The organism is Nocardia carnea (genome assembly GCF_029868855.1).
GTDB classification, from domain to species: domain Bacteria; phylum Actinomycetota; class Actinomycetes; order Mycobacteriales; family Mycobacteriaceae; genus Nocardia; species Nocardia carnea_A.
In genome coordinates, this window is the sequence record NZ_JARWOV010000043.1 from 1 (window position 1) to 57,671 (window position 57,671).

Consider the following 57,671-nt stretch of genomic DNA (forward strand, 5'->3'; position numbering starts at 1 on the left):
GTTCGAGGGTCACCGCCAGGGTGGTTCCGGTGAGCCGCCAGCCGTCGCCGTGGACCGCCGCGGCGCGGCGCAGAGCCAGTACCTCGGCATGGGCGGTGGGGTCGCCGGGGGCTTCGCGGGCGTTTGCGGCGCGGGGCCGCCCGCGGGGGGGGGGTTACTTTCCCTTTGTGGGGGGGCGGGCCCCCGGCGGCGGAACCGGCGGTATCAGCCGAGTTCGCGATTCAGGTTGGCCAGTACCTCGCCCTGGATCTTGCGCAGACCCAGCGGGGCGAAAATACCCTCGAAGATGCCGGCGATCCCGCCGGCGCCCTGCCAGGTGGTTTCCAGGGTCACGGTCGAACCGGAACCCGACGGGGTGACCTTCCAGGTGTTGACCAGCGTGGAGTTGGCGTCCTTCTCGGTGACCACGGTATCGGCCACGGAAACCTGGGCGCGGACATTGCGGACTCGTTTCTCGGTGGCCTGCAGGGTCCACTCGGCCACGGTGCCGTCACCCTGGCCGCCTTCCACCACCTTGTAGTCGCGATAGTGCGCGGAGAGAATCTTCGGCCGCACCTCCGTGTAGTCGGTGATGGCCGCCAGCGTGCGCTGCGGATCCGCCCCGACCTCGATCGAACTGCCGGCCTTGACCTGTCCCACTTGAACACTCCTTATACGGATGGGTTCTGACAGCTCCTATCCTGCCCTGTGCCCACCGAACCCGCCCCGTCAACCCGATAATTACGGACAAATGTCATAAAGCCGACCAATTCACAAACTCTCCCCGAAACGGTCACGCAAAGGATAACGCGCCGACAGTTTCACCCCGGACCGAACGTGCCCCGCAGGGGCCGGGCCGACAGGCACTCGACGGTCCCGCACCGAAAGCTCCGGCCTCAAAGACACAGATATGTGACATTTCATTACTGATGATCCCCCCGCGCTGGCCGACCAAGACCATGTAGGACTAGCGTCTAGACGTGGCAATGAGTCTGTTGGGGAAGGCCGGCCACGGTCCGGCCACAAACGAATCCGGGTTCGCCGCATATCGGGCAGGTGTCGACCGCCTGCTCGCGAGCTATCGTGCGATCCCGGCCGATGCCGATGTGCGACTGGCCAAGAAGACCTCGAATCTGTTCCGCGCCCGCGCGAAGAACACCGCACCGGGACTGGACGTCTCCGGATTGACCCGGGTGATCGAGGTGGATCCGCAGGCGAAAACCGCCGAGGTCGCGGGAATGACCACCTACGAAGACCTGGTGGCCGCCACCCTGCCCTACGGGCTCGCCCCGCTGGTGGTGCCGCAGCTCAAGACCATCACCCTGGGCGGCGCGGTAACGGGGCTGGGTATCGAATCCAGTTCCTTCCGCAGTGGCCTGCCGCACGAATCGGTACTGGAGATGGAGGTACTGACCGGGTCGGGGGAAATCGTCACCATCACCCCGGACGGCCCGGATGCCGATCTGTTCCGCGGGTTCCCGAACTCCTACGGAACCCTGGGCTACACCACCCGCCTGAAGATCGAGCTGGAATCGGTGCTGCCCTATGTAGCGTTGCGGCATCTGCGGTTCCACGATCTGCGTGAGCTCGAAGCCGCGCTGGAGCGGATCGTGCTGGAACGCAGCCATGACGGGGAAGCGGTCGATTACCTCGACGGTGTGGTGTTCAGCGCCGGCGAGAGCTATCTGACGCTCGGGCGGCAGACCGACGAACCCGGCCCGGTCAGCGATTACACCGATATGGACATCTACTACCGGTCCATCCAGCACGACGGTCCGGAGCCGAAACGCGACCGCCTCACCATCCACGATTACCTGTGGCGCTGGGACACCGACTGGTTCTGGTGCTCGCGCGCGTTCGGTACGCAGAACCCGAAGATCCGTCGTTTCTGGCCGAAACGCTACCGCCGCAGCAGTTTCTACTGGAAACTGATCGCTCTCGACCACCGCTACAACATCGGCGACAAACTCGAGGCGCGTAAAGGTAATCCACCGCAGGAACGTGTGGTGCAGGATATCGAGGTCCCGGTGGAACGCACCGCGGATTTCATGGAATGGTTCCTGCGCGAAATCCCCATCGAACCCATCTGGCTGTGCCCGCTGCGGCTGCGCGAGACCGGCGCGGCAACCGGAACCCAGCCGTGGCCGCTGTATCCGCTGCGGACCGGTCGCACCTACGTGAACATAGGCTTCTGGTCGGCGGTGCCGAAATCGCCCGGCCGGATAGATGGTGCGGCAAATCGTGCCATCGAGAAAACCGTCACCGAATTCGACGGACACAAATCCCTGTACTCGGATTCCTATTACGAACCCGAGGAGTTTGCCGCCCTTTACGGCGGTGAGAGATACAAAGAATTGAAGAAACGCTACGATCCCGACCAGCGCCTGCTGGATCTGTATTCGAAGGCGGTGCAACGCAGATGACGACATTCAAGGACAGATCCGATGCTTTTGCGGATCTGGGCACCCGGCTCAGTATCGCCGAAGTCGTCGAGACCTTGGTCGACGGCGATGTTCCCATCAAGCTGACCGCCTATGACGGCAGCACCACCGGCCCGGTGGATTCCGAATTCGCGCTCGAGATCCGCAATCCGCGCGGTATCAACTATCTCGCCAACGCGCCCGGTGACCTCGGATTGGCCCGCGCCTACATCGCCGGGGATATGGAAGCTGCGGGTGTGCACCCGGGCGACCCCTACGAGATCCTCGCGGCGATGACGGACCTGAAGTTCAAACGCCCGTCCGCGCTTTCGCTGGTGGCGATCGCCCGCTCGCTGGGCTGGGAGCGGCTGCGCCCGGTACCGCCGCCGCCGCAGGAGACAGTGCCGCGGTGGCGCCGGATCGCGATGGAGGGTCTGCGGCATTCCAAGGCCCGCGATGCCGAGGTCATCCATCACCACTACGACGTCTCGAACACCTTCTACGAGTACGTGCTGGGTCCCTCCATGACCTACACCTGCGCATGTTACGGCGAACGGGATTGGACGCTGGAGCAGGCACAGGAGAACAAGTACCGGCTGGTCTTCGAGAAGCTCCGGCTGAAGGAAGGCGACCGGCTGCTCGATATCGGCTGCGGGTGGGGTGGCATGGTGCGCTACGCCGCCAAACGCGGAGTCCGCGTCATCGGCGCCACCCTCTCGGCCGAACAGGCCGCGTGGGCACAGAAGAAGATTGCCGAAGAAGGACTGAGCGATCTGGCCGAGGTACGGCATTCGGATTACCGCGATGTGCCCGAGGACCAGTTCGACGCGCTGTCCTCCATCGGGCTCACCGAACATATCGGGGTCCACAATTACCCGTCGTACTTCCGGTTCATCCAGAGCAAACTGCGCGAGGGCGGGTTGTTCCTGAACCACTGCATCACCCGGCCGGACAACACCCGCACCACGAAGGCCGGCGATTTCATCGACCGCTACGTCTTCCCCGACGGCGAGCTCATCGGCTCGGGCCGCATCATCAGCGATATCCAGAATGTCGGACTCGAGGTCCTGCACGAGGAGAACCTGCGCGAGCACTACGCACTGACCCTCACGGAATGGTGCAAGAACCTGGTGGCCAACTGGGATGCCTGTGTCGCCGAAGCCGGCGAGGGCACCGCGAAGGTGTGGGGTCTGTACATGGCGGGTAGCCGGCTGGGTTTCGAGCGCAATGTGGTGCAGCTGCACCAAGTGCTCGGCGTGAAACTGGGCAGCTCCGGTAAACCGGAGGTGCCGCTGCGGCCCTGGTGGCAGCCCTAGACGTAGTACGCCCGCAAGGATCCGGCGCGTCCCGCCCGCAGCCATGTGCGGCGGGCCGCGACGGATCAGCTCAGCAGTTCGTCGAGGAAACGGATCGGGACACGGTTCTCACCCAGCGTGCGGACCGTGTCCGTTCCGTCCGGAGTGGACACCGGTAGATCGTCCCGCAGGACCCGCAGGATCTCGAGCACCGCCGGTCCCGCATCCAGCAGCGGCCTGGTCCAGCCGAGCTCGGCGCAGGTGGCGACCACCGGCGCCAGCAGCGCGGCGGCTTCACCGACCCAACCGGCGGCGGCCAGGGATTCGGCCAGCAGAAGCGAGAGGTCCAAATCGGCGCGAGGCCTGCCCTGTTCGCGGGTGCGGCTCTGTAGTGCCCGAGCGTGGCGGGCCGCGCGTTCGTGTTCCTGCCGGGTACCGCCGGCCAGTAGCGCCCGGATGGTGGCGATCTCGCCGGCCTCCATATCCAGGGCCGAGGGCGCCACCGGGAGCTCGGGGCCACGGCCGGGTTCGAGGAAGTCACCGGCGACGGCGGCGGTGCTTTCGGGGGCACGATCGGGCGCGACCACACCCAGCCGGAACTGCTCGGCCCGGATCTGCGCGGCCAGCCGGGTCAGCTGATGATCCGCGGCGATCCGTGCGCCCTCCCCCAGCCGCACCGCGGCCGCCGGTAGATCACCGCGCAGAGCTTTCACCCGGGCGCCGGTCACGATGGTGGCGATCAGCGATTCGATCGGCCCGACCCGGGCCACCAGCTGGTAGGACTCGTCGAACAGTTCCTCGGCGGCGGCCAGATCACCGCGCCGGTATTCGAGTTCGCCCAGCAGTCCGGCGGCGGCCCGGACACCGTGCGAGCGCGGCCCGGCCCGCATCTGGGCCGTCTTGTAGGCCTGCTGGTAGGCACTCAACGCCACCGCGATATCCAGCTGCTCGTAGGCGATGAGGCCGCGACCGCACCAGGCGAAGATCTCACCGAGCGGTTCCCGGGACCGCTCCTGATACGGTCGCGCCCACTCCAGCATTTCACTCGCCGCCCGATAGTCGAACTCGCAAATGCGCACGTAGGCGTGGATATTGGCGGCTGTGGCGACCGTCCAGGCGGGTAGTTCGCCGGGATGGCGCAGCGATTCGGCGACCTGTTCGAGTACACCGGCGGAGCGGTCGTGCGAGATCTCGTCGGCGGCGGCGAGTACATCGGCCTGGCAGCGCTGTTTCCGCACCTCCCCGTCGCCCTCCGGGCTGCGGGACAGCACATTCGACAGCCGATTCAGTGCCGAGCGGGCGGCAGTGGACTCTTGCAGGTTGACATTGGCCCGCGCGACCGCCATCAACAACTTCGAGCGCGAAGCCACCTGCTGAACGGGAAGTTTGGAAACCGAACCGAGCAGTGTCGCGACCCGGGAGCCGTCGATCAGATCCATACCGCCGTTCTCGAGCAGGTCCAGTGCCGTCTTGAAATCGGTCCCGGCCAGCGAATGGTCCACCGCGCGGCGCAGCAGCTGGTGCTCGGCGTACCACCGCGCGGCCCGGCGGTGCAGAGTTTTCGCCCGGCCCGGATCAGTCCGGTCCAGACGGGCCCGCAGATACTCGGCGAACAACGGCTGCATCTGGAACCATTCCGGTTCGTCATCGGCACGCCGCAGGAACAGCTCGCGCCGCTCCGCCTGTTCCAGCAGCCGCGGTGCCTCGGAATTACCGGTGAGCGCGATGGCCAGCGAACCGTTCGCCTGCTCGGCCACCGCGATCACGGAGAGGAAGTCGAGCATTTCGGGTTCGAGGGCGTCCAGCACGTTTTCGGCCAGATATTCACGGATACCGTGTCCGCCCTCGGACAGGCGTTCCACCAGACTGGCCGGGTCCGGATCGTCACGCAGCGCGAGACTGATCAACTGGATCGCGGCGGGCCAGCCGTCGGTGGCGGTGTACAACCGGTCCAGCTGTTCGTCGTCGAGGTCGAAACCGTTGCGGCGGACCAGGATCTCCCCGGCCTCGGCGCGGGTGAGCCGCAGCTGCGCGGAATCCAGCTGCACCAGTTCGTCGTTCATCCGCATCCGGCCGATCGGAAGTTCCGAGGGATCGCGGCTGGTCACCACGAGCCGCAGATGGTGGCAGCCGCTGTCCAGCAGGCTCGACAACACCCGCTTCGCGCCGGGATCGGAAAGCCGATGCCAGTCGTCGATGATCACCACCACCGGTTCACCGCTGGTATGCAGTTCGGTGATCAGGCTGGATACCGCGATGGTGACCGAATCCGCGGGCCGCTCCTCGAGCATCTGCCCCAGCCCGGCGCCGATATCGGGCCGCACCCGGTGAATGGCCTCGATGAGGTGGGCGAGGAACCAGACCTCGTGGTCGTCGCCGCTGTCGATCCCGATCCAGGCGACCGGCAGCCCGAGCCCTTCCAGTTCGTCGCGCCACTGCGCCGCCAGCACGCTCTTGCCGAAACCGGCGGGCGCGTGGATCACGGTGAGCCGGCGTTCCACGCCGGTGCGCAGTATTTCCAGGAGCCGTGGCCGGCGCACCGGTTCCCGGGGCGGTGTCGGTGGCCGGAACTTCGTGGCCGGGCTCGGCGGCAGAGTCGCCGGGGACCGGGGCCGGGCGCCCGCTGCCGCGGCCCGCCGACCGGAAGTGCTGCGGCGCGCACCTGTCTCGCCGGTGGTCTTTCGCGGACGCGAGCCGGTGCCGCTGATCCAGCCGGAGGCCGTCGGCGGCAGCAGCGGCCAGCTCCGGCGGGCGGTTACCGCGGGCGGCTGCCGATCATGCGCCGGCGGCCCCGTCTCCACCGCGGTGATCTCCGGGTCCAGTAGTGCCATATCGTCCGGCACCTGCCCGTGCGCTATCTGCACCTCACGCAGCATCTCACCGAACTCGTACGCGGAAGCCGGGCGGTCCTGCGGGTCCTGCGCCATCGCCTCTTCGATCGCGCCGGCCACGTCGGCGGGTATGTCCTGTTCCCGGAGATCGGGCACCGGTTGCGTGGTGATCCGCAGGAATTGCGCGACCACCCGCTCGCCGGCCTGCCGCTCGAACGCCGCATGACCGGTGAGCAGGGCGAACAAGGTCGCGCCCAGGCCGTATACATCGGACCGGACGGTGGGCTCGTTGCCCTTGAGCACCTCGGGCGCGGTGAACGCCGGTGAACCGGTGATCTGGCTGTCGGATGTACGGAAACCGCCGGGCATGCGGGCGATCCCGAAATCGGTGAGCTGCGGTTCACCGTACGAACTGAGCAGCACATTGGCCGGTTTCACATCGCGGTGCAGAATTCGGGTCCGGTGGGCGCTCTCGATCGCCCCGGCCAGCTTCACTCCGGCGCGCAACGTGTCGGCCCAGCTCAACGGGCCGAGATCGTGGATGAGACGTTCCAGCGACCCGTGCGTGGCGAACGGCATCACGATGAACGGCAGTCCAGTGGCAGTGACGTCCACCTGCAGGATGTCGACGATATTCGGATGCCCGGACAGCCTCCCCATCGCGTGCTCCTCGCGCAGGAACCGCTCCCGGCTCTCCGGGTCCAGATCCGACGACAGCACCTTGACCGCGACCACCCGGTCCAGTGCGCGTTGCACGCACCGGTATACGACACCGAACCCGCCGCGGCCGATCTCCTGAGCTTCGGTCAGCCCCATGGCGGCCAAGTCTTCGACTATGTGCTCCGGTTCGGCGCCCGCGGGCTCCGGACCATGTCCTGGAACTGCCATGGTGGGCTCGGGGCCACCCGGGCCGGACTCGTCGCCGCCCGGCTCATCGCTACCGGACTCCGCACTGTGGGCAGCGGCACCACCGGATTCCCAGGGGACCTCGGAACTCTGCTGTTCCAACTGTCCCGAAGCCGCGCGCTCGCTTTCCACCTCAGCGATTTCCGGTTCGGCGGCAGAGGTGACGTAGGAGTCCTCCGATTCGCGGCCCGGCGGGCCCGAACGCGTTCGTGGAATCATCTCACCACCTCGCACTCGTAACGAACCGGCTGCGGTGGGTACGCCGCCGCGGCGCCGTTCCGGTATCCACTTCCAACGTAGCGCGCGCAATACCCGGATGCGCGGCTTTCCTCCTCGCTCGCGTGTTGACTTGTCACCAGGGACTTCGCCACCCCGCGCGACCGTCGAACACGCCGGTCGGCGAAGGTCTGTGTGCAGTTCTGAGCGAGCCCTCGCCGTCGCGCTCGAACTCGCGGCCGCACATCTTCCGGGCAGCTCCCGGACAAGCCGGCTGATAAAGGTATATCCCCGGCATCCGACAACAAACAGGCATCACCGTCCCGTGCGCCTTCGGTCCCATGTATATCTATCGGCCGCGCATGCCCAACTGTTGCCGATTCCCGGACAGAGCCCGCCAATGTCTCCGGCCTACGACCGGACCATGGCCCAACCGCGACAAACGCACACAGCCCGCCCCACGCGCAGGTGGGACGGGCTGTGCCGGCTGCCGGTCCGGGCCATCGCCCGTCCGGGACTACTTACGCAGCGAGGCCGGGACCTCGAAGCGCTTACCGTACTTCTCCGCCAGTTCGTCGGCCCGGGCCACGAAGGCTTCCTGGCCACCGGGGTAGCCGACGATGAACTGGTGCACGCCACCGGTCCAGGCCGGGAACCCGATACCGAAGATCGAGCCGATATTCGCGTCCGCGGTGGACTCGAGCACACCTTCGTCGAAACACTTCTGGGTTTCGATGGCCTCGGCGAACAGCATGCGGTCGATCAGGTCCTGCAGCGGCACGTTGAAACCGGTGGTGGTCTTGAAGTGCTCGCGCAGCTGCGGCCAGATGTTGAGACGCTTGCCGTTTTCGTCGTACTCGTAGAAACCGGCCTTCTCGAGACGACCCGGGCGACCCTGCTCGACCATGTAGTCGACCACGTCGATGGCCGGATGCCGCTCGGTGCCCATGGCGGCGTCGCCGGCCTTGGCAGCCTCTTCGGTCTCCCGGGCGATCTTCTGCATGAGCTTCATGTTCAGCTCGTCGGTCAGCTGCAGCGGCGGGGCCGGGTAGCCCGCCTGCGAACCGGCCTGCTCGATGGTGGCGGGCTCGATGCCCTCACCCAGCATGGCGATCGCCTCGTTGACGAAGGTGCCGATCACGCGGGAGGTGAAGAAACCGCGGCTGTCGTTGACGACGATCGGGGTCTTCTTGATGGCGAGGGTGTAGTCGAACACCCGGGCCAGGGCCTCGTCGGAGGTCTTCTCACCCTTGATGATCTCGACCAGCGGCATCTTGTCGACCGGCGAGAAGAAGTGGATACCGATGAAGTCCTGCTCGCGCTTGACACCCGCGGCCAGACCGGTGATCGGCAGGGTCGAGGTGTTGGAGCCCAGCAGCGCGTCCGGGGTGACGATATCCTCGATCTCCTGGAACACCTTGTGCTTGAGCTCGGTGCTCTCGAAGACGGCCTCGATCACGAAGTCGACGCCCTCGAAATCGGCGACATCGGCGCTCGGCTTGATCCGGTCGAGCAGCGCCTTGGACTTCTCCTCGGTGGTCTTGCCCCGGGACAGCGCCTTGGCCTCGATCTTCTCCGAGTAGCCCTTACCGCGTTCGGCCGCCTCGATGGTGACGTCCTTCAGCACGACCTCGTAGCCGGCCTTGGCGGAGACATAGGCGATACCGGCGCCCATCATGCCCGCGCCGAGCACGCCGACCTTCTTGATCTCGCGCTTGGGGACATCCTTCGGCCGCGAACCACCGTTGTTGATGGTCTGCAGATCGAAGAAGAACGCCTGGATCATGTTCTTCGCGACCGGCCCGGTGAGCAGGTGCACGAAGTAGCGGGACTCGATCAGCGAGGCATCGTCGATGCCGACCTGCGAGCCCTCGACCGCCGCGGCCATGATGGCGCGCGGGGCCGGCATATTGGCGCCCTTGAGCTGTTTGCGCAGGTTGGCCGGGAAGGCCGGGAGCTGGGCGGCGAACGCCGGGCTGGCGGGGGTGCCGCCCGGGATCTTGAAGCCCTTCTTGTCCCACGGCTGCACGCCGCCTTCGGGGTTGGCCTTGATCCACGCCTTGGCGGCGGGCACCAGTTCGTCGACCGAGCCGACCAGCTCGTCGACCAGGCCGATCTCCTTGGCCTTGGCCGGCTTGTTGCGCTGGCCCTGCAGCAGCACCTGCATCAGCGCGTTCTGCAGGCCGAGCATGCGCACGGTACGGATGATGCCGCCGCCGGCGGGCAGCAGACCGAGGGTCGCCTCGGGCAGGCCGATCACGACGCCGGGGATATCGGCCGCGATCCGGTGATGGGTCGCCAGCGCGATTTCCAGGCCACCACCCAGCGCGGCCCCGTTGATCGCGGCCACGACGGGCTTGCCGAGGGTCTCCAGCCGGCGCAGCGCCGACTTGATCTCGGTCAGCTCTTCCATCAGCTCCGGACCGTTGTCCGGGCCGACCTGCATCATGTTCTTCAGATCGCCGCCGGCGAAGAAGGTCTTCTTCGCGGAGGTCAGCACGACACCGGTGATGTCGTCCTTCTCGGCCTCCAGCCGGTCGACCGTTTCGGTCATCGACTTCTTGTAGAGCTCGTTCATCGTGTTGGCGCCCTGGTTCGGGTCGTCCATCGTCAAAACGACGATGCCGTCCGAATCCTTCTCCCAACCGATCATGTTGGCTTCGCTCACAGCTTTGTGTCTCCTTGTTGAATCAGTGACCGGTGGGATCAGACCCGCTCGATGATGGTGGCCACACCCATGCCGCCGCCGATGCACAGCGTGACGAGGGCGCGACGGGCGCCGCGGCGCTCCAGTTCGTCGACCATGGTGCCGGTGATCATGGCGCCGGTGGCGCCCAGCGGGTGGCCCATGGCGATAGCGCCGCCGTTGACGTTCAGCTTCTCGTCCGGGATCTGCAGATCCTTCTGGAACTTCAACACGACCGAGGCGAAGGCTTCGTTGATCTCGAACAGGTCGATATCGTCGACGGTCAGACCGGCCTTGGCCAGCACCTTCTTGGTGGCCGGGGTGGGTCCGGTGAGCATGATGGTGCTGTCGGCGCCGCTGGTGGCGGTGGCGACGATCCGGGCCCGCGGGGTCAGGCCGGAGGCCTTACCGGCTTCTTCGGTGCCCACCAGCACCAGCGCGGCACCGTCGACGATGCCGGAGCTGTTGCCGCCGTGGTGGACGTGGTCGATCTTCTCGACGAAGTGGTACTTCTGCAGCGCCACCGCGTCGAAGCCGCCCATTTCGCCGAGCCCGGCGAACGACGGGTTCAGCTTGGCCAGGTCCTCCAGGGTGGTGCCGGGCCGCATATGCTCGTCGCGGTCCAGCACGGTCAGGCCGTTGATGTCCTTGACCGGGACGATGGATTTGGCGAAGTAGCCGCCGGTGGTCGCCTTGGCGGCCAGCTCCTGAGAGCGCACGGCGTAGGCGTCGACGTCCTCGCGGGAGAAGCCCTCGATGGTGGCGATCAGGTCGGCGCTGATGCCCTGCGGTACGACGTAGGTGTCGTAGTTGGTGGCCGGGTCGAGCATCCAGGCGCCGCCGTCGGAGCCCATGGGGACGCGGGACATGGACTCGACACCACCGGCGAGTACCAGATCGTCGAATCCGGAGCGCACCTTCTGGGCGGCCATGTTCACGGCTTCCAGGCCGGAGGCACAGAAGCGGTTGATCTGCACACCGCCGACGGTTTCGGGCAGGCCGGCGGTCAGCACGGTGGTGCGGGCGATATCGGAGCCCTGGTCACCGACCGGGGAGACGACACCGAGGATCAGATCCGAGATACGGTCCTCGTCCAGGTTCGGGAAGCGGTTGCGCAGCTCCTGCACCAGGCCAGTGGTGAGATCGATCGGCTTGACCGAATGCAGCGACCCCTTCTTGTTGCGGCCGCGCGGGGTGCGGATGGCCTCGTAGATGTAGGCCTCTGTGGTCATATCGGAGTGTTTCCTTCCTAGGAATACGCCCGCCCGCACCTGGCGGAGCAGACGCGAGTTACCTCGCCGACCGGCCGTTCGACCGACCGTCCGTATTCAGTTGGCAGCGCGCTCACGGGCCGGAGAACCCGCGCGGGCATACGCTGTACAAACCACGGCACGAACCAGCGGACGGGTTTCCGGCGGCCCGCTCGTCAGGGCCCACCATAGAACCTCGCCTCGCGGAAGTCCGCAGCCACCCGCCCATAGTACCGCCGGATGCGAACTCCGGTTAACTTAACGTGGTCGAACCGGTGCTTGTCAACCATTCAACGGGGTGGCGCCCAGCTCACTCGCCAGCAATTCCAGAGCGACCTCGTCCGGATCGCGCCGCTGCCCCGGATCGACCGGCCGCGCGGCGTCGGCGAGCATCTCCTGCTCCTCCTCCGGAGTGGACGCCGGAACGGGGCCGGATCCGTAACCGTAATCGTCCGGCCCGGGATCGTCGGGGAGGTCCGGATAGTCCGGCGGGGGTATGTCGTCGTAGGGGGTCCCGGCGCCGCCCGGGCCGGAATTCCCGGGCGCCGCCGAACCGGGATCGCCGGCCGCCGAACCCGCCCGGGCTGCCTGGCTGGGCCGGGAGAACCGGGGGGCCGCGGCCCGGCGGCCGGATGCACCCGCCGCGCGGTTCGGCCCGGCCTCCCCACTACCGGCTCCGGCCTGCGCCGTGCCCCCGGCACCGGCGGCCTTCGTATTGCTGCCGGTCGCGGACTCCCCCCGCACGGATTCGCCCTCATCGGCCCCGGGCCGGCCGGTCCACGTCCGGCGCGGACCGCCTCGACGCCCCCCTTCGGAATCACCGGAGTCGGTATCGCCGGACCGCCGCCCACCCCGCTCCCGGCCCCCGGGACCCCGCGAAACCTGCTGACCGGTCACCACCCACCGCACCGGATGTTCGTGCCCGAGCACCGCGGCGACCGCGGACCGGACGGCCTCCATCGGCTGAGGCTGGGACAACCGCTGCACCAGCGCCGCATGGTGGGCGAGGACGATCTCACCCTGCTCCACACCGGCGACGGATGCACCGGAGGTGAGCATCGCACCGATGGTCGGCCCGAATTCCCGGACCTTCACCTTGATCTCGGCCCAGGCGGCCTCCACGGCGGCCAGCAACTCGGCGTCGGTATCCGGACCGGCGGCCCGGGCAGGGGCAGCAGATTCCATATCGGACCGGCCGGTGTCACCGTTTTCCGCGGTGGAACGGTCCGCGCCGGTCCCCGTCGTACGTTCCGGGTCGGCCGCACCACCGGACGCCTGCGCGGCCGGCCGGCCGGCCTCGGCTGGGTCGGCATCCGCACGATCGCGCGCACCGGGCGCTGCCTGGGGCCCGGCACGATCGGCGCCCGCTTCCCTCGCCGGACGATCCCGATCACCAGCAGACCCCTGCGCACCCGGCCGGTTTTCCGCACGACTCCGATCACCGGTGGCCGCAGACGCGATCGCACCGCCTTCCTCACCGGCGTCGTTCTTCGCCCGATCCTCACCGGCCGCACGCTCGTCCGCACCGACTCCCAGCGATGGAGAAACTCGATCATCAGCAGCGCCCCGAGTTCCCGGCTGGTTTTCCGCACCGGTGCCGGCACTCGAACTTTCGCCTGGGGCCGTCTGCACGGCAGCACGATCCACCGCGCCGGGCTCCGCCGGGGAGCGGGGTCCGCTCTCCACGCCGGTCGTCGCCCGCGTATCCGCAGCGCGCGCATCGTCGAGGCCCGGCGCCGGGTCCATGTCTCCGGCTTCCGAAACGCCCTGTGGTTGCCCTGGGCTGCCGGGTTCGGCGATATCGGTCCGCACCGGACCCGTCGGCTGCGACGGTCTCGTGGGCTGGCCGGCCGCAGGTGCGCGGTGCGGGCCGCCGCCGGTCGGCGCGACCGCTGTATCGGACGAATCCTGTGCAGCAGAGGCTGTCCGGTTCCGAGGATCCGGATCCGCCGGTCGTGGGGCGGGGCCGGCGGTGTGGGCGCCCGGCGGGGTATCGGCGGCGGAACCGCCGGGTGTGGGCGCAGTCTTGGATTCGCGCAGCGCCGCCAATGCCTCGGCTCCGCGCCGCCGGGACGGGTCCGCGGCGGGCCGGGCGGGTGCGGAGGGCGCACCAGCGGACACCTGCCCCGGCTCGGCCGCACCTGCGGCCGGGGCAGCCGCAACTCCGGAAGCCACCCGCCGCTCCAGCTGTTCCAGCCGCTGCAGGGTCGCGGCATCGGAGGTATCGGCCGCGGGGAGCAGCATGCGGGAACAGACGACCTCGAGCAGCAATCGCGGCGCCGTGGCACCACGCATCTCCCCCAGACCGGCATGCAGGAGTTCGGCGCAGCGGGTGAGCGTCGCGGGTCCCAGCCGGGTGGCCTGATCGCGCATCCGGTCCAGCAGGTCGCCGGGTGCGGCGACGAGACCGCGTTCGGTGGCATCCGGTACGGCCTGCATCAGGATCAGGTCACGCAGCCGTTCGAGCAGATCCACCGCGAAACGGCGTGGGTCGTGGCCGGCCTCCATCACCCGGTCCACCGTGCGGAACAGCGCGGCGCCGTCGCCTCCGGCCAGCGCGTCGATCGCATCGTCGATCAACGCCACATCGGTCACCCCCAGTAATGCGACGGCGCGCGCATAGGTGACGCCGTCGCTACCGGCGCCCGCGAGCAACTGGTCGAGAACACTCAAGCTATCCCGCGGGGAACCCCCGCCGGCCCGGATGACCAGCGGATACACCGCCTCGTCCACCGGTACCTGTTCCTGGTCGCAGATATCGCCGAGCAGGCCCCGCATCGTGGCGGGGGGCAGCAGCCGGAACGGGTAGTGATGGGTGCGCGACCGAATGGTCGGCAGCACCTTTTCGGGTTCGGTGGTGGCGAATACGAAGATCAGATGTGCCGGCGGTTCCTCGACGATCTTCAGCAGCGCATTGAATCCGGCGGTGGTCACCATATGCGCCTCGTCCACGATGAACACCCGATAGCGCGACTCGGCCGGCGCGTAGAAGGCACGATCACGCAGTTCGCGGGTGTCGTCCACACCGCCGTGGCTCGCCGCGTCCAGCTCGATCACATCGAGGTTCCCGCCGCCTCCCGGAGCAAGCGATACACACGACGCGCAGGTACCGCACGGGGTCGAGGTGGGACCTTCCGCACAGTTGAGCGATCGCGCCAGAATCCGGGCGGACGAGGTCTTCCCGCAACCACGCGGACCGGAGAACAGGTACGCATGACTGATCCGCCCGGTATCGAGCGCAGTACACAGCGGGTCGGTGACATGCTCCTGGCCCACTACGTCAGCGAACGTTGCCGGTCGGTACTTCCGGTACAGAGCCACGCGGAGAGTCTAAGGCGAACCTACGACTCGTGAGGCCGGGCCCTTCGACTACTTCCATCCGTGGGTTAACAGCGTTACGCTAACGTCATTAACCCATCTAGGCGGGGGCCCTGCTCATGCTGATCCGAATCGCACAACTCGTTACCAGGTTTCCGCGGGCGATACTCGTCGGCGCACTGGCCGTCGCGCTGCTGTGCGGCATCTTCGGCGCCACCGCCGCGTCGGGACTGAAATCCGGCGGATTCGTCTCCTCGGACGCCGAATCGACACAGGCAGGCGAGTTGCTCGCGGACAACTTCGAAGGCGCCGCACCCAATTACATCCTGCTGGTCGACTCGTCGGAAGGCGTCGATACCCCCGCCGTACGGGCCCGGGTCCAGGCGGCGATCGACACGATCGGGGCGCACCCGGACACCACCAGCGTCCAGTCGTACTGGACCGCACCGTCACCCGCGGTGGCCTCGGCACTGCGCAGTACCGACGGAAAATCGGGGCTGATCGCGGTGCACCTGGACGGTGACGAAACACAGATGCAGGAAGCCGCGGGTGAGATCAGCGCCCAGGTGACCGGCACGAGCGACGGGGTCACCGTCCGGGCGGGTGGCGCGGCCGCGACCTTCCACGAGGTCAACGAGCAGATCACCCACGACCTGGCGGTCGCCGAGGCCGCGGCCATACCGCTGACCTTGATCGTGCTGGTACTGGTGTTCGGCAGCCTGATCGCGGCATCGCTGCCGCTGCTTGTCGGGTTGTTCGCGATCGCCGCCACACTGGCGATTCTGCGACTGTTCACACTGTTCACCGATGTGTCCATCTACGCCATGAACCTCACCACCGCACTCGGTCTGGCACTGGCGATCGACTACAGCCTGTTCATCGTGAGCCGGTTCCGGGAAGAGCTCGCGGGCGGTCTGGACCCCCGTGCCGCAACCGTGCGCGCCTTGCAGACAGCGGGCCGCACCGTGCTGTTCTCCGCTCTCACCGTGGCATTGTCGCTTTCGGCGATGCTGGTGTTCGACCTGTACTTCCTGCGCTCGTTCGCCTACTCCGGCGTCGCTGTCGTGGTGGCCGCGGCGGCTGCCTCGGTGATCGTCCTGCCGGCGGCGCTCGTACTGCTGGGTCACCGGGTGAACGCGCTGGACCTACGCGCACCGCTGTTGCGTTTGTTCGGACGCGAACCGGCGCCGCTGGGCGCCATGGTGCCGGAACGGACGGGCTGGTATCGGCTGGTGATGCGGGTGATGCGGTTCGCTGTCCCGGTGTCCCTGGTGATCGTGGCGCTGCTGCTGGCGCTGGGCTCCCCGTTCCTCTCCGTGAAGTTCGGCTATCCCGACGAGCGTGTGCTCCCCGAGTCCGCCGCCAGCCGGCAAGTGGGCGACGAGGTGCGCGCCGAATTCCCGCGGGCCGATCCGGGCGGTAACACCACGATCGTGCTGAACGGCTACCAGGACGAGCAAGGCGTTGCCGCATACGCGTCCCAGTTGTCCGAAGTCGACGATGTCACGGGAGTCTTGTCCAGCGCGGGAGTGTATGTCTCCGGTAACCGGCTCGCGCCCACTCCGCCGGGGATGGCCAACGACACCGGCACCTATCTGACCGTGAACACCTCCCTCGACCCGTTCTCCCCCGCCGGAGGCGACCAACTGACGGAACTCCGGGCAGTGCCGGCCCCGGCGCCCCCGCTCTTCTCCGGGGCCGCCGCGATGAACGAGGATTCCCTCGACGCGCTGGCCGACCGGCTCCCCCTGGCGGCACTCCTCATCGTGCTGGCCACTTTCGTAGTGCTGTTCCTGTTCACCGGCAGCGTCATCCTGCCGCTGAAAGCACTGCTACTGAACACCCTTTCGCTCACGGCGGCCTTCGGCGCCATGGTGTGGATATTCCAGGACGGCCACCTCGAGGGTCTGCTCGGTTTCACCGCCGTCGGCTACCTGGTACCGACCATGCCGATCCTCATGTTCTGCCTGGCCTTCGGCCTGTCCATGGACTACGAGGTTTTCCTGCTGTCCCGGATCCGGGAAGAATGGCTGCACCGCCGCGCCGGCCGCACCGGCGGCGAATTCGCGGCCGAGGACAACACCGCGTCCGTCGCCATCGGCGTGGCCCGCACCGGCCGGATATTCACCGCCGCCGCCGTACTGATGGCCATCGTGATCGGCGCACTGGCCACCTCGCAGGTCTCGTTCATCCAGCTGATGGGGTTGGGTTTGACGTTGACGGTGCTGGCCGACGCCACCATCATCCGCGCGCTGCTGGTGCCGGCGCTGATGCGATTGATGGGCCCGCTCAACTGGTGGGCCCCGAAACCGCTGGCCCGCCTGCACGACCGGTTCGGGCTCGGCGAGGAAACCGGGCCGCGCCCGGCCGCCGCCGAACCACCGGTGCGCGTATGACCGGGCGGCCGCGGTCACCGCGTGGATCCGGTGGTCGCCTACGCGCGGAGATCATCGCCGCCACCCGGGAACTGCTCGAACGGACGGGCAGTGTCGAGGCCGTATCGATTCGCGCGGTCGCGGGGATGGTGGGTGTCAGCGCACCGTCGATCTACCGGCATTTCGCCGATAAGGAAGCGCTGATCGAGGCTGCGGTGGCCGAGGTTTTCGAAGCGTTGAACACCGCCATGCAGGCCGCGGTCGACCCGGCCGACCCCCCGCCGCTGCGGCTGCGGCGGCTCGGCTTGGCCTATGTCCGTTTCGCCCTCGACCATCCCGAGCAGTACCGGCTGGCCACCATCCCCACCCATACCTCCGGCGCAGTGGACCTGGTCCTCAGCAGTGGCGCCTACCGCTACTTCACGACCACAGTCGAAGAATCCATGGCAGCCGGATTGATCGACCGCGGTGACCCGACCCCACTGGTTCTCGAACTCTGGGCCGCCGCGCACGGTATCGCCTCCCTGCTGCTGGCGAAACCGTTTCTGCCGTGGGGCGATCCGATGGCCGTGGCCGCCCGGGTTCTCGACGCGGCCTGTGCCGGACACGTCGTCACCGAATTGATCGGCCCGGAGGCAGGTCCGGAGCAGATGACCGACTGGCTCACGCAACTGCGAAACCGGGTGCGCGGCACCGGGCGGGCCGCCGGCTGACTCAGCTCACCGCATCGTCCGGTGCCGTGAAGGTGTTGCACTGGGCCGTCCGGTTGTGCTCCACCCCGAGCCCGAACCAGCGCCCGCCGTTCTCCGGCGTACCGTGATCGCGCATATCGCCGCGCTGATCACCGCGATGGTCGGCGTCGGTGCGCGCCTGCGACATCTGCTCATCCGTCAGCGAACCGCCGTCGGCGGAGGACGACAGATACATCCCGTCGAAACAGTTGGCCTGCAATTCGACCCGGCGCGACAGTTCCAGCCCGTCCGGGGTCTGCACGCCCACATCGACGCGTTCGCTGTTCGCCGCGAGGAGGATGCCGGACAGGTTCTGGATATGGTGGCCGTACTCGTGCGCGAACACCGACAGGTAGACCACCCAGTCGTCGCCGTAGTAATCGGTTTGCAGCTGGCTGATCGGCATATACACAGTGCGATTGGCCGGGCAGTAGAACGCGGCGAAATCGCTGGTCGAGCCGGTACACGGGGTAGAGATGCCCTCGGTGGTGGCCGATACCTCGACAGTCGGCGGTTCGAAGGGCAGCCCTGCGGATTCCAGTACCGGCTGCCAGGCCGCCTGCAGGCATTTCTCGGCGCTTCCGAAAAAGGCGCGGGCCGTTTCCTCGTCGGTCGACCACTCGGTGTAGGGGCAGTCGGCGGGGATCAGGGTGGCATCGGTGTCGGTGAGCAACGGATTGGTGCCGGTTGCAGCGGGCCCGGTCTCGCCCGTGTCGTAACCGCGGTCGGGTTGCGGTCCGAGCACGCTCAGGCCCCCCGAATCCAGTGCCCCGCGAACCAATGCCGCCACCACGAACGCGATGATTGCGAGCAATATCCCCAGCGTCCGGCCGCCACCACGCCGGGGTCTGGCCTGACGACCCCGCGGCGGGCGCTGCGGGACGGGCGGCGGCATGGGCGGGGCCACGATCGGCCGATAACCTGGTATGGGACCGCGCTGTGGCGGCGGCCCCGGCCGGGGTGGATAGCCGGGCCACTGCGGCGGATACCCCGGAGCGGCCGGATATCCGGGGCGGGCACCGTGTGGTGGCGGCTGCTGCGGCCGGCTCGGCGGTGGACCGAAGGGTGGTCGTCCGTGTGGTGGATTCGGCTGTCTGCCAGGAGGAACCGGTCCACGTTCATAAGGTGGTCGAGTCACTCCCCCGGTCCCTCTCGAATTCTCCGAACGCCAACAGCCGCTGACGCAGGATAGCAAGCTGTCTAAGGTTACGAACCATGCTCACTTTTCGGGGGGGCGCCGCGGCGCTACTACTCGCACTGACCGGATTGTTCACCCTGTTCGCGCCGACCGCCCGGGCTCAGGAGCCCGCCGGTGTGATCTTGAACTTGGACATGACCCTCAGCCGCGAGGGAGTCCTCGAGGTGACCGAGCGAGTGACCGTCCCGCCCGGTGGGCAATTCACCATGTCCCTGCCGCTGCGAGTACAGATCAGCGAGGATTCCGAACGCCGGTTCGCCGTCACCGATATCGAAACGACCGGTCCCGGGAACGCACAGGTGGCCGATGATCTGTTCACCATCGAGGCCGCGCCGGGCGAATCGACCTTCCGCTACTCGGTGCAGAACACGGTCAGCGATGCCGAGGGCAGCCAGGTGTTCCGCTGGTTCGGGGTGCTCAACGTCGATATCGCCGAAATCCACGCCACCCTGATCAGCCCGAGTTTCGAGATGGGCATCGTGGAATGCCTGCTGGGGCCGATCGGTGACACCCGGCCGTGCGCTCAGGTGCACATCGAACCCGACGGGGTGCTGTACCTGGATCAAACGAACCTGCGCAAGGGTGAATCGGTGGATCTGACGCTGCAGATCCCGCCCGGCACCGTACCGTCGAACGCCGATATCAGCGGTCCCGGGAGCTCACCGTTCGCGATCACCGGTCCGGTCCTCGTCGCGTTCGCACTGCTGCTGGCCGCGTCGGCCGCGCTCGCCGGCTACCTCCTCTGGGCACGGCGGCACACCGGCGCCGCCGACCCGATGCAGCCGCTGATCCACGCCGACGGCCGCACCCAGTTCAGCTCTCCCGCGGGCATCCTGCCGGGTGCGGCGGGCGTTCTGCTCGACGGGCACGCCGATACCACCGATATCGCCGCCACCGTCGTCGACCTCGCGGTGCGCAACTACCTCTGGATCGGCCGCATCGGCGAAACCCAGTGGCGGATGGTCCGGGTCAACCCGGCAGACGAACAGCTGCGGCCCTACGAGCGAGCGATCTACGACGCGCTGCTCCCTGCTGGTACGAACGAGGTCACGGTCGCCGATCTGGGTGTCCCGGGCCGGCTCGCGAGCGACCCGCTACGCCGCACGATGCTCGCGGATGCGGTCGAACGCGGCGCGTTCATCGACCCCACCCGCCGCCGCGTACCGCTCTGGCTCGGCGGCGCCCTGATCGTCCTGGGTGCCGGGGTGACCGTCGCCGCGGCGCTGCTCTCCGGCCACGCGCTGGTGGGCGTCGCGATCGCCCTCGCCGGCGCCGCATTGCTCGCGGCCCAGCGTTTCCTGCCCACCCGCACCGCGTACGGGCGCGCGCTCACCGGCCAGGTGCACGGACTGCGACAGGGCCTGGAACAGGTGGACAGCACGCAGATCCCGGCCGGCGACCGGGAGCTGGTGTTCTCCCGCGGACTGCCCTACATGATCGTCTGGAGCCGCGCCGACAACTGGGTACGCACCTTCCGCGATATCGACCCGTCCGCCGACGACGATCCGGGTCTGTACTGGTTCGGCGGTTTCGAGGGCGACCGGGACCTGCACCGGTTCGCCGGGCACTTCCCCTACTTCATCACCGCGGTGGAGGGTGTGTTCTCGGCGAGCTGACGTGCTGGTCGTCCGGCTCACCGATCGAGCCCAAGCGGCGAACGACTTCGGTCCGAACCTGCGCGTGTGCAGCCGGACAGGTTCGGACCGGTGGAGCCGGAATTCATGCGCCGCGCACCCGAGAAGGACAGGGCCCGAGGGGCGCATGAGTTATCGAACGGGTTGTCAGGCCTGGATACGGCGCAGTGCGGCGACGGGGTCGGTGTAGAGGGCACTCAGCGAAGTGACGACGGCCGCGAATTCCTGCACCTTCGACGCGTAACCGGTGACACGGATATCGGTGGGCGGCAGCACCGTCGCCTCGTTGAAGGAACTCGCCACATGCGCCAGGCCGGGGCGGTAGGTGGTGAAGGCCTGTCCGCCGAGCACCACTCGATCCGGGTTGAGCATATCCCGCACCAGGGCGACCGTCCGGCCGAGAACGGTGGCGCGTTCGGCGAGCAGTTCGCGGGCCGGTTCCGAACCACGCACCGCGGCGCGGTAGAGATCGCCGATGGTCGAGCTGGCTTTACCGTTGTACGCGGGAATGATTCCACGACCCACCGCGCGGGCATGTAGCGCGCGATCACCGACGGTGGCCTCCAAGCAGCCGCGCCGGCCGCACTGGCATTCGACCTCCGAGCCGGTCGGCAGATGCGCGATCGAGCCCGGCCCGTTGCTCGGCGTGTGCACACGACCGTCGAGCGTCACCGAAATACCGGCCGTCTCACGGACATAGAAGTACAGGCTGCTCCCGTGCGCATGCGCTTGTCCGGACGCGTCGCCCGAATCCTGCTGTACGCCGGGTAACAACAACTCTGCGGCCGCCATCGCCTCGACATGCGGCGCCACCGAAATCGGCAGCCCGAGCACCTCGCTGAACACCGCGCCGACCGGCGCCGCCTGCCAGCCGAGTTTCGGATGGTCGACCACACCCGTACCCGGGTCGACCCGGCCGCCGATCGCCACCCCGACCCACAGCGGAGTGCGCCGATACCAGCGCTGCAGAAAGGATTTCGCACTGTGCGCGACGGTTTTGACGGCGAACTCCTGACCCGTTTGCGGAGTCGCGATGGTGAGGCCGCCGAGGATGCGACCCCGCAGATCGGCGACCACGATGCGAGTGGAGGTGGAACCGATATGGACGCCCAGGGTGCCGAAGGTGTCGATATCCACTTCGAACGGAACCCGGGGCCGGCCCACCGCGCCGGAGGCGGTGAGATCGGCACGTTCGCGCAGCAGTCCGGCGGTGAGCAGCGCCGAGACCTGCCGATTGACGGTCGCGATACTCAATCCGGTGGCGCGAGCGGTTTTGTCCCGGAACACCGGACCGGTGGTTGCCGACCGCAGCACGGCGGCGGCGGGGTTATCGGAGATCCGCAGGTCCGGGGGTACGACCGGGCGGGGTACACGGGTACGGGTGGTGGAAGCCGGCGACGCGATGCGTTCGGCGGTGCGGACAGCCATATGATTTCCTCGAGTATTCCGGCCTGGGCCGGTATATGCCTACAGATATTGCAACGAGGCGGCGAGTGGATGGGAATCGCTCAACCGCGGCGGCGGGAGCAACACAACTCACGGGTGAGCGGCAACCGCAGACCGAGCGCAGCGGTCACATAAGTGACCGGCTTCGGATTGGTGCCGCTGGTAGACATAACAAATAAATTAACACCCGGTACGGCGCCGCACCAAGAGGTTCGTTCGCAACGGATCCTTGATTCGGGCGTTTCGCCAGTTCAGAGGCAGGTTTCCGGCGCGCCTTCGAACAACGTCACTCCGGTCGCCCACGCGAATCTGCAAGGAAAAATCCATATCGGGCACCCGCCCGCGAGGATGCATCCGCCGGTGAGCCGATATCCGCAAACGCGTGGTGAATCGCGGGTACCCAGCCCCGTATATTCTCCGCAAATTTCCGGGGAATATTCCCCGGGGTGCGATGGAGAATAATTGTCCGGCACTGCGCGGGGAATATTCCCCCGTCGACACGGGGAATGCACGGGTTCGCGCCGACCGGGCGACTCCGCATCGGCGGAATCCCCCGCGCCGGGGACATCGACCCTGGTCCGGGACCTTTTCCGCTGCTATGCTCCGACCACGAGGCGGGGAGTCCGAAGGGGGAAGACGATGTCCGTACCAGATCTGGGACAGCAGGCGGGGATTCGGCTGTACGCAGCGGCCCGGGCCGGGGAATTCCACATGTCGGCGGATGTCGCCCGGGAACTGGCAGTGTCCTGCGATCGGCTCGTGGAACGAGTGCGACAGGCCAGGACCGGCGCCGCGAACCTCACCCGGGTGTCCGGTTTCCCGGATCTCCCCTCCGGCCGGGGACTGACCGCGGGGTTCGGCGCGAAGGGCCGGGAATACCTGGAGGTACTCGACGCCTTCGAGCAGGCCGCCCTCCGGCACAAAGCGGCCTACTTGGCCGCGGCGGCACTGTTCGGGGAGGCCGACGCGGCGAACGGCGCTGCTCTGGCCGCTGCGGTGGCGGATACCCCGTGAGGTACGGCATCATATCGAATTACGCAGGGGTGCAGCAGAATTGAAACCACACGGTCCGGGTCGCTCAATCGGCGGCCGTGGACCGGCAGGCAAGGGGGCCGACCGTGACATATCAGGGGCAGACCGGTACGACGAGCACCGGCATCGATCCGGCCTACGTACCGGATCGTGAAGTGTTCGACGCCTATACCCATCAGCAGATCTGGGACCTGGCGCGCGAGCGGCTGGTACCGGCCGAACTGCGCCGGGTAGCGGACGCGTGGGATCGTGCCGCCGACGCATTGGAATCGGCGTTCGACGAGCACGCCCGCGATATCACCCGGCTGTCCGGCGAGTGGTCCGGTATCGCAGCCGCCGCCGCGGTCGATGCCGCGACCGCGCTGGTGCGGGCCGGCGGCGATACCGCCGGCGTCTGCCGCGTGCTCGGACAGCTCATGGCGGCGAACGCCGATGCCGCCGAATCGGTTCGGACAGCCGTACCGCCGCCACCGGAGCCCTATCGACCGGACCCGGATCCCGCGGTGGAGGCGGCCACCGGAGCGCAGCGCCGCGCCACCTACAACCTCGCGGCGGCCGCGGCGACAGCGGCCGCCCAGGACGCCATGACCTTCGGTTACAACCCGACAATTCCGGCGAGTGGCGACAGCGTTCCCCGGTTTCCCGCCGTGGTCACCACCGCACCGGAAAGCCCAGCGGTATCGGTGGTTTCGGGTTCACGCGGGGCAACGACACCGAGCACGGAGCCCGGGGCGGCCGTCGGATCGGATCCCGGGTCACCGAAGGCGGATCCGCCGGGGCCCACGGCTCCGCACACCGACGGGAACTCCGCCCCCGGCCGCACCGGCGACGAGCCGCAACCACTGTTCGGAAACGATTCCGCCCCCACGCCGACCACGCCGGAGGATGGACCGCGGCCGCCACGTACACCGTCCGATTCCGCACCGGAGGCAGGCGCCGCAGAGCCATCGGCCGAATTCCCGCAACCGGCGGATCCTCCGGCGCCGGACCCGTCCGAGTCCACGGAAACGCCCGCAGCCGAGACAGCACCCGCTGCCGGATCTGCGCCGGACACCCAGCCCGCCCGCTCGGAACCCGCGGCACAACCTGCCACGGTCCCGGCCGACCGCGGGGCGGGCCCGGTCGGCAGCCCCGGTACCACCGACTTGTCGCCACGCTCACCGGCCAATCCACCGACCCCCGCTACAGTCGCCCCGATCCCACCCGGCCCCGGCCCGGCCGGGTCTGTTCACACCTCGCCCCCCAGCGTCTCGGGTGGCGCCGCCCCAGCGCCCCACATCGGTCCGGCCGGCGGACCCCCGGCTCCCGCGCATGCACAGGGCAGCAATACCCCTCAATACCGTCCTGCGCCGAGCCCGCCGCCCGCCGTAACCAATGGCCCGGGAACAGCCTCTGTCAGCGCCCCGGGCAGCGCTCCCGGTGCCCCCGCACCCGCTTCGGGCACCTCGGCCGCCGGCACAGCAGGGAATCCGTTGCCCGAAGCCGGGAACCCGGCGTCCAACGGACCCGGCAGCGCGGCGTCCAGCAACCGAGTCGCTCCCTCCGAGGCCGGGTTCGACCGTCCGGGCCGCGCCTGGCCGGACGGCCCGGAAACCCCGGCCGGTGCAGAGCCCGGAATCACCGGCCCCGGGGCACCGGTGGCCCCGGCGCCGACCGCCTCAGGTCTGCACGCTGTCGCCGGTCTGCACGCTGTCGCCGGCACCGCGGCGGTTCCGTACTTCCCCGACCCGGCCATCCGGCCACCGGCCGGCCATATCGATCCGGTGGCAGAGCCACCGCTGCCCGGCAACCGAGAAGCGCTCGGCCCCGCTGGAACAGGCTTGGAGGGGTCGCGGACGGAAGGACATGAAAATACCGGGGCACGGCCGGTACGTCTGGTCCCGACGGGTGTGCCCATGCCGCCCACCGTCGGCACACCTCCGCCCCGGCCGGTCGATTCCGAGCGGTCCAGCCCCGACTATCTGCACGCACCGAACGAGGAATTGACCGCGACCGATCCCAAGGTGCCCCCGGTACTCGGCGAATACACCGGAACGGAACGAGCCGAACGCGGCGACCCGGGTGGCGGGAGCCGCTGATGGAATGGGTGTTCACGCCGGACGAGTTCAGCTACATCTGGCAGACCGAGACAGGACTCGACCGGCGGCCCCATCCCATCGATCTCGCACCGCGGGCCACCGCCGCCACCGAGAGCGCGCGGTCGGTATTGGAGCTGGAACGCCGGTTCCCGCCCAACGGCGACGCCGACCTCACCGGAACTCTGCGCTTTCTCGCCCGGACCGATGTCACCCGGGTGACCGTATTCGGGGACGATTTCGACGGATCCGGCCATCGCGGCGATCCCGTGCTCGCGGTCGCGGTCGGGTTCGGCAACTGGGGCGCGCTGATACGCGCGCAGAACGAGGAGATCACCCTGATCGCCTGTCACGCCCGGACGGTCGGCAAACATCTGGTCAGCACCTTGGGCCCCGCCCGGGCCGGGCGCCTACCTGCCATGCGCGAACCACGCGCCGCGGTACTCTGCCCGGAGCAGGGACCCGGCGCACCCGGCACCGCCGAGATCCGGGCACGACGGCTGCGGGAAGCGCTGCACCGGCCGATCGACGCCCGCGGGTTCTTCACCATCACGATCGCGCCGGAGAACCCGATGTCCCCGCCGCCGATCCACCGCACCTGGCTGGATTTCACCGGCGACGGACGCTACCTGCTCGCCGCCGGCGCCGACCTGTCGCTCACCCCGGTCGGCGATTCCGGTCTGGCGGCCGAACTCGCCCGGCTCGCGCGCCTACGCTGATCAGCACCGACCGCTCATTTCTGTTTCGCCGCGGCCTTCATCTGTTTCTTGAAGGCGCGAACCTCGAGCAGGGTCTCCCCGTCGACGATATCGGCCGCCGAGCGCCGCGATCCCGGCTCGGCGTAGTCACCGGCCGCCGCCTCCCATCCGGCCGGCCGGATATCGAGCTGCTTTCCCAGGAGGGCGAGAAAGATCCTGGCCTTCTGGTCGCCGTACCCCGGCAGCGCCTTCAAACGCCGCAGCACCTCTTTGCCGTCCGGGTCTGCGGCCGTCCAGATCGCCGTCACATCGCCGTCGTAGTGTTCGATCACATACCGCGCCAGGTCCTGGATCCGCCGCGCCATGGACCGGCCGTAGCGGTGAATAGCGGGCGGGGTCGCCGCCATCTCCTCGAACTCGGCCTGATCCGCCGCCGCGATCGCGTGGATATCCAGGCCACCCATCCGATCGGCGATCTTCTTCGGACCGCGGAAAGCGTGTTCGAGCGGGTACTGCTGGTCGAGAAGCATCCCGATCAACAGCGCCAGCGAACTCTCCGACAACAGCTGGTCCGCCTCGGGTTCCTGTGCGAGACACAACTTGGCCATGGCCTGCTCTCCTCACTGCGCCTGTTGAGCATGAGCGGCGGTCCTGCGTAGCTACGCTTCGCTACCGCCTCCGGCCTGACTCACTCACGCTCCGGACTACCAGCGATCATCCCACGCCCCCGAGTTAGGCTCACCACATGCCACACACGGCGATACACCCACCCACCACACTGGATGGACACGGACCCATGGACAGTTTCGGGTTACGCCCCGACCGATTCGATGCCGCCGGCCAGGACCAGCTGGTCGATATCCGCGACCTACAGGCGGCGCTCCCCGGACTCGACCGGTTGCGCGCATGGGCGCACCAGGCACTCGCGCTACAGCCGGGTGAGCAGGCCGTCGATATCGGCTCCGGCACCGGCTCCGAGGTGCTCGCTTTCGCGGAGGCGGTCGGTCCCACCGGGGTCGCCGCCGGGGTGGAGCCCGACCCCAATCTGCTGGCCGCCGCCGAAAGGCGGGCCGCCGACGCGCATTCCACGGCGACCTTCCACTCCGGCGACGCCTACGGTGTGCCCTTCGGCCCCGAAACTTTCGACGCCGTACTGTGCGAACGCGTCTTCCAGCACCTCACGGCGCCCGCGCGCGCTGCTCGCGAGATAGCCCGTGTCCTGCGGCCGGGCGGCCGGGCCGTGGTGATGGATGCCGACTGGGGTTCGGCGATCGTGCACCCCGGCGACACCCGGGTGGTGCGCGAGGTCGTCGACACCCTGATATCGGCGACCACCAATCCCTATTCGGGCCGCCGATTGCAGGGACTGCTCACCGGAGCGGGCCTGGAGGTCGAGAGCACCGGGTCGCATGCGCTGGTCCAGGAGCGGTCGGTGGGGGCCGGCGCGCTGGTCAGCAGGGTCTCCGCCATGGCGGTGGCGCGCCGGGTGATCACCGAGTCCGAGCGTGACCGGTTACTCGCCGACTTGGCCGCGGGCGCCGCGAGCGGCGATATCCACCTGTCGGTGACGATGTTCGCCGTGCACGCCCGCAAACCGGCCTGATCCCCTACTTCTGCAGTTTCTCGGTCGCTGCCAGCAGCACGCAGGTCGCCAATCCGTCCATGGCCTGCTCCAGCTCCGGCAGCGCCGGGAAGCTGGGGGCGATCCGGATGTTCTTGTCTTCCGGGTCTTTCTTGTACGGGAAGGCCGACCCGGCGGCGGTCAGCGCGATACCGGCGTTCTTCGCCAGTTCGATGACCCGCGCCGCGGTGCCCTCCAGCACGTCGAGGCTGACGAAGTAACCGCCCTTGGGCTCGGTCCAGGAGGCGACTTTGGACGGGCCGAGGCGTTCCTCGAGGATCCGCAGTACCAGCGCGAACTTCGGTTCCAGGATCGCGCGGTGCTTCTGCATATGGTCCCGCACCCCGGCGGCGTCGCTGAAGAAACGCAGATGACGCAGCTGGTTGATCTTGTCCGGGCCGATGCTCTTTTTCGACGCATGCCCCAGATACCAGTTCAGGTTCTCGGTCGACGCGCCGAAGAAGCTCACCCCTGACCCGGCGAAGGTGATCTTCGATGTGGAGGCGAAAACGAAGGGCCGGTGCGGGTTTCCCGCGGCCGCGGCGAGCCCGAGCACATCCAGCACCGGTGCGGCGGTATCGGTGAGCGGGTGCACGGCGTAGGCGTTGTCCCAGAACAACCGGAAGTCGGGCGCTGCGGCCGGCATCGAAACCAGTTCTCGCACGACCTCTTCGGAGAACACCACACCGGTCGGGTTGGAGTAGTTGGGCACCGCCCACAAACCCTTGATCTGCGGATCGGCGGCCAGCAGTTCGGCGATCATCCGGGTATCGGGTCCGTTCGGCCCCATCGGCACCGTGATCATCTCGAAGCCCAGCGCTTCGGTGATCGCGAAATGGCGGTCGTATCCGGGGCTGGGGCACAGGAACTTCACCACCGGCTCGTCGGCCCACCGGCGCGGCGAATCGGGCAGGCCGTGCAGGGTGGCGTAGACGATGGTGTCGTGCATCAGCTCGAGGCTGGCGTTGTTACCGGCGATCAGGTTGTCGACGCCGATACCGAGCAGTTCGCCGAAGATGGCACGGAGCTCCGGAAGCCCGTGCAGACCACCGTAGTTGCGGCAGTCGGTGCCGGTACCGTCGCGGAAGTCGCCGTCGCCGGGCAGCGACAGCATGGCGGAGGAGAGGGCGAGTTGTTCCGGCGAAGGCTTGCCCCGGGTCAGATCGAGGGTGAGCGCAGCGGCCTGCAGTGTCGCGTAGTTCGCGGACTGGAGTTCGTGCTCGGCGGCGAGTTCCTCGGGACTCATCAAACCGATCTGGGTTTGCCGGGGCATCCTGGACAGCCTTTCCAACGACCTGGTGGGTGAATGCACTTGCGGGCGGCCGGTGGTGCCGGGCGCCCCGGGCCACGTTACCCGGACGTCCACGACGGCTGGGAGGTGTTGGGATTCTCGGTGGATCCTCGTTCCGCCGGGACGCGGTTTCGCGCCGGGGAACACCGCGCTCGCGGGTGGCGGACGGAACGGCACCGAGCGTGAGGCCGTCGATATGCCGGTGGACTGCATCCGGTGCCCGGGGAACCGAGCCGGTCGGGAAACGTCACCGCGGCGGGTTCTCGCCCGGAGGTCCGATGGACACCGGTCCGGATAAGGGGACCCCGCGCACCCGGCAGAGCCCGTTGACCCTTGCTGCCTTCCGGCCCTGGGGGAGTTCACAGGATGCGCGCCGCGCGGGATCCGTGGGCCAGTGTAGCCGCACCCGTGGACACCGTGCAGCCGGGGCCTCACCGCCGGAACGGGAACTCGGACGGCGGGCCCGAGGCCGGCCGTTCGGAACAGAAAAGGCCCCGCCGGTGGACTGCTCCACGGGCGGGGCCGGTTGCGGAGGATGCGGGATTCGAACCCGCGAGGGCTGTTAACCCAACCCGCGTTCCAGGCGAGCGCCATAGGCCACTAGGCGAATCCTCCGCCGAGCAGCATACCTGCCACCCCGGTGCATCGTGAAAACGCCCGCTCATTCCGGCCGGCGCGATCGCTCACCTACCGCGGCAGCCCGGCCGATATATCATGAATAGCCTTACACTGCAACATATCCAATACTTCAGCGCTGCTGAGCACCCAATTGTGACGGCCGTCGCGCCCGACCGCGGCGACGGTGCCATTATGGGCGCCGTGGATCCCCAGGTGATCGAGATCGTTCAGAGTTCCCCGGCCTGGTGGCAGTCGTGGCTGCCGCTGCTCGGTTCGCTCGCGCTCGGTGGTGCGGCTGTGATCGCCGTACTGGTCAACAATCGGACGAACCGGGATGCGATCGCCGCCGCCGACGAGCGGGCCCAGCGGACCCTGTCCGTCGCATCCCAGCACCAGAGCGCCAGCGCTCAGCAGCAGGCCGATACCGCCCGGCTGCAGCTCGACGCCGCCCACCATCAGGTGGAATCCGCCCACGCCGTGGCACTGGTCCAGGCGAGCGAACACTGGCGCCGGGATGCCGTTGCCGGCGCGGTGGCCGATTCGCTGGGCATGTCCAGTCGTATCTGTCAGGCATTGCGCCGCGACGAGGGCTGGACCGACGAACTGATCGGCGATCTGATCCACGACCTGGAAGCCGGCTCGGATCGGGCCAATGTGCTGCGGCTGGTCGGCTCGGACCCGCACTACAAGCAGTGGCGCCGACTGGCCGATACGCTCTCCGACGTACTGCTGTCGGCCCTCACCCTGCAGCGGAAGAAGTTGCAGGACGCACCGCCGGAGGAGATCCGCGCGGCCCGCGATCACAAGACCCAGATGCTCGGCGAGGTACGCGTCGCCGAACGCGATCTCATCATCGCCACCCGCGAAGAACTGGGTATCGACCCGAACTGACGCCGGCATGCGTGCCACTGTCGTGCCAGGATGTCACCTGTTGGCGTTCGGGGACATCCGCCGGCACCGCGGTGCGCGGATTCGCACCACGATGGCGGGGGATTCACTGCCGACCCAGGTCGCCGGAGTGGTTTCACTTCGACTGTCGAGCGGGCCACGAACAGTATCCGACTCCGGACGATCCCCGAGACCGACTCGTCAGCCGCGCAGACGCGGTAGTTCACGCAGCGCATCCCGCAAATGGCCGGCGTAGATATCCGGATCCACGACATCGGGGTCGGCGTGTACCGACAGCGTGACGGTCTCGCCCAGTCCGTGGATTCCGTGGGTGAGATGCATCACCGCGCCGAGCGCGGGGAAACCGCCGGTGAACCGCACCGGCGCACCGCCGAAGGTCAGGTCCGCGGGACCCCGGTTCACGCTGGAGACCACGGTATGCCCGGTGATCTGCTCGGGCGTGCTGTGGATCGGATAGGTGCGGACATCCCGGCGCAGCAGGAGCGGCGGCAGCACGGCATCGACGGCGTCCTGCGCATCGTGTAGCGGATGCCGGGCGCGCTCGCGGCGAGCAGCCAGCTCCGCCGCGATCGCCGCTGCCCGGCGCCGCGGGTCCTGCTCACCGGCGGCGAGGTCCACGCCGAGGCTGCGATAGTTGTTCCGGACACCACGGCGGGTCGGCAGGGCCATCGGCACCTGCGCCCCCAGCCGGGTGACTTCCGCACCGCGGCCCCGCAGATACTGCTCGACCGCGATCGATACCGCCGTCAGCCCCACGACTGTGACGCTGAGCCCGGGAACGCGGAAATCTTCCGCTGGGCACACCAGCATCCGTACCGCATGCCCAGCCACCACGGCGGGCCTGTTCAGCGGCCCCGGCGGATATCCGGGTCCGGGCGGCGGCACCCGGCCGGCCGCGGTGAGTGCCGCGAGCTCGTTTCGTGCCCGCGCGGCGGCCAGACCGCGTCGAACCGTACGAGCGACACCCACGGGCAACAGCACGGCGGCCCGCAACGAAGCGAGACGAACGGCCGAGATCACCCCCGGGCTCGTGCGGTGGCCCATGGGTAATGCACCGGTGTGGGGTACCGGCGCGGGTCCGGCGGCACCCGAGGACGTGAACTCCCGTCCCGAGGACCCAGCCCGGTCGGATTCACCCACCTTCGATACCGGCTCACCAGCACGGGCTACAGACAGACCGGCCTGCGGCGCAAGCTCGGCCCCGGGTGACTCCGGCGCGGGCACGTCCCACGACGTTGGTTCCGTGAACAAGGCGCGGGCGATCCGCGCAGCTCCGCGGCCGTCGACCAGTGCGTGCGATATCTGCAGCACGACCACTGTCGCCTGCGGGTCGGGTACCGGACTGTCCCGGATCCCGCGGAAGATGTGCAACAGCCAGGGAGATTCCCGCGCGTCGACACCGGTGCCGGTCAACCGGCCGAGCGCGGTGAGTAGTTCCGGCCAATGGGGTGCGGGAAGCCGGTGCTGTCGGATCTGCGCAGCTGTGGGCTCGGCGGGAATCCACATCGGATATGCCAGGCCTGTGCGGTCCTCGTGTAATCGCTGCCGCAATTCCGGGACGGCGGCGCACCGCTGGAGTATCTCGTCGCGTAACGCGCTGTCCGCACGGTCGGACTCCGCGAAACAGTAGAGGAGGAATTGGTCGTTGCGGGTACGCCGGGACAGCCAGTACATGGTGGCGTCCGGAGCTGCCAGCGAGATCACCGGCCCGACCCTAGCCGCCACCGCGGCCCCTACCGCGGACAGGCAAAGGCCCCGGGCCAACCGGACCCGGGGCCGTACTGCCTGATATCGGGATAACCTCAGGCGCCGCGGAGATCTCCCGCCGACACGCCGGACAGGAACTCGGCCCATTCACCGGGCGCGAAGGCCAGCACCGGCCCGTTTCCGCGGTCCTTGGTATCGCGGACCGCGACGTTGCCGTCTACGAGAAATGCCACCTCCACGCAGTTCCCGTCCGGGCCACTATATGAGCTTTTCCGCCACACAGCACCCGTCATATCCACCTTCACGGCACTGCACTCCTTCGCTGCGTCGATAACGATATTCGATCCTGCATAGTTCTCGAACTAGCTGGTATCCGGTGGATGACACCGAATACTTCAGATGCACGCGCAGATAGCGAGCAATTTTCCGGTTTGCCGGGTTCGGTCTATGGGACTCGCACTGTCCGCGAACACACCTCACGCGATGGCTCAAACCCCTTGTGAGCGGCCACGCATCCGGAAGACTAGCAGGTTCACGGCTAATTTGCCCACCTCTTGCCAACCGAACCAATAGCCTTGTCAATTCCGCTAAGATGCGCCATTGCCACGCAATTGCCGACTTATAAGGATGACTTTGCTCGAAAATATCCGGAATGGTCCGGACGGAATGGTACGGAAACATCGGAAGTGATTGTTACGTGATCGCTTATTCGTCCTATGTCAATCCCCCTGGCGCACACTCCGCGCGCATGGAGCGCAATGATGGCGGCATGCCCGAACGCGATCGCGACGATCAGGGACGCGCCACCAATGCCCGGCCGCGCGACCGGCTGGGACGCCCGCTACCACCGGGTTCTTCCGGAGTTCCGCGGATCCCCGACGATCTGGACCTCCCACCCGGCGAGGCACTCGCCTACGCGCAGCAACTCCTGGACCAGGGCCTGGCCTTCAACGCCCATGAGGTCCTGGAATCGGTCTGGAAGAACGGCCCGGCGGCCGAGCGCATGCTGTGGCAGGGCCTCGCGCAGTACGCGGTCGGACTGACCCATATCCAGCGCGGCAATCCCAAGGGGGCCCGGACACTGCTGCTCCGCGCGATCGAGCGCATCCGGGCATTCGACCCGGCCACAGCCGGCCATCCCACCGGGACACTCCCCTATGGTCTCGACGGGCCGGGCCTCATCGCCCATGCCGAAGCACTGCTGGCCGAACTGGACCAACAGGTCCAGGCGCGACCGGGCACGCCCCTATCCCTCGCTGAACGCGCCGGGCTCATGCCCCGCCTGACCGGCGACCTACCATGACGGCGATGCCCACCGACCCCGCGCCCAGTACGCCCACCGCCGGCGCCGGCCGGTACGCCCCGAGCCCGTCGGGCGATCTGCACCTCGGCAATCTGCGCACCGCGCTGCTGGCGTGGCTGTTCGCCCGCAGCACCGGCCGCCGCTTCGTACTCCGCGTGGACGACCTGGACCGGGTACGGCCCGGCGCCGAAGAACGTCAGCTCGGGGATCTCGCCGCCCTCGGCATCGACTGGGACGGCCCGGTTCTGCACCAATCGGATCGGCTGGGCCGCTACGACTCGGCCGTCGGCCGGCTCACCGAAGCAGGCCTGACCTACGAATGCTTCTGCACCAGAAGAGAGATCCAGCAGGCCGCCACCGCCCCACACGGCCCGCAGGGCGCCTACCCGGGCACCTGCCGCGATCTCACCCCCGCCGAACGCGACTCGCGGCGCGCCGCCGGACGCCCGGCCGCGCTCCGGCTGCGGGCGGCCCGTCGCGATTTCGAGATCACCGATCGCCTGCACGGCAAGTACCGCGGGCCGGTGGACGATCTCGTGCTCCGCCGCGGCGACGGAATCCCGGCATACAACCTGACCGTCGTGATCGACGATGCCGAACACGGTGTCGATCAGGTGGTACGCGGTGACGATCTGCTGCCCTCGACCCCGCGGCAGGCCTACCTCGCCACCCTGCTGGGCCTGCCCGTCCCCGAATACGCGCACGTACCGCTGGTACTGAACACGGCCGGACGGCGGCTGGCCAAACGTGACGGCGCGGTCACCCTCGCCGATCGCCGCCACCGCGGCGACTCCGTGCGCGATGTGGTCGCACTGTTGGCTGCCTCACTGGGATTGTCCGGCGGCAGCGCGGAGGAACTGCTCACCGGATTCGATCCCGGCCGACTGCCCCGGACCCCGTGGATACTGGACCCCGACAGCTTGGTGTGTGCGGCCGGGGGTCCGTAATCTGGCCTGCGACCGGGTCTTTACGATTTTCGAGTTCAGGCAGGCGAGATGACCAGTGGCGGGTACGACCCCAGCAACCACCCCCAGGCCGGGCAACCGTACGGGCAGCCGCCGCAGTACGGCGCTCCCGGACCGTATGCGCCGCCGCCCGGCCCGCCCGGGCAGCAGCCGCCACCGCCGCAGCCCTACGGGCAGCAACCGCCACCGCCACCGCAGAACGAGCGGCCCCTGTATCAGCAGACCGTGCATCCGCAGCCGCAGTACGGCGGCCACCTGTACGGCCAGTTCGATCCCGCCTTCGGTGTGCCCGGCAAGGTATGGCCTCGATTCACCGCCCGGTTGATCGACAACCTCATCGTCGGATTGCCGCTGGCGATCCTGCTGAATTTCGTGGTCATGCCGAATATGAGTGGTCTGTCCGGTATGTCGGTCAGCTACGCGATCGTCTTCGCCGCCGTCCTGCTGTACTTCGTGCTGATGGAGAGCCGGACCGGCGCGACCTTGGGCAAGAAGATCATCGGACTCAAGGTCGTAGCGCCCAACGGCGCACCCACCGTCCCACCGTTGGCCTCCCTGAAACGCAATGTGTACCTGGCCGTATCGATCATCCCGTGCCTGGGCTGGGTGGCCGGGCTCGCGCTGATGATCTACATGGCCGCAACCATGGACAAGGACCCCAACAAACAGGGCTGGCACGACAAACTCGCCGGCGGAACCCAGGTCCTGGAGGCCTGAGCGGAACGGCTACGCGGACGCGGCGAAAATCAACACGACGTACAGCACCCACAGCACGATCCAGGCAACTCCGACCCAGATCCCGGCCAGCGCCATACCGCGACCCTGCTGACCGTTTTCGCGGATCTGGCCGAGCGCGATCACGCCCATGATGATCCCGGCGATGGCCCCGATCCCGCAGCCGATACCCACCAGCGAGGCGATCAGTGAGGCGATCGCCAGCCCGTTGGTGCCGTTGGCCGCCGGATAGCCGTAGGGCTGATAGCCCATCGGATATCCCGGCCCGGGAGGCGGGCCGGGATACGACGGATTGGCAGGATACGACGGATTCGCGGGCATCGCCGGGTACGGCTGCTGCGGGCCCGGTGTGGGCGGCACTCCGTACGTCGGGGTCGCGGGCGGCGGCGTGGGAGCGGGCGCCGGGGACGAGGGGTACGACGGGTAACTGGACGGTTCGCCCGCGGACGGCTGTGCGTTCGCAGGATCCGACGATACGCCCGACCCCCCGTACTGCTTCCACCATTCGTCGGAGTTGCCGGGGTTCGTCATGCCTACACCCTATTCGAGAGTTTGATTGGATAGCCGGGTGGAAGACTCCAACAAATCCCCGTTACCCGGCAAGTCTGGACACCCCGCGCCCGATCACGTGGCATTCGCCCAGGTGGCGCGGGGGTATTACACGCCTATCGTCGTGTTGTTCACGGCAACACTGCTCATCTCCAATATCTGCGCGACAAAGGGCGTGCAGTTCTTCTCCGGTAGTTCGCTGAATCTGGGCCCGCTGGAGGTCCTGCCCATCACCACCGACGCCGCCTTCTTCCTGTTCCCCCTGGCCTACGTTCTCGGTGATGTACTGAGCGAGGTCTACGGATTCCGGGCCACCCGGCACGCCGTGTTCTACGGTTTCACCGCCCTGCTGGTCATGGTGGTGTGCTTCGCCATCGCGATCCAGTTGCCGCCGGCGGTGTTCTACGAGAACCAGGAGGCGTTCCGCAGCGTTATCGGCACCACCCCGCAACTGGTGGCGGCCGGGCTCGCAGGCTATGTCGTGGGCCAGCTGCTCAACTCCGCGACCCTGGTGCTGATCAAGGAACGAACCCGCGAAAAGTATCTGTGGGCCCGCCTGATCGGTTCGACGGTGGTGGGTGAACTGGCCGACACCCTGATCTTCTGCTCCATCGCGGCCACCGCGATCGGAATCGACAGCTGGAGTCAGTTCGTCAACTACGTGATCATCGGTTTCCTGTGGAAAACGCTGGTCGAAGTGCTGATGCTCCCGGTGACCTACCAGGTCATCGGCCTGCTCAAAAAGCACGAACCCACCTACGCCCCCCGCGAAACCTCCCCACTGCGTTCCTGACCAGCCCCGTTGTCCCCGGACACCGCACCGGGGACAACGGATATCGCTCCGCACGGGCGTGTCCCTTTCCTCCACACGGTTCACCCCACCGGGCGGGGCCCGCCCCTGGTCTGGACTGACGGAGCGGGGGAGCGAAGCGGAGGAGCGGAGGAGGGAAGACCAGGGGTTAATAGGGCCCCACCCTCGAGACGCGGAGCGCCTCCAAAATTACAGCCCCGCCCTTCGCGGATGCTCTACCTCGAGAGACGGAAGGTCTACCCCGACAGCAGCGTCGACCGGAGATCCGACGCCTGCGTCCGGAGGCAACGGAATCAGGCGCAGATCAAGGCGCGGTGATCCGCCCTCGCCAGCGCCCCATCGTCTCCGCCCGGAACTCGTCGAAATACCCACCGTCGATACTCTCCCGGATCCGATCGACCAGCCGAATGGTGAACCGCTCGTTGTGGATGGTGCACAGCGTCGAGGCCAGCATCTCCTTGGCCTTGAACAGGTGGTGGATATAGGCGCGGGTGTAGTGCGCGCAGGTGTAGCAGTCACAGGTTTCGTCGATCGGCGTGAAATCCCTTTTGAACCGCAAGGTATCGATATTGAACCGGCCGACGTCCACGTAGATCCCGCCGTTGCGTCCCACCCGGGAGGGATTCACACAGTCGAAGGTGTCCGCACCCGCCTCGATCGCGGCGAACATATCCTCCGGTTCGCTGATCCCGAGCATATGGCGAGGTTTGTCCTCGGGCAGCTCATCGCAGCACCAGCCGACGATGGTGCCGAGATTGTGTTTCTCCAGCGCGCCGCCGATACCGTAACCGTCGAATTCGGTACCTCCAGCGCCACGGATCTCGGCGAGGTCCCGGGAAGCCTTACGCCGCAGGTCCTCGTATTGCGCGCCCTGCACCACCGCGAACAGCGCCTGATACGGCCGGTGTGTGCGGGCTGCGGTGAGTCGTTCGTGCTCGTCGATACAGCGCTGCGCCCACCGGTGGGTGCGCTGTACCGATTTCTCCTGGTAGCCGCGGGTGTTCATCAGAGTGGTGAGTTCGTCGAAGGCGAACATGATGTCAGCGCCCAGCTGATGCTGGATCCCCATGGAAACCTCTGGCGTGAACCGGTGTTTCGACCCGTTCAGATGCGACCGGAAGGTGACACCCTCATCGTCCACGGTGGCCAGTCGTTCCTTGCCCTTGGCGATCACGTCGTCGTTCTGTATATCGACGGTTTCCATCGCCAGCACCTTCTTGAACCCGACGCCCAGCGACATCACCTGGAAACCGCCGCTGTCGGTGAAGGTGGGCCCCGGCCAGTTCATGAACTTCGCCAGCCCACCGGCCTCGTCGACGATATCCGGGCCGGGCTGCAGATACAGGTGATAGGCATTGGCCAGCAGGGCCTGCGCCCCCAGGTCGCCCATCGCCTCGGGCAGCACGGCCTTCACCGTCGCCTTGGTCCCCACCGGGACGAAGGCGGGCGTGGCGACGGCACCGTGCGGGGTCTGGACCACCCCCGTCCGGCCGTGCCGGCCATCGAGGCGGGTACCGATATTGAACGAGAAGCCGGCGCTGTCGGACACGCCGCTATCCTCGCAGGCAGTGTTCACCGGGCCTGACCGAGGGCCCTCCGTGGTTACGCTTCGCTACCGCCTCCGGGCCTGACTCGCTCAGGCCCGGGATCAAGCTTCGACCGCGGCCGCCGCGAACTGCGAGTTGTAGAGGCGGTAGTACGCTGCCTGCCGCGCCAGCAGCTCCTCGTGGGTGCCCTGTTCGACGATATGGCCGTCCTCCATCACCACGATCAGATCGGCGTCGCGAATGGTGGAGAGCCGGTGGGCGATGACGAAGCTGGTGCGGTCGCGGCGCAGTTCGGCCGTGGCCTGCTGCACCAGTAGCTCGGTGCGGGTGTCCACGGAGCTGGTGGCCTCGTCCAGCACCAGGATGGTGGGTTTGGCGAGGAACGCACGCGCGATGGTGATCAGCTGTTTCTCGCCCGCGCTGACCCCGGTACCTTCTTCGTCGATCACGGTGTCGTACCCGGCGGGCAGGGAGTGTACGAAGCGGTCCACGTAGGCGGCGCGGGCGGCGTCGAGGATATCGGCCTCGCTCGCCTCCGGGTCGCCGTAGGCGATGTTCTCTTTGATGGTGCCCTTGAACAGCCACGTGTCCTGCAGCACCATGCCGATACGGGAGCGCAGTCTGTCGCGGCCGATATCGGTGATATCGACCCCGTCGATGCTGATCGTGCCGGAATCCAGTTCGTAGAACCGCAGCAGCAGATTGACCAGCGTGGTCTTCCCGGCGCCTGTGGGCCCGACGATGGCCACCACATGCCCTGGCTCGGCCACCAGCGAAAGGTCGTCGATCACCGGGGTCTGCGGTTCGTACCGGAAGGAGACGTCGTCGAATTCCACCCGCCCGCGCTCGGGTGGTGCCGCGGGTTCCCGCACGGGGTCCGGGCTCTGTTCCTCGGCGTCCAGGATTTCGAAGATCCGCTCTGCGGAGGCCACGCCCGACTGCAGCAGATTCGCCATGGCACCGATCTGGGTGAGCGGCTGGCTGAACTGGCGCGAGTACTGGATGAATGCCTGCACTTCGCCCAGCGACAGCTGGCCGGAGGCGACCCGCAGGCCGCCGATCAAGGCGACCAGCACGTAGTTCAGGTTCCCCAGGAACATCGACGACGGCATGATCAGCCCGGAGATGAACTGTGCCTTGAAGCTGGACTGGTACAAATGCTCGTTGCGCTCGTCGAACGCGGCACCGACCTGCTTGCTGCGGCCGAAGGCGGTGACGATCTCGTGCCCGGTGTAGGCCTCTTCCACCTGGGCGTTCACCAGTCCGGTGTACTTCCACTGATCCACGAAATGCGGTTTGGACCGTTTCGCGATCTGCGCTGTCACGATGATCACCGCGGGCACTGTCAGCAGGGCGATCAGCGCGAGCAGCCAGGAGATCCAGAACATCATCCCGAGAATGCCGAGCACGGTGAGCAGCGAGATCAACAGCTGGCTCATCGTCTGCTGCAGGCTCTGCGAGATATTGTCCACATCGTTGGTGACCCGGCTGAGCACATCGCCGCGTGGTGCGGAATCGAAATAGCTCAGCGGCAGCCGGTGGATCTTGTCCTCCACATCGGCGCGCAGCCGTTTGATGGTGCGGTTGATCAGGTCGTTGAGCAGGTAGGCCTGCAACCAGCCGAACAACGCGGCGCCCAGATACAACACCAGGACCAGGGTCAGCACCCGGCCGACGGCGCCGAAGTCGATCCCGGCACCCGGTACAACCGCCATTCCCGACAGCATGTCGGCGAAGGTGTCCTGGCCCTGTGCGCGCAGCCCGGCGATGGCCTCTTCCTTGCTCACCCCCGCGGGCAGCTGCCGGCCGACGACACCGTCGAAGATCAGATTGGTGGCCTTGCCCAGCAGATACGGGCCCGCGATATTGAGCACCACCGAGACGACACCGAGGGCGACGATGATCGCCACCAGCATTCGTTCCGGTGCGAGCCGGCCCACCAGCCGCTTCAGCGAGGGTTTGAACGATTTCGGTTTCGCATCGGGGGCGCCCGGCGTACCCGGTCTCATCGTGCTTCCTCCACACTCAGCTGGGATTCCACGATCTCCCGGTACTCGGCGCAGTCGCGGACCAGCTCGTCATGGGTGCCGAGGCCGACCATGGCCCCGTCCTCGAGCACTACGATCTGGTCGGCGTCGCGGATGGTGGCGATCCGCTGGGCCACGATGATCACCGCGGCGTCCGCCGTCTCCGGCCGCAGAGCCGCCCGCAGCCGCGCGTCGGTGGCGACGTCGAGCGCGGAGAACGAATCGTCGAACAAATACACCCGCGGAGTGCGCACCAGTGCGCGGGCGATGGCCAGCCGCTGCCGCTGCCCGCCCGAGACGGTGGTGCCGCCCTGCGCGACCGGTGTTTCCAGTCCCTGCGGCATGGCCCGCACGAAGTCGGCGGCCTGAGCGATCTCCAGGCAGCGCCACAGCTCCTCGTCGGTCGCGTCCGGATCGCCGTAGCGCAAATTGCTCGCCACGGTGCCGGAAAACAGATAGCCCTTCTGCGGTACCAGGGCGATCCGGGACCGCAATTCGTTCAGGTCGAGGTCGCGGATATCGGTGCCGCCGAGCAGGACAGCGCCCTCGGTGGCGTCCATGAGCCGCGGGATCAAGTTCAGCAGAGTGGTCTTTCCCGCACCTGTCGATCCGACGATCGCGGTGGTCTGCCCGGGCTCCACCCGGAAGTCGATACCGCGCAGCACCGGCTGTTCGGCGCCCGGGTAACTGAATCCGGCGTCGCGGATCTGCACCTGGGCCGGGTCGCCCTGGAACGGTCGCGGCTGCTCGGGTGAGCGCACCGACGATTCGGTGCCCAGCACCTCGGAGATGCGATCCGCCGAGACCGCGGCGCGCGGCGCCATCATGGCCAGGAACGAGGCCATCATGACCGCCATCAGGATCTGCATGATGTAGGACAGCAGGGCGGTCAGCGATCCGATCTGCATCTCGCCGGCGTCGATCGCCTTTCCGCCGAACCAGATCACGGCGACCGAGGTGATATTGCTGATCAGCATGACGGCCGGGAACATCAGCGCCATCAACCGGCCGACCCGCACCGAGATATCGGTGAGTTCGGTATTGGCGACCTCGAACCGCCACACTTCGAGCCGTTCCCGGACGAACGCGCGCACCACCCGGATACCGGTGATCTGCTCGCGCAGCACCCGGTTGACCTCGTCGAGCCGAGTCTGCATCAGGCGGAAGGCAGGCACCATCCGGGCGATGATGAGCCCCATGCTCAGCGCCAGCGCCGGCACCGCGATCAACAGCAGCCAGGACAGGCCGAGATCCTCGCGCAATGCCATCACGATGCCGCCGACGCACATGATCGGGGCCATCACCGCCACGGTCGAGGCCATGACCACGAGCAACTGCACCTGCTGCACATCGTTGGTGTTACGGGTGATCAGCGACGGCGCACCGAACATCCCCACCTCTCGGGCCGAGAAGGTGTTCACCTGGTGCAGCAGCGCGGCGCGCAGATCGCGACCGGCGCCCATCGCGGCCTGCGCGGCGAGCAGCACCGAAGAGGCGGATGCGATGATCTGTACCCCCGATACGGCCAGCATCCGCAGGCCCGCGGTCCAGATATAGCCGATATCGCCCTTGGTGATGCCCTCGTCGATCAGGTCGGCGTTCAGGCTGGGCAGGTACAGCATGGCGATCACCGAGATCAGCTGCAGTACCACGATCCCGGCCAGCTGTTTCCGGTACGGGACGAGGAAGTCGCGGAGCAGTCTGATCAGCATGATGACCGAACGCTACCGTCTGATTTCGCGGATCGCCCGGCAATTTCCGGCGGGTCCGGTGGGGCCGGATCAGCGGGTTCCCGGCGGGCCCAGGCGCCGGGGTCGGCGGTGAGCGCCGCCACGAAATCCGGTAGCGCGCCGCCTGCGATATCGGCCAGCGTCACGTTCTCCAGGACGGCCCGGATATTCACCCGTAACGCGATCCACACCTGTTGGAGCGGTTCGGCGGCAGCCGGGTACCGCACCTCCTCGGGACGCAGCCCGCGCACCGACGCGAGCGGTCCTTCGATCGCCCGGATGACATCGGCGATCGAGATATCGCGCGCCGGTCGGGCCAGCCGATAGCCGCCGTCGGGGCCGCGCCGGCTGGTCACCAATCCGGCGCGGCGTAGCTCGGCCAGAACGCTCTCCAGCACTTTGGGCGCGATCTGCTGGGCGGCTGCGATGGCCTCCGCCTTCACGGCGGAGGCCTGATCGGCTGCCGTGATCTCGAGCAGTGTGCGCACGGCATGATCCACCTTCGCGGTGATGTGCACGACCAACCTGACCTTTCACTCCGCCAGAGCCGCGAGCGCCGCGTCCAGCAGCGTCGACTCCACCACATCATCCCCCGCGTCCGGTGCTATCTCGTTCGAAATCAGCGCGACGGTCACGATCTCCATGGCCGCGCTGGCCCGCAGCAGCTGTACCGGCGTGGGATCGGGACCGGCCAGCCAGTTCCGGACGACCTTGTGGGCGTCCACTATCACCGGATACTGATCGGCCACCGCGTTGATGATGGCCACCGCGTTGCGGACCATCATCTCCCCGGCGTCCCGGTTCCGGATCATGACCCGGATATAGGCGCGCAACACGGCACGGCGACCCTCGGCGTCGGGTGCCGGCATCGTTTCGACCTCGTCGGCCAACGCGCGTAATGCGTCCAGTAGCGGGTTGATGACGGCGACCAGAAGGTCGAGTTTCGACGAATAGTGATAGTAGAGCGACGGTTTTGTGATTCCGACCGCATCTGCCACTTCCCGCAGGCTGGTCTGTTCGAAACCCTTGCTCACGAACAGCCGCACGGCGGCGTCCAGGATCGCCTTCTTGGTGTCCCGACCTGCGGTAACGTGGGCGTCAGTTCGCCGATTCGTCATGTTCGGTCCTCTCGTTCTCCCGGCCGTCGCGCACGGTAGGCCGCCGGAAGTCGAGCTTGTTCCTCCGTTTAACCTGCCGGTAGTCTACCTACCGTACGGTAGATAAAGGGCGTCCACCGTGTAGGCGGATCCATACCGATCACGCGACCGAGGCCGAGGCCTCCCCCGCTGATCCGGTCCGCGAAAGCGACGCCGGCCGTCAGTTCGTCACAGCACAGCACATACGACCAAACCGTCTCGGCCTCGCCTAGGAGAAATCCCTCGTGTCCGTATTCCTGTACAGATGGGGAAAGTTCGCTTTCCGCCGGAAGTGGATAGTGCTGCCCGTATGGGCGCTGATACTGGTGCTACTCGGCGGGGCAGCGGGCGCGCTGGCCAAGCCGTTCCAGGACAGCTTCGAAATGCCTGGCCTGCCCTCGGAACGGGCCACGGCCATCCTCGAGGAACATATGCCCCAGATGGCCTCGATGTTCAGCATCGACGCCGTCACCGGTCAATATGTCATCGCGGCACCGAACGGCACGCTGGCCGACGAACCCAATATGACGGCGGTGGACGCGCTGGTCCAGCGGCTGAACGAACTCGATATCGTCGACCACAGCGAACCGGTCGTCAACCCGGTCACCGCGACCGCGATGATGCCGGCCAGCCAGGAGGCCGCGGCAGAGCAGGCCGCGGCCGCGGCCGAACTCGAACCCGGCCAGGCGCCGCCCATGCCGGAACCGAACTGCCTCGACGGCCGCGACTCCCCCGACTTCAAGGCCCTGTGCGGCGGCGCCCCGCTGAATGTGCTCAGCGAAGACCGGCCGGAAACCGTCGCCGTGATCGACGTGAAATTCACGATGCCGAGCTTCTCCGATGTCACCGAGGAGCACCGGCAGGCGGCCGAGGCCATCGCCCAGGAAGGCCGCAACGCCGGGCTCACCGTCGAGATGAGCGGCGCCATCGCGCAGACCCAGCCCGAATCCGGGCAGGCCGAGATGATCGGCATCGGAGTCGCGCTGATCGTGATGATCATCGCCTTCGGCGCCATCGTGGCCGCGTTCGTCCCCATCGTCACCGGAATCGTCGGCGTCGCCTGCGCGGGCGCGCTCATCCTGACCGGCACCTCGCTGACCGAGGTCCCGACCTTCACACCGATCCTGGCATCGATGATCGGCCTGGCGCTGTCCATCGACTACGCCCTGTTCATCGTCTCCCGGTACAAACACGAACTCGTCGTCCAGGATTCTCCGGAGGAAGCCGCGGGTGTCGCGGTGGGTACCGCCGGTTCGGCCGTCGTTTTCGCCGGGCTGACCGTCGTGGTCGCGCTGCTCGGCCTGTCCGTGGTCGGGATCGGCTTCCTCACCATGATGGGTATCGGCGGCGCGATCGCGGCCGGGTTCGCCGTGCTCGCGGCCACCACCCTGATGCCGGCCCTACTCGGCGCGCTCGGGAAATCGCTGTTCAAACCGAAACTGCCGCTGATCGCCCAGCACGATCCCGAGGACGACCACTCCGTCACCAACGGGATGCGTTTCGCCCGGCTCATCGCCCGGGTACCGGTGCTCACCCTGGTCCTCAGCGCCCTGGTGCTGGGCGCGCTGGCCGCCCCGGCCACCCAGCTGAACCTCGGCCTGCCCGGTGGCGACAGCATGCCGGAGGACTCCTCGGTTCGTAAGGCCTACGAACTGCAGACCGCAGGCTTCGGTGAAGGTAAGAACGGCACGCTCGTGGTCGCGGTCGATCTCTCCGAAACCCCCGCCGACCAGCGCGACGCCGCCCTCACCGCACTCCGCGATCAACTGGCGGGCTACGACGGCGTGGATTACCTCAGCGTCGCGCAGCCCAGTAAGGACGGTCAGGCCGCACTGTTCCAGGTGGTACCCGAAACCGGGCCCAACAGTGCGGAAACGCAGGATCTGGTCGAACATGCCCGCGATGCCGAAGCAGCGCTGAAGGACCAGTACGGCATGGAATACGGAATCACCGGCCAGACGGCCATCTACGCCGACGTCAACAGTGTCCTGCTCGACAGCATCATCCCGTACATGGCCATCGTCGCGGTGGCGGCGTTCATCCTGCTGCTGCTGGTGTTCCGGTCGATCCTGGTCCCGCTGACCGCGGCGCTCGGCTTCCTGCTCTCGATGGCCGCGACCTTCGGTGTCACGGTGCTGATCTTCCAGGAGGGCGCCTTCGGCCTGGTCGACGACACCCATCCGATCATCAGCTTCCTGCCCATCGTGCTGATCGGCCTGGTATTCGGCCTGGCCATGGATTACCAGGTGTTCCTGGTGACCCGGATGCGCGAGGAATACGTGCACGGCAAGGAACCGAAACGGGCGATGGTCGACGGATACCACCACGGCGCCCGCGTGGTGGCCGCGGCGGCGGTCATCATGATCTCGGTCTTCGGCGGTTTCATGCTCTCGCCCGACATCACCTCGAAATCCATGGGCTTCGCACTGGCAGCGGGCGTTTTCTTCGACGCCTTCCTGGTGCGGATGGTGCTGATCCCGTCGCTGCTGGTACTGCTGGGCAAATGGGCCTGGTGGATGCCGGCCTGGCTGGACCGGATCCTGCCGGATATCGACGTCGAAGGAACGAAGCTGCGCGAACTGCAGCAACGCGCCAAGACGAAGGCAGTCGAGGAACCCGCCGGGGTCTGATCCAGGCGATACGAACCGGCCGGCGCCCCGCGGGGTGCCGGCCGGTTCTGTGCGCTCGGCGGGTACGCCGGGTCAGCGCCAAGCGGGCAGCTGCGGGAGCTCGGCCGGGAGGTTGTCGTCCGCGCCGCGTCCCAACAACCAGGCCAGCAGCGACGCGGCCGGTGCCGCGACCTTCCGATCCGGGTCGCCGGTGCCGACCGTCGCACCGAAACCGGTATCGGTCGCTTGGATCTCGAACGGCCGCGTATCCGGGCGAGTCCCCAGATCGGCGGCGACCTCCGCGAGCAGCTCTGCCACGAAATCCGCCGGCCACTGCGCGGGGGTGTAGCCGGCGTTCAGATCCACATGGTGAATCCGCAACTCCTGTAATCGCATCCAGGGAACCCGGTACGCCGGCAACGGACGCCCCTGCCTGGTGCGAACCTCGGTCTGCCACTGCTCGGCGGTCGGCACGCGGGCCATTCCCAGCAACCGGTCGGCCGATTCCACGAGATCGGCACGCTGTTCGGCGAGCGGGCGCGGCGCTCCCAACTCGATATCGGCATCGCGCAACGCAGTGCTGGCGTACTGCGGCGTCTCCACTCCGGTATGCGCCCAGAGCAGGAGATTGACCAGGCTGTCGGCATTTCGCGAGATATGTGCGAGCACATGACCCCTGGTCCAGCCGGGAAGCGCGGAGGCGGCGGTGAGCGCCGCATCGTCGAGTGTGTCTACGGTGGCGAGCAATTCGGCGGTCGCCTCGACGACCGCCGCCATCCGTATGGTGAGCGATTCGATGAAATCCCTGGGCACGCCACCGACCCTAACGCCGTGCTCGGGCCCGCGAGATTTCGTACATGCGCAAGCACTCCGTGGACGCAGCACGGAGACCCCGCCGCCGGTCCCGGACGAAAACACCACCGTGCTCGATCGGCATCGTAAGTGTTCCGGCCGCACATCATGTCTCGGTCGTCATCGGGTAACGCCGCGGTGCGGCGCCTCCGGCCGGCGGACCGGCATTGCCGAGCTCGCGGCACGGTCCGGATGCTCCGGCCCCCGGTCTTCCGCTCAACGCCCCAGGGCCGTCTGCACCCGGTCCGCCGCGCACACCGGATCCTCGTGTTCCCAAATCCGCACCACTTGCCAGCCCGCGGCGATCAGGGCCGCGTCGGTGGCGCGATCCCGGGCGACATTGCCGGCCAGTTTCTCCGCCCACCAGGCCGCATTGTTCTTCGGGTCGGTCGCATGGATCGGGCAGCGATGCCAGAAACAGCCGTCCACATATACCGCGACCCGACGCCGCGGGAACACCAGATCCGCCCGCCGCCGCTGACCACGGATCGGCGCCCGGTCCACGAAATAGCGGATACCGCGCCGATGCAGTTCACGCCGCAGTGCCAGTTCCGGCGCGGTATGCGCCCGCCGCTGCCGCGACATCCGCGCGCTGGTCACGGGGTCGGTGGCCGGACGGTGGCTGCTGCGGGCGGGATCGCCGGTCATGCCGCCGACCCACCCATCCGCACCAGATGCGCCTGCACGTCGTCGAGGAAACCGGCCGGGAAACGCAGTGTGCCCATTCCGGTCCGGCGCAGGAAACCGGCCGTCGCCCGCGCCGAGAGCAACCGGGTGTCGGTGAGGAAGAACCGCAGGTCCTCATACGGTTCGTGGACCGGCCACGGCGACAACGGCACCTCGAACACCTGGCCGGAATGCCCCCACGCCGCGCCCGGCCACGGACTTCCCGGCGGTAGTGGAATATGTCCCGGTATCGGGTCGCCCGGCGTCCGCAGCCGCGAGGCCACCCAGGACGCCATCCGCACACTCACCGCATTACCCACCAGCCGCCAGCGCTGACCGGGCCGGAATCCCGGTACCGCCAGCGCCGGTTCGGTCCAGCCGGGAGCGAACCCCTGGAGTCGTTCCCCATCGGTGATGCCCGGCGTCACTATCTCTCCGGACGGCAACCGCACCGCCGGCGCGCTCGGAATACCCAGTCCGGACCCGCCCTTGAGTGTGGGTACGGCGTTGACCACCCAGCCCAGGCCGCGCACACCCTCGGTCCAGTAGAAACCGCACGGGTCGCTGTCGACGCAACCCAGCAGTCGCGGACCGGCGTCGTCGGCGAACAGTACGGTGCGCGGATCCTCGGTCCGGGAGGCCAGCATGAGTACCCGGTTGCGCCGCTGCGGCAGGCCGAACGCCCGCGCGTCCACCACCCGGTAGGCCCAGGTGTAACCGAGTTCGTCGAGGGCGTCGGTGATATGGCGCATTGCCGCGCCGCGGCCGAGTTGCAGCATGAACGGCACATTCTCGATCAGCAACCAGCGCGGCCCGCGCTTGCGCCGGACCAGGCGGAACACATGGTCGACCAGGCTCGAACGGGTCCCGGTGATCCCGGCGGTGCGGCCGGCCTGAGAGAGGTCCTGGCACGGGAATCCCGCGGCCACGAGCTCGGTGCCCGGCGGCAGTGCCCGTAGCCGGGTGATATCGGTGTGGAGTTCGGCATCGGGAAAACGCGCCGCCAATACCGCCCGCGCACCGGGATCGATCTCACACAGCAGTGTGCTGTGCCAGCCGTGCGCCGCCAGTCCGAGCTCCAGCCCTCCGATCCCGGCGAAAAGCCCCACCATCCGCGCGCCCGTCACGAGGTCCTCTCTCCATCCGGTCCGGCTCCCGAAGCGAGATTACTCCGCGCGCCGGGCGGGTCCGCCGGGTCCGGTGAGCACCGGCACATCGGCCGGCGGAATGCCGGTGACCGGTGCGAACGATACGGCCCGCGTCCGCGAGTCGATCATCACCACCCGAGATCCATTCGGCGGCAATACCATCGAAAGTGCTGGTCAGAGCGTATATCGCAGCTGCTTCCGATACCCGGGTCACACCATCCGGTCTGGCAGGATGGGCGCCATGAGGTATCGCGTCGGCCTGGCCACCGTCGTATCGGGCGCCGTCGCCCTGTGCGGCGCTGTCGCGCCCGGCGCCGCGCAGGCAGACCCTGACGGGCTGCACACCGCGCCCGCTCAACCCGGCACCGGCTCCGCGGAGGACCCCGGGCCGGTCGAACATCCGGAAGCGGTCCGGGCGCCGCGGGCCGCCATCGTGGGCGTCGCACCGGTGCACGACCGCCTGATGCGGGTTTTCGTCGATTCACCGGCCATGCACCGCACGGTGCAGGTCCTCGTCCTGTTGCCGGCCGACCGCAGCAAACCCCGCCCAACCGTCTACATGCTCGACGGCCGCAGCACCCAGATCGACAGCAACAACTGGCTCGACCGCGGCGGTGCCGCCCAGTTCTACGCCGACAAACCGGTGAACGTGGTCTTCACGGTGGGCGGCCCCGCCAGTTTCTACACCGACTGGCAACGCCCGGACCCGGTGCTGGGCATCAACAAATGGGAGACATTCCTCACCGAGGAACTACCGCCACTGCTCGATGCCGAATTCGCCGGCAACGGCCGCAATGCCGTGGTCGGTACTTCCATGGGCGCCGAAGGTGCCATGATGCTGGCCATCCGGAAGCCCGAACTCTACAGCGCCGTCGGCGCCCACAGCGGCTGCTTCTCCACCGGCACCGACCTCGGCCAGGCCCAGGCCCGCATGGTCGTCTCGACCTTCAAAGGCAACCCCGAGAACATGTTCGGCGCCCCCGACGATCCGGCCTGGCTGGCCCACGATGTGACCCTGCACGCGGAGGCCCTGCGCGGTAAGAAGCTCTACCTCTCGGCCGGCAGCGGACGGCCGGGTGTCCACGATGTGCTGACCAACCCCGAGACTCCGGTGAGCGTGCTGATGGGCGGCCCGCTGGAAGCCGCCACCGATTTCTGCACCCGGCGGCTGGCCCAGCGTCTCGACACTCTCGAGATCGACTACACCGCCCACTTCCGCCCGGAGGGCACCCATTCCTGGCCGTACTGGGCCGACGAACTGATCACCTCCTGGCCCACCATCTCCGACGGCCTCGGTATCGGCTGAACTACCCGACCCCGCGGCTCCGTCAGACGCCCGTGAAACGCGCGACCGCCTCCGCGGACGTGGCGAACCCCAGAAACAGATCGTTCTCGTGCGGGTCGCCTGCGGTGACCCGCACCCCTTCGCCCGCGAACGGCCGGATCAGCACGCCCGCCTCAGCGCTCGCCTCCGCGAACTCTGTCGTCACCGCACCCAGGTCGATCCAGACGAAATTCGCTTCGCTCGGCGGTACCCGGTAGCCCGCGGCCAGCAGTCCGGCGCGCATCCGTTCCCGTTCGGCGATCACCGCGTCGGTGCGGTCGAGCAGTTCGTGCCGGGCCTCCAGCGAGGCCATGGCCGCCGCCTGCGCCACCCGGCTCACGCTGAACGGGATATGCACCTTCAGCAGCGCGGCGATCACGTCCGGGGCGCCGACCGCGTATCCGACCCGCAGGCCGGCCAGCCCGTACGCCTTCGAGAAGGTCCGCAGCACAACCACGTTCGGCCGTGTCCGGCCCAGTTCCACACCATCGGGGTGGTCCCCGGGCAGCCGCAGGTACTCGTAGTACGCCTCGTCCAGCGCCACCAGCACATCCGCCGGCACCCGGTCCAGGAAACGGGCCAGCTCCGCCGCTCCCACCGCAGTACCGGTCGGGTTGTTCGGATTGCAGACGAACACCAGCCGCGTCCGGTCGGTGATCGCGGCCGCCAACGCGTCCAGATCGTGCACATGATCGCTGAGCGGCACCGTTACCGCGGTCGCGTTACCGACCTGGGTGATGATCGGATACGCCTCGAACGAACGCCACGCGAAGAGCACCTCGTCGGCCGGATCCCCGCAGGTGATCTGTACCAGCTCCTGGCACAGCGCCACACTCCCGCAGCCGACCGCGATATTGGCCGGCGTGACGCCGAGAAAGTCCGCGAGCGCTGCTCGTAGTTCGCCGGACTGATTGTCCGGATAGCGGTTGGCCAGCTCCACCGCCTCGGCGACGGCTTTGCTCGCGGCGGGCAGCGGACCGATGGTCGTTTCGTTGCTCGCCAGTTTGACCGCGCCGGGATGGCTGCGGCCGGGAACGTACGCCGGAATGGAATCGAGGTCCGGCCGGATGTGCGCGGTCACGTATCGAGCTTAGTTCCGATCTCGATCGCGCCACGTTCGGGCTGTTCACCTGCCAGTTCTTCCCGCTCCGCAGATATCGCCCTACGCTGGGAACATGTCGGGCACTTATGACGATATCGCGCCCCTGCGGCGCCACGAGCCGGAGACCACCGGACCCGATCAGGAGCCGACAGCGGCCGCTACCAGGCCCGCAACCGACGAACACGTACCCATCACGGTGATCGAACCGGAGGGGTACGCCCGCGGCGGGATCGTGCTGCTCCACGAATCCCGCGAGTTCACCGGATCGTTGCTGGAGCTCATGCGCGCCCTCGCCGGTGAAGGCTGGCTGGTGGTCGCACCCAACCTCTTCCATCGGGCCACCGCCTCCTCTGCCGGGGTCTACGGCGACGAACTGTTCGAGGATTTCGATGCCTGCTTCGATTGGCTCACCCAGCGCGGGGTTTTCCCCGATTGCATCGGCGCCCTCGGTTTCGATACCGCCGGCACCGCGGCTTTCCTGGTGGCGACCAACCGGCCGATCGGCGCCGCGATCAGCGTGGCCGCCCGCGGTATCACCGCCCCCCTGACCGAACAGGCCGAAGCTCTCGTCACCGCCGCCCCGCGGCTACAGGCCCCGTGGCTGGGCCTGTTCGGCGCGGAATCGGCCACTCCCCCCGACGAGATAGAGCAACTGCGCGACGCGACCGCCCGCGCCGCGGTCGCGAGTCTGGTGGTGACCTATCCGGGCCTGCTGCACCGCGCCGACAAACCCGGCGACGACGAGGACGACGCCGACGAACTCATCGACTCGCAAACCCGCATTTTCGACTGGTTCGACAGCCACCTACGCTGATCAACCAGCCGTTTTGCAGTTTCGCACCAAGCTCGGGTAGCCTTTCTGCTCGGCGGTTCGAAAGGACCGGTGCCCTCGAAGAGAAGGCTCCAGGAGGCGTGCCAGAGCGGCCGAATGGGACTCACTGCTAATGAGTTGTCCCTTCACGGGGACCGGAGGTTCAAATCCTCTCGCCTCCGCCACACCCGGTTCACCGGGTGACAACTGAATATCGCGTATGCGCCCGTAGCTCAACGGATAGAGCATCTGACTACGGATCAGAAGGTTAGGGGTTCGAATCCCTTCGGGCGCACAGACAACAGCCCCCGACCCGCGAAAGCGGATCGGGGGCTGTTTCGTGGTCTCGATGAAGAAGCCGGAATCTCGTACTTTGCCCGTACAAACGAGCCCCGGCCACCCCGGGGGTACCAGCCAGGGCGCCAGCGGCTAACTATCAGCTCAGAACGGCGTCACTCGACGTCGCCGATACCCAGAACCGTGATCACATGGCAGCAGCCTCCAAGCTCATCCCCGACTACCTCGAACCCCGTGATGTCACCGGCATGGCCGCGAGCCACTCACTTAGCTCCCTTTCTGCCGCCGGTGCTGCCGCTTGGTGGCCCGCATCGGACTCCCACACCCGAGGGCGCCCGTGGCTTGGACTGCGCTGATCGGAGTTCGCCCCCGTACACCGACGGCCCTTGGCCGGGAGATCCGGCTATTCCCCTCAGGAATATGCCGCCGATGATATATTCTGGGTATGTGGCGGATCGAGTACTCCGTGGAAGTGGGCATGTGGCTGCGGTCTTTGAGCATTACCGACCTGGCGGCCGCTCAGCGCAAGCTCGATCTGCTGGCCGCCGAGGGCCCGATGCTACGCATGCCGCACGCGAAGTATCTCGGGCAGAAGTTGTACGAGCTGCGATTCGCTTCGGAAGGAGTCAACCGGCGCATCACCTACACATTCGACCCGCCGCGGAAGGTGATCACCTTGACCACCTTCCGCAAACAGCGGCAGAACGAGGCCCGCGAGGTCGCACGCGCACGCAAGGCGCTGAAGCGCCACCGCGCGGCGGCGAAGCCGGAGGGCGACGAGGGAAAAAGGAGGACCGATGAACACGATGAGCCATGATGAGGTATTCGGCGACCGGTTGGCGCAGATGACCGATGCGGAGCGCGCCGAGTACGAAGCCGCCTACGAGGAGGCGGGCCTGGCACTGCGGATGGCCGAGTTGTTCTATGCCGCACGTACCGGTGCCGGACTGACTCAGACTGAACTCGCCCGCCGCATGGGGACCACGCAACCTACGATCGCCAAGATCGAGGGCGGCGGGCGCGTGCCGACCGTCGACATGCTCGAGCGGCTGGCCCGCGCGGTCGGCCAGCGCCTCGAGGTGTCACTGGTCGCGTAAGCCAATGCCAACAGCGAATGCCTCCGGCTTGCTCTGATCGGTATGGAACCAGCGGTGCCCGCGCCAATACACCCGGATCGGCGTCGATCGGTGCACGTCGACACCTTCTACAAGTAGTTGCCGGATTTCGCCATACAGAATCAAGGGCGCCGGCGCTGCGCGCCGGCCCCCCCCCAAACCCCCCCCCCCCCCCGGTGGGGGCCACCCCCCCCCCCCCGCCCGGGGGGCGGCCCCCCCCCGCCGCACTACGGCGCGCAGCGGCCTTGCTCGTACCTCACCGCCCGGCGCGCCGGTGCGTCGGCCGCACGCTACGCCGTCAACGCCAGATCCGAGATGGCTGATACTCGATAACGGAGAAGTGTGGGCACGACGAGTGCCGTACCCGGCTTACCTCCCGCAGTCGAGCACGAATCCGCTGCGTTCTGCCCGGTCAACTGGCCGTGGTTCCGATTGGCTAGCCTGCGTCTTCCGTGACGAGGAGGATTCCCTCAGGTGGCAGCGTGTCATACGTCAGCACCACGCTCTGGCCATCGGGGAACATCTCGCCCGGCAGCTCAATTCCCGAGTCTGAATCTGGCCGCAATGACATGATCCGCACCGACTCGTAATCAAGCCTGACTCCGTGCGATTCGAGCCCTTCGAGCAAACCCCGCAAGTGCTTCACTGTCGTGATCTCACGAATGATCCAGGTGGCGTTTGTGGACACTGGGCGAATCGTACGCATATGAAGCGACCTTCGGCCGCTTGCCCCTGCCGACTGGTGGCCTGCATTGTGTTCCCGCGCCCCTCCACCGTCAAGGGCGCTGCGCGTCAGCTTCGCTGATGGGGCTATCGCCACCCTTGACCCTGGAGCCTCTACGGCGGGAAAGACCAGGCCCTATGGGGCAGGTAGGATGCCAGCCCCGGTGGCGCAAACCACCACCCCGCAGAGGCAGTGGTACACGCTTGCCGAACAATTTAGAACGACAGCGAGCCGCCCAGGAAGTCATCCGAGACACTTTCCCATTCCGACCGCGGGCATGAACCTTCGGCGATCAGTTCAAGGCCGGCCAGCCCACCGCCGGCACCCAGTCGAGCCAGGGCCTCATTCCGTACGTGGAAGCTCCCCTGCAATGCGCCACACGCTCCGCAGTCCGAAGCGATTCCCACGGATTCGCCCGACCGTGAATGGTGCTGCACCAGCAAGCCAGCTACGTCTTCACGCCCGTTCTGAGCAAGCACCGACCGGGCGAGTTCGAGCGCGGCGTCTCCGGTCAGGATTTCTCGATCCCCCTCACGACAAGGACCGATGACGCACAAGGTCCATATACGACACTTCCAACACGGCCAGCTGAGCCCAACCACTCGAATAGACACCGAGTCCACATTCACCCCTGCCTGCAGGTTCAGCCACACCAAAGTGGCACAACTCCCCGAACGCGCCCGAACCTATGACGAACAGTTCGCTGGAACGCAGGCGCCAGCTGCCGGAGATATTACTCAGTAAATCCGGGCCTACCAGGCTTCCTTGGCAGCAGAAGCACTCGCGCACGCGACGGCTAGCCGTTCTGCTCATCGCACACCGGAAGGACTGCCCACCGCCGCCCCAACCCGTCACTCCACGAGCTTTAGTACCGCGCCTTTATCTAATTCAGCCAGACTCAGCTCAACTTGAATTTCTCAAATTCATGGAGTGTCGCCGGAAGCCCAACACGCATCATGAAACGCCCAAATGCCTGAGACATATGTTCCCGATACGGACTCGCTAATCCTATGAATTGGGACCGGCCAGCGCAGACCTTCTCGGCATCCACGGTGTGCAGTTCTCGAAAGTTAACAATCGCCCAATCCAATCCAGAATCACTACATGGAGGAATCAAGAACTCTGCGATCGCACTATTCTGAATAAGACTCTTGCGATAATCTCTCGATACGAAATTCCCTTTCCGCTCGGAGGCGATCATTGAATATTCCTGGACTTCCGCCACAAGTAAACGTATTTGAGCAGGTTTAGCAATATCGCACGTTTGAGTTAACACAATTGCATCTATTTCGGCAGCGCCTAACACAGGGGCCCCAGCAGTTGACTCCTCCTTCTCCTCAAAGATACGCGTATCGCGCAAAATTGCTCCCTGAGAAAGGGAAGTTAGGGTTTCATACCAATCGTTGTATGAGCTGCCCATCATCCCGTATTAGCTCCACACCTGATGATCTTCATCTGTATAGTGACGTTTCCTACGAGGTGTGTCAGTTGTCACCGAAACCGAAAGATCGAGGTACGTTCTCCTCGGAGGTTTATACTCCGCATTGTCGTCCGTCAAGGTCTCAGTCACCCAGTCGTGGACCTCCTCCTCTGAAGCGATCGCTTCGTTCAGTCGAGCGAGAACGTTGCCCAACACCAGGTCAATTGCCTCCATTGAGGCAAGGTGTTGACTAGGGGCGATCGTTCGATGGATGCCGAGAACTACGTCCGCAGTGGGTAAGCACTGTGGCAAATCCAAGAAATAACCCGAGCCAGCCGTTAGCGGCTGGGTATCGTGATCGCTGAAGAAGTCGGGGTTCAGAGTAGTTCTCATTTTATGAACAGCTCTCTGGTCTGGTCGGTAATACTCGACTCGAACTCGTTGTTTTCTATACTGTGCAGCTCGTCAATTATCGTCAACATCTTGTCGACTGTTACGTTAGGCTCCACATGAGCAGTTACCTCGATGTCCAAAATGAAAGGACTACAGTCGCCAGGCTCGTTTTGAGTGGCGAATGTATATGTAGTCCGCACATTGTTTTCAGGATTCACAGACTCGGATCTGAGAGCAAAGTTGGTCAACCAGGCTTCCGGCTGATGGGTAGCAACAACACTGATGTTGAAGTAGTCTTCCGTCTTTAGTGCGCGAGACGGAATTTCGATACGGTTTATATAGCGCAAACTAAGTTTCGATGCTTCAAATACCCCGACTGTTTCTGTAAATATCTCAATTGCATGCTCGAAGCGTTCCTTGAGGCTTGGCCACTGCTCATAAGGCGGAAGCGCGTTAACGCTAACAGACTCCGGAGATGCTACCAGCCTCCGACTCTGGTCGGCCGTCTCGTATATGAAGCGTTCGGCAATCTGGCCGAACTTTAGTTCTGTTCCGCCATCAGTATCAGCGGCTGGACCCATGGTTGTTGCCAATTGACGCTGAGCCTTGGGAGATGCCGGATAGTGCTTAGAAACTGCCGCAAATAATAGACCTGGCGTGGCGATCGACCACTCGACTGGGCTATCAAAAGTCAACTGACAGATCGCCTCTACTACTGGCGGCGACGAGTATTCTCGGCGCGGCTGCAAGTCTGACACGCTGCGAAATCCTTCCATGCTGACGACGGCTGGAGGCACTTGCAGGCTGCAGTTCCAACTCTTGGTCGTGCTTAGAAGACCACTGTAGAGGTGAATCCGCCTCACCGGCAGGGTTCCTTCGACTGCGTGGCCTACGACGAGCAGCCTCAAGCGTGTCCGCGCGCTCCGGGATCGGGGATCGCTACGTGGCGGCTACGCCATCCTTGCTCTTCTACGTGCGCACGCCGCCACCCAGCAACGTTAGGTAGGACGCGACTCGATGAACCTTTACTTTCACCGCACAAACGGCTGCATACAAACCCGGATCGAAACGGACGCCAGCCGGACGGATGCTGCGAAAACTGTTACGACACAAGGACAGTGACAGATGCGGGCAGACAGCCGCGGACGCCCGAATGGATCAGAAGGTTCGGAGTTCGAAACGCCTTGGGCGCATCAATCTCCTTGCGATCTGTGCCGAGCTGCGATTGAGCCTCGACTGTGCTGTCAAAGGTGATGGTCAGACGACAGGGAAGGCGCCGCGTCGAGGCTCTCTTGCCCGAGCATGAAAAGCCCGGCCGACTCGTTCGGCCGGGCCCGCCTCCGACCGATCTACCGGACACCCACGCGCTGAGCGAGTCCCCGAAGCGCTGTCGGGCGCTCCTTCTCCAGCAGTTCGGCAACCACCTGTTTCAGCAGGGACTGATACTGCGTCCACTCCGATCCACCCACCCGCTCAGCGGTGAGCAGCATGTCCAAAGCCTTCTGATGCTGTCCGATCCGGTTCAGCGCAGCAGCTTGATCCAGGAGGTGCCGGGCCTGGCTTACCTGTGTGAGCCCGGCGCCGTGGTTCGGCATCACCTTCGCCGCCTTCAAAGCCTCCGGATACCGCTCGGTCGAGACGTTGATATCGACAGACTGCATGACCACCTGCGACGGACCGAAGTTGCACTCGTAATCCTTGGTGTCCACACCGATACGGTCGGCCACCTCGTTCGCTGCGTGCGCCAGATCCAAAGCCTCACCAACACGCTGGCTCCGGCCGGCCGCGGTAGCGCCCTGCAGAACCAGCGAGCCGTATACCGCCAGGTCAGCGGTTGAAGGATCACCGACCGGCTCTATGCGTGCCGCCGCCTTCAACGCGACCTTGTGAGCCTCTTCGTAGCGGCCCTGTACCAATAGCTGCCACGACACCGACCCGCGAAGAGCGGCAGCCAACAACGGATCGTTGCCGCGCTCGGCCGCACTCAGCGCTGACCGGATGGCAGTGAACGCCGGGTCGGCCTGACCCAGGTGGACAAGCGTGCATCCGGTCACCCAGTACATTCGCGCCAACAGTTCATGTGCGGGTGCGATATCGCCGTTCTGCGCCGCATGCGCGGTAGCCCGGAGCTGTGTCAGGCCGGGCGGAAGGATCTTGGCCAGAGTCTCGTA

The 57,671-nt window shown here is 66.9% G+C and carries 44 protein-coding genes, 3 tRNA genes, 1 other RNA gene and 1 pseudogene (1 of these 49 running past the window's edge); 21 read left to right on the forward strand and 28 right to left on the reverse strand.

Annotated features, from left to right (window positions below):
- Positions 1-133, reverse strand: a pseudogene (locus QH195_RS03510) (nucleoside deaminase); the annotation flags it as partial.
- Positions 134-204: 71 nt separating this feature from the next.
- A complete protein-coding gene (locus QH195_RS03515; RefSeq protein WP_280434298.1) occupies positions 205-639 on the reverse strand; it encodes an SRPBCC family protein in 435 nt (144 codons plus the stop codon).
- A gap of 326 nt (positions 640-965) precedes the next feature.
- Between QH195_RS03515 and QH195_RS03520 the strand changes: the two genes are divergently transcribed.
- Entirely contained in the window at positions 966-2,402 is a 1,437-nt protein-coding gene (locus tag QH195_RS03520) for an FAD-binding oxidoreductase (protein ID WP_280434323.1), read from the forward strand.
- Positions 2,399-3,715: a class I SAM-dependent methyltransferase gene (locus QH195_RS03525; protein WP_280425007.1), complete on the forward strand. Its 1,317-nt coding sequence runs from the start codon at positions 2,399-2,401 to the stop codon at positions 3,713-3,715. Before QH195_RS03520 ends, QH195_RS03525 begins: the two co-directional genes overlap by 4 nt.
- A gap of 65 nt (positions 3,716-3,780) precedes the next feature.
- Here the strand turns inward: QH195_RS03525 and QH195_RS03530 are convergent, their stop codons facing one another.
- From QH195_RS03530 to QH195_RS35155, 4 genes are all read right to left on the reverse strand, one after another.
- On the reverse strand, positions 3,781-7,650 hold the full coding sequence (locus QH195_RS03530; RefSeq protein ID WP_432278824.1) for a protein kinase domain-containing protein: 3,870 nt from the start codon (positions 7,648-7,650) through the stop codon (positions 3,781-3,783).
- 514 nt (positions 7,651-8,164) lie between these two features.
- A complete protein-coding gene (locus QH195_RS03535; protein WP_280434299.1) occupies positions 8,165-10,315 on the reverse strand; it encodes a 3-hydroxyacyl-CoA dehydrogenase NAD-binding domain-containing protein in 2,151 nt (716 codons plus the stop codon).
- Positions 10,316-10,353: 38 nt separating this feature from the next.
- On the reverse strand, positions 10,354-11,565 hold the full coding sequence (locus QH195_RS03540) for an acetyl-CoA C-acetyltransferase (protein WP_280425009.1): 1,212 nt from the start codon (positions 11,563-11,565) through the stop codon (positions 10,354-10,356).
- A gap of 300 nt (positions 11,566-11,865) precedes the next feature.
- Positions 11,866-14,904, reverse strand: a complete 3,039-nt coding sequence (locus tag QH195_RS35155) for a DNA polymerase III subunit gamma and tau (protein WP_432278825.1) — start codon at positions 14,902-14,904, stop codon at positions 11,866-11,868.
- A 116-nt stretch (positions 14,905-15,020) separates the two neighbouring features.
- Between QH195_RS35155 and QH195_RS03550 the strand changes: the two genes are divergently transcribed.
- Complete coding sequence (locus tag QH195_RS03550) at positions 15,021-17,297, forward strand: MMPL family transporter (RefSeq protein ID WP_280434300.1); 2,277 nt, start codon at positions 15,021-15,023, stop codon at positions 17,295-17,297.
- A complete protein-coding gene (locus QH195_RS03555) occupies positions 17,294-17,989 on the forward strand; it encodes a TetR/AcrR family transcriptional regulator (protein WP_280425012.1) in 696 nt (231 codons plus the stop codon). Before QH195_RS03550 ends, QH195_RS03555 begins: the two co-directional genes overlap by 4 nt.
- 1 nt (position 17,990) lies before the next feature.
- Here QH195_RS03555 and QH195_RS03560 read toward each other — a convergent pair whose 3' ends face one another.
- Positions 17,991-18,821, reverse strand: coding sequence for a neutral zinc metallopeptidase (locus QH195_RS03560; RefSeq protein ID WP_280425013.1), 831 nt, complete (start codon positions 18,819-18,821; stop codon positions 17,991-17,993).
- A 401-nt stretch (positions 18,822-19,222) separates the two neighbouring features.
- Here QH195_RS03560 and QH195_RS03565 point away from each other — a divergent pair, with 401 nt between their 5' ends.
- Complete coding sequence (locus QH195_RS03565) at positions 19,223-20,821, forward strand: DUF2207 family protein (RefSeq protein WP_280434301.1); 1,599 nt, start codon at positions 19,223-19,225, stop codon at positions 20,819-20,821.
- Positions 20,822-20,986: 165 nt separating this feature from the next.
- On the opposite strand, the gene QH195_RS03570 is transcribed toward QH195_RS03565, so the two are convergent.
- Positions 20,987-22,267 (reverse strand): ROK family protein, encoded by a 1,281-nt coding sequence (locus tag QH195_RS03570; RefSeq protein WP_280425015.1) that lies wholly within the window; start codon positions 22,265-22,267, stop codon positions 20,987-20,989.
- Positions 22,268-22,924: 657 nt separating this feature from the next.
- Here QH195_RS03570 and QH195_RS03575 point away from each other — a divergent pair.
- From QH195_RS03575 to QH195_RS03585, 3 genes are all read left to right on the forward strand, one after another.
- Positions 22,925-23,299 carry a hypothetical protein gene (locus QH195_RS03575; RefSeq protein ID WP_280425016.1) on the forward strand — a complete coding sequence of 125 codons (375 nt, stop codon included), beginning with the start codon at positions 22,925-22,927 and terminating at the stop codon, positions 23,297-23,299.
- Positions 23,300-23,403: 104 nt separating this feature from the next.
- Positions 23,404-25,395: a hypothetical protein gene (locus tag QH195_RS03580; RefSeq protein WP_280434302.1), complete on the forward strand. Its 1,992-nt coding sequence runs from the start codon at positions 23,404-23,406 to the stop codon at positions 25,393-25,395.
- Entirely contained in the window at positions 25,395-26,111 is a 717-nt protein-coding gene (locus tag QH195_RS03585) for an ESX secretion-associated protein EspG (RefSeq protein ID WP_280434303.1), read from the forward strand. Before QH195_RS03580 ends, QH195_RS03585 begins: the two co-directional genes overlap by 1 nt.
- A gap of 14 nt (positions 26,112-26,125) precedes the next feature.
- Here the strand turns inward: QH195_RS03585 and QH195_RS03590 are convergent, their stop codons facing one another.
- Entirely contained in the window at positions 26,126-26,698 is a 573-nt protein-coding gene (locus tag QH195_RS03590) for an HhH-GPD-type base excision DNA repair protein (protein ID WP_280425019.1), read from the reverse strand.
- Between the two features lie 188 nt (positions 26,699-26,886).
- Here QH195_RS03590 and QH195_RS03595 point away from each other — a divergent pair, with 188 nt between their 5' ends.
- Positions 26,887-27,693 (forward strand): methyltransferase domain-containing protein, encoded by an 807-nt coding sequence (locus tag QH195_RS03595; RefSeq protein WP_280425029.1) that lies wholly within the window; start codon positions 26,887-26,889, stop codon positions 27,691-27,693.
- Positions 27,694-27,697: 4 nt separating this feature from the next.
- Here QH195_RS03595 and QH195_RS03600 read toward each other — a convergent pair whose 3' ends face one another.
- The 3 genes from QH195_RS03600 to QH195_RS03610 all read right to left on the reverse strand — a co-directional run bounded on the left by QH195_RS03600 (position 27,698) and on the right by QH195_RS03610 (position 29,617).
- Entirely contained in the window at positions 27,698-28,984 is a 1,287-nt protein-coding gene (locus QH195_RS03600; protein WP_280425020.1) for an aminotransferase class I/II-fold pyridoxal phosphate-dependent enzyme, read from the reverse strand.
- Between the two features lie 312 nt (positions 28,985-29,296).
- Positions 29,297-29,391, reverse strand: an RNA gene (gene ffs / locus QH195_RS03605) — signal recognition particle sRNA small type.
- 140 nt (positions 29,392-29,531) lie between these two features.
- A tRNA-Ser gene (locus QH195_RS03610) sits at positions 29,532-29,617 on the reverse strand.
- A gap of 204 nt (positions 29,618-29,821) precedes the next feature.
- Between QH195_RS03610 and QH195_RS03615 the strand changes: the two genes are divergently transcribed.
- Entirely contained in the window at positions 29,822-30,511 is a 690-nt protein-coding gene (locus tag QH195_RS03615) for a hypothetical protein (protein ID WP_280425021.1), read from the forward strand.
- 198 nt (positions 30,512-30,709) lie between these two features.
- Here QH195_RS03615 and QH195_RS03620 read toward each other — a convergent pair whose 3' ends face one another.
- Both QH195_RS03620 and QH195_RS03625 read right to left on the reverse strand, forming a co-directional pair.
- Positions 30,710-32,233 (reverse strand): wax ester/triacylglycerol synthase domain-containing protein, encoded by a 1,524-nt coding sequence (locus QH195_RS03620; RefSeq protein WP_280434304.1) that lies wholly within the window; start codon positions 32,231-32,233, stop codon positions 30,710-30,712.
- A gap of 98 nt (positions 32,234-32,331) precedes the next feature.
- The gene (locus QH195_RS03625; RefSeq protein WP_280425023.1) at positions 32,332-32,529 is read right to left on the reverse strand and encodes a DUF397 domain-containing protein; all 198 of its coding nucleotides are present in this window, start codon (positions 32,527-32,529) and stop codon (positions 32,332-32,334) included.
- A 476-nt stretch (positions 32,530-33,005) separates the two neighbouring features.
- Here QH195_RS03625 and QH195_RS03630 point away from each other — a divergent pair, with 476 nt between their 5' ends.
- Genes QH195_RS03630 through QH195_RS03640 form a run of 3 tightly spaced genes read left to right on the forward strand, consistent with a single transcriptional unit; the run spans position 33,006 to position 35,221 of the window.
- Positions 33,006-33,539 carry a DUF309 domain-containing protein gene (locus tag QH195_RS03630; RefSeq protein WP_280434325.1) on the forward strand — a complete coding sequence of 178 codons (534 nt, stop codon included), beginning with the start codon at positions 33,006-33,008 and terminating at the stop codon, positions 33,537-33,539.
- Positions 33,536-34,486 carry a tRNA glutamyl-Q(34) synthetase GluQRS gene (gene gluQRS / locus QH195_RS03635; RefSeq protein WP_280434305.1) on the forward strand — a complete coding sequence of 317 codons (951 nt, stop codon included), beginning with the start codon at positions 33,536-33,538 and terminating at the stop codon, positions 34,484-34,486. The genes QH195_RS03630 and gluQRS overlap by 4 nt, the downstream gene beginning before the upstream one ends.
- 48 nt (positions 34,487-34,534) lie before the next feature.
- Positions 34,535-35,221: an RDD family protein gene (locus QH195_RS03640; RefSeq protein ID WP_280434306.1), complete on the forward strand. Its 687-nt coding sequence runs from the start codon at positions 34,535-34,537 to the stop codon at positions 35,219-35,221.
- 9 nt (positions 35,222-35,230) lie between these two features.
- Here QH195_RS03640 and QH195_RS03645 read toward each other — a convergent pair whose 3' ends face one another.
- Positions 35,231-35,770, reverse strand: coding sequence for a DUF4190 domain-containing protein (locus QH195_RS03645; protein WP_280420111.1), 540 nt, complete (start codon positions 35,768-35,770; stop codon positions 35,231-35,233).
- A 37-nt stretch (positions 35,771-35,807) separates the two neighbouring features.
- Between QH195_RS03645 and QH195_RS03650 the strand changes: the two genes are divergently transcribed.
- Entirely contained in the window at positions 35,808-36,581 is a 774-nt protein-coding gene (locus tag QH195_RS03650; protein WP_280420112.1) for a queuosine precursor transporter, read from the forward strand.
- 322 nt (positions 36,582-36,903) lie between these two features.
- Here the strand turns inward: QH195_RS03650 and tgt are convergent, their stop codons facing one another.
- The 5 genes from tgt to QH195_RS03675 all read right to left on the reverse strand — a co-directional run bounded on the left by tgt (position 36,904) and on the right by QH195_RS03675 (position 43,021).
- Positions 36,904-38,148 carry a tRNA guanosine(34) transglycosylase Tgt gene (gene tgt / locus QH195_RS03655; protein ID WP_280434307.1) on the reverse strand — a complete coding sequence of 415 codons (1,245 nt, stop codon included), beginning with the start codon at positions 38,146-38,148 and terminating at the stop codon, positions 36,904-36,906.
- 99 nt (positions 38,149-38,247) lie between these two features.
- Complete coding sequence (locus tag QH195_RS03660) at positions 38,248-40,155, reverse strand: ABC transporter ATP-binding protein (RefSeq protein ID WP_280425290.1); 1,908 nt, start codon at positions 40,153-40,155, stop codon at positions 38,248-38,250.
- Positions 40,152-41,885, reverse strand: a complete 1,734-nt coding sequence (locus tag QH195_RS03665) for an ABC transporter ATP-binding protein (protein ID WP_280425289.1) — start codon at positions 41,883-41,885, stop codon at positions 40,152-40,154. Before QH195_RS03665 ends, QH195_RS03660 begins: the two co-directional genes overlap by 4 nt.
- A complete protein-coding gene (locus QH195_RS03670; RefSeq protein ID WP_280434308.1) occupies positions 41,879-42,421 on the reverse strand; it encodes an RrF2 family transcriptional regulator in 543 nt (180 codons plus the stop codon). The genes QH195_RS03665 and QH195_RS03670 overlap by 7 nt, the downstream gene beginning before the upstream one ends.
- Before the next feature lie 15 nt (positions 42,422-42,436).
- Positions 42,437-43,021, reverse strand: coding sequence for a TetR/AcrR family transcriptional regulator (locus QH195_RS03675; RefSeq protein ID WP_280425287.1), 585 nt, complete (start codon positions 43,019-43,021; stop codon positions 42,437-42,439).
- Positions 43,022-43,284: 263 nt separating this feature from the next.
- Between QH195_RS03675 and QH195_RS03680 the strand changes: the two genes are divergently transcribed.
- Positions 43,285-45,669: an MMPL family transporter gene (locus tag QH195_RS03680; protein WP_280434309.1), complete on the forward strand. Its 2,385-nt coding sequence runs from the start codon at positions 43,285-43,287 to the stop codon at positions 45,667-45,669.
- 72 nt (positions 45,670-45,741) lie between these two features.
- Here QH195_RS03680 and QH195_RS03685 read toward each other — a convergent pair whose 3' ends face one another.
- From QH195_RS03685 to QH195_RS03695, 3 genes are all read right to left on the reverse strand, one after another.
- Positions 45,742-46,461 carry a maleylpyruvate isomerase family mycothiol-dependent enzyme gene (locus tag QH195_RS03685; RefSeq protein ID WP_280434310.1) on the reverse strand — a complete coding sequence of 240 codons (720 nt, stop codon included), beginning with the start codon at positions 46,459-46,461 and terminating at the stop codon, positions 45,742-45,744.
- Between the two features lie 255 nt (positions 46,462-46,716).
- Entirely contained in the window at positions 46,717-47,148 is a 432-nt protein-coding gene (locus tag QH195_RS03690) for a very short patch repair endonuclease (RefSeq protein ID WP_280425284.1), read from the reverse strand.
- Positions 47,145-48,278, reverse strand: coding sequence for a DNA cytosine methyltransferase (locus tag QH195_RS03695; RefSeq protein ID WP_280434326.1), 1,134 nt, complete (start codon positions 48,276-48,278; stop codon positions 47,145-47,147). The genes QH195_RS03690 and QH195_RS03695 overlap by 4 nt, the downstream gene beginning before the upstream one ends.
- A 277-nt stretch (positions 48,279-48,555) precedes the next feature.
- Here QH195_RS03695 and QH195_RS03700 point away from each other — a divergent pair, with 277 nt between their 5' ends.
- Positions 48,556-49,620, forward strand: coding sequence for an alpha/beta hydrolase (locus QH195_RS03700; RefSeq protein WP_280425283.1), 1,065 nt, complete (start codon positions 48,556-48,558; stop codon positions 49,618-49,620).
- A 22-nt stretch (positions 49,621-49,642) separates the two neighbouring features.
- Here QH195_RS03700 and hisC read toward each other — a convergent pair whose 3' ends face one another.
- Positions 49,643-50,719: a histidinol-phosphate transaminase gene (gene hisC, locus QH195_RS03705; protein WP_280425282.1), complete on the reverse strand. Its 1,077-nt coding sequence runs from the start codon at positions 50,717-50,719 to the stop codon at positions 49,643-49,645.
- A gap of 94 nt (positions 50,720-50,813) precedes the next feature.
- Here hisC and QH195_RS03710 point away from each other — a divergent pair, with 94 nt between their 5' ends.
- From QH195_RS03710 to QH195_RS03730, 5 genes are all read left to right on the forward strand, one after another.
- On the forward strand, positions 50,814-51,554 hold the full coding sequence (locus tag QH195_RS03710) for a dienelactone hydrolase family protein (protein ID WP_280425281.1): 741 nt from the start codon (positions 50,814-50,816) through the stop codon (positions 51,552-51,554).
- A 92-nt stretch (positions 51,555-51,646) separates the two neighbouring features.
- Positions 51,647-51,736 (forward strand) — tRNA-Ser (locus QH195_RS03715).
- A gap of 37 nt (positions 51,737-51,773) precedes the next feature.
- Positions 51,774-51,846: transfer RNA gene (locus QH195_RS03720), tRNA-Arg, on the forward strand.
- Between the two features lie 447 nt (positions 51,847-52,293).
- Positions 52,294-52,665: a type II toxin-antitoxin system RelE/ParE family toxin gene (locus QH195_RS03725; RefSeq protein WP_280434311.1), complete on the forward strand. Its 372-nt coding sequence runs from the start codon at positions 52,294-52,296 to the stop codon at positions 52,663-52,665.
- Positions 52,646-52,945, forward strand: coding sequence for a helix-turn-helix domain-containing protein (locus tag QH195_RS03730; RefSeq protein ID WP_280434312.1), 300 nt, complete (start codon positions 52,646-52,648; stop codon positions 52,943-52,945). Before QH195_RS03725 ends, QH195_RS03730 begins: the two co-directional genes overlap by 20 nt.
- Positions 52,946-53,399: 454 nt before the next feature.
- Here QH195_RS03730 and QH195_RS03735 read toward each other — a convergent pair whose 3' ends face one another.
- The 4 genes from QH195_RS03735 to QH195_RS03750 all read right to left on the reverse strand — a co-directional run.
- Entirely contained in the window at positions 53,400-53,651 is a 252-nt protein-coding gene (locus QH195_RS03735) for a hypothetical protein (protein ID WP_280434313.1), read from the reverse strand.
- A gap of 934 nt (positions 53,652-54,585) precedes the next feature.
- Positions 54,586-55,110: a hypothetical protein gene (locus QH195_RS03740; protein WP_280434314.1), complete on the reverse strand. Its 525-nt coding sequence runs from the start codon at positions 55,108-55,110 to the stop codon at positions 54,586-54,588.
- Between the two features lie 386 nt (positions 55,111-55,496).
- Positions 55,497-56,258: a TIGR04255 family protein gene (locus tag QH195_RS03745; RefSeq protein ID WP_280434315.1), complete on the reverse strand. Its 762-nt coding sequence runs from the start codon at positions 56,256-56,258 to the stop codon at positions 55,497-55,499.
- Between the two features lie 591 nt (positions 56,259-56,849).
- Positions 56,850-57,671 carry the 3' portion of a helix-turn-helix domain-containing protein gene (locus QH195_RS03750; protein WP_280434316.1) on the reverse strand. It continues 366 nt past the right edge of the window, so the window shows 822 of its 1,188 coding nt (coding positions 367-1,188); the start codon falls outside the window, past its right edge; the stop codon is at positions 56,850-56,852.

Excerpts from the sequence above, each read along its gene's own strand:
- QH195_RS03520 (WP_280434323.1), top strand. The coding sequence starts at position 966 with ATGAGTCTGTTGGGGAAGGCCGGCCACGGTCCGGCCACAAACGAATCC.
- QH195_RS03525 (WP_280425007.1), top strand. The coding sequence starts at position 2,399 with ATGACGACATTCAAGGACAGATCCGATGCTTTTGCGGATCTGGGCACC.
- QH195_RS03530 (WP_432278824.1), bottom strand. The coding sequence starts at position 7,650 with ATGATTCCACGAACGCGTTCGGGCCCGCCGGGCCGCGAATCGGAGGAC.
- QH195_RS03540 (WP_280425009.1), bottom strand. The coding sequence starts at position 11,565 with ATGACCACAGAGGCCTACATCTACGAGGCCATCCGCACCCCGCGCGGC.
- QH195_RS03550 (WP_280434300.1), top strand. The coding sequence starts at position 15,021 with ATGCTGATCCGAATCGCACAACTCGTTACCAGGTTTCCGCGGGCGATA.
- QH195_RS03555 (WP_280425012.1), top strand. The coding sequence starts at position 17,294 with ATGACCGGGCGGCCGCGGTCACCGCGTGGATCCGGTGGTCGCCTACGC.
- QH195_RS03565 (WP_280434301.1), top strand. The coding sequence starts at position 19,223 with ATGCTCACTTTTCGGGGGGGCGCCGCGGCGCTACTACTCGCACTGACC.
- QH195_RS03570 (WP_280425015.1), bottom strand. The coding sequence starts at position 22,267 with ATGGCTGTCCGCACCGCCGAACGCATCGCGTCGCCGGCTTCCACCACC.
- QH195_RS03575 (WP_280425016.1), top strand. The coding sequence starts at position 22,925 with ATGTCCGTACCAGATCTGGGACAGCAGGCGGGGATTCGGCTGTACGCA.
- QH195_RS03585 (WP_280434303.1), top strand. The coding sequence starts at position 25,395 with ATGGAATGGGTGTTCACGCCGGACGAGTTCAGCTACATCTGGCAGACC.
- QH195_RS03590 (WP_280425019.1), bottom strand. The coding sequence starts at position 26,698 with ATGGCCAAGTTGTGTCTCGCACAGGAACCCGAGGCGGACCAGCTGTTG.
- QH195_RS03595 (WP_280425029.1), top strand. The coding sequence starts at position 26,887 with ATGGACAGTTTCGGGTTACGCCCCGACCGATTCGATGCCGCCGGCCAG.
- QH195_RS03600 (WP_280425020.1), bottom strand. The coding sequence starts at position 28,984 with ATGCCCCGGCAAACCCAGATCGGTTTGATGAGTCCCGAGGAACTCGCC.
- QH195_RS03625 (WP_280425023.1), bottom strand. The coding sequence starts at position 32,529 with ATGACGGGTGCTGTGTGGCGGAAAAGCTCATATAGTGGCCCGGACGGG.
- QH195_RS03630 (WP_280434325.1), top strand. The coding sequence starts at position 33,006 with ATGCCCGAACGCGATCGCGACGATCAGGGACGCGCCACCAATGCCCGG.
- gluQRS (WP_280434305.1), top strand. The coding sequence starts at position 33,536 with ATGACGGCGATGCCCACCGACCCCGCGCCCAGTACGCCCACCGCCGGC.
- QH195_RS03640 (WP_280434306.1), top strand. The coding sequence starts at position 34,535 with ATGACCAGTGGCGGGTACGACCCCAGCAACCACCCCCAGGCCGGGCAA.
- QH195_RS03645 (WP_280420111.1), bottom strand. The coding sequence starts at position 35,770 with ATGACGAACCCCGGCAACTCCGACGAATGGTGGAAGCAGTACGGGGGG.
- QH195_RS03660 (WP_280425290.1), bottom strand. The coding sequence starts at position 40,155 with ATGAGACCGGGTACGCCGGGCGCCCCCGATGCGAAACCGAAATCGTTC.
- QH195_RS03665 (WP_280425289.1), bottom strand. The coding sequence starts at position 41,885 with ATGCTGATCAGACTGCTCCGCGACTTCCTCGTCCCGTACCGGAAACAG.
- QH195_RS03675 (WP_280425287.1), bottom strand. The coding sequence starts at position 43,021 with ATGACGAATCGGCGAACTGACGCCCACGTTACCGCAGGTCGGGACACC.
- QH195_RS03690 (WP_280425284.1), bottom strand. The coding sequence starts at position 47,148 with ATGACCGGCGATCCCGCCCGCAGCAGCCACCGTCCGGCCACCGACCCC.
- QH195_RS03695 (WP_280434326.1), bottom strand. The coding sequence starts at position 48,278 with ATGGTGGGGCTTTTCGCCGGGATCGGAGGGCTGGAGCTCGGACTGGCG.
- QH195_RS03700 (WP_280425283.1), top strand. The coding sequence starts at position 48,556 with ATGAGGTATCGCGTCGGCCTGGCCACCGTCGTATCGGGCGCCGTCGCC.
- QH195_RS03710 (WP_280425281.1), top strand. The coding sequence starts at position 50,814 with ATGTCGGGCACTTATGACGATATCGCGCCCCTGCGGCGCCACGAGCCG.
- QH195_RS03725 (WP_280434311.1), top strand. The coding sequence starts at position 52,294 with ATGTGGCGGATCGAGTACTCCGTGGAAGTGGGCATGTGGCTGCGGTCT.
- QH195_RS03730 (WP_280434312.1), top strand. The coding sequence starts at position 52,646 with ATGAACACGATGAGCCATGATGAGGTATTCGGCGACCGGTTGGCGCAG.
- QH195_RS03740 (WP_280434314.1), bottom strand. The coding sequence starts at position 55,110 with ATGATGGGCAGCTCATACAACGATTGGTATGAAACCCTAACTTCCCTT.